Genomic DNA, 57671 nt, shown 5'->3' with positions numbered 1-57671 from the left:
GAAATAACCCAAAAAAACAAGGTTTGTGGTTTAAATAAATCCTTCGCATTGATCAGTTAGCTTAGGCATCTCTCGAGGTGCTTTTTTGTGTTTCAAACCATAAACGAAATGTGAGATGAACAATCAATAATTGGCTCATCACACTAAAGCAAACTTATACATATTCTGTATAACATGTGCTAATCATGCACATCACAATTTGTTAAGGAAGGATGTACTCTTGAGCTCTTCTATGGATTATACTTCTCCTAATACGCAGTTCGCTTTTGATGTAAATAAAAGTCCACTTGTTCAAAAAGATAATCGAAATTTTATTAATATCCTAAGTATTAATCAGTTAAATACATTAGACAATGTGTCTTTACTTGATATTTTCCTTAGCACTGGTAATGTTATTGAACCTCATTACCATCAAAATGCTGCAGAACTAGTGTATTGTATTTCTGGAGCTGCTACTGTTTCATTACTGAACCCTTTTACAAAGCAAATACTAAATTTCCCCATAACACCAGGTCAGGTAGCAAACGTTCCTCAAGGATGGTGGCATTATGAAATTGCTACTATAGACAATACACATCTACTCGCTATTTTTAATGCATCAACACCTGAGGTAATTCTAGGTTCAGATATTTTAAAGCTAACACCCTCTAATGTCATGGCGTATACTTATTGTATGGATGAAAACCAATGGAAAAAAGCGATTGCTCCCGTTAAGAGTTCCACCTTTATCGGCCCTCCTAAGGACTGCAATAAAGCAAATGAAACCATTTCTTATCAATTCCCGCATTATACGAATCATTACAATAGCCAAATATACCCACCTCAAGCATACTTTCATCCAAACTTTCCTAATCCATAGGCGCTGGTATATTTTACTGTAGTTTTACGGTAGAACCCGCGAAGACTCCTGCGGAAAGCAAGCAGATTTTACAAATTACAACCATTTAGTTTAACTGCGCTAATCCATAAAATCATCATGTTTAATAGCAAATCTCTCTAATATAAAAGGACACGAAACAAGCGTAAATAAGTGCTTGTTTCGTGTCTTTATTTTAATGAAAGATCGTTTATTATGAAATCCATGAAGAAAACCGTTCATAACAACCAAGTCCATTACACATAGTCAATTAATAGTTATCGTTAGTTCCTTTTTGATGTAGCACTTCGAATATAACCATAAGACATATTCAATTCATCCGCGATTTGTTTATAGGTTTTGTTTTCCATGTACTTCATCCGAGCAATTTGATAATTCAAGCCTTCCAGCTTGTTTATTTTATCTTCGGTCTCTTCCTTAATTTCAAGATAAAACGAAAGCATCTTTTGAAATCGATGTTTTTTATCATGTAAATCATGAATGATACCTTTAGAAGCATCTACACCTAAATCATCTGTACCTGTTCGTGAAAAAGGAAGCTTACCATTACCAAACCAATAATCTAAATCGTTATCTACCTGTAATAGTTGAGTTTCGATCATATCAATTTTTCTACATAGATCCACATAATTTGTTATTATTTTCATTCGATTTCCCCCAATCCAGATTTTTTATTTATATTCTGGTTGGACTTTATATGTGCTTGTTCCAATCCGCGTCTTGGCCCCTTAAAGACAACATTTTATCCAGACACTAAAAAGCACCTTCCAATTAATGAGGCCACTGAAAAACTTACGCTATTAAAACAGTAAATTCTTTTTAACAAAAATCCGACACTTCTTGTTCAAGCTTGAACAGGAAGTGTCGGTTCTTTGTCTATTTATCCTCTTTTTCGTTCAGCAATTTCAAAATCCGTTTTAGATTGACGGCGAATCTCGTTGTGGCACCTTGTATTTCCATGCAAAATAAACCCGCAGAGGGTGCTGTATTGTATCCGTGAGGATTTTTCAATTATTTTTTGCTTCGATTTATTCGAAACTGAATACGTGTTACTTTTTGTACCTTTTTTATAACAGCCGTCTCACAGTGGACAAACTTAATTGTCTTTTCCAAAGTAGGCTGTTTCGCCAATAACCGTTTCCACTTCCATGCCTGTTGCTTTACTTTTTTTAATTAATTCTTGTAGATATCGCCCGTCTCTTTACTTGCCTGTTGTCACCACTGCTGCTAATAATACGTTCACCGCTCAATCGCAATATGTGTTTTATAGCCAAAGAAAGAAGAATCCGCTGTCTTAAGTAATTGCATTTGTAATTTCCAATGACTTCTATTAATAGATTGAACATTCTTCCACTATTTCATTTGATACCAGCTTTGTTTAAAGAGTATTTATTTTATGGAGTTTAGAGTGGAAGGCGGCGACTCCAGCGGGAAAAGCGCGTCCAGGTGAGACCCCGCAGGAGCTTGCGACGAGGAGGCTCACGGATCGCCCGCGGAAAGCGTCCGCCTGCAACGGAATCACCTAGATGTTATATGTAATCAAAAAGCGAGTTCTTGAACAACTTGCCGTTCAAGAACTCGCTATGAAATGAATAATAATAGACTTTTTCAGTGGCCTCCAATTAATCGAAAGATGATTACCTAAACTGCAGGTGGAACAATATTTTCATATATTTAGGACATCTACTGTTTAGACAATTCCTTATAAGCAAGGACCTTCAACGCAAGCATTTCTTCTTCCGTTAAAGTACTTTCAAGCTTATTAAAAATTTCTTGTTTTTCTTCGGCAGTCATCCCATTTTGGGCTTTTGTTTGTATTTCTTGTAATTCACTTATATTAAATTTTTTTAATAAAACCTTAGTTGCTTCTTCTTTCGTTTGGAAAGGAAGCTTACTACTATCTACATTTTTACCTTCTTCTATAAACGCCTGTAATTGCGGATCATTATTGATTTCTTCTTTAATACTATCCAACTGACCACTATCCTGAAGTTCAACCGCTACTTTCTCCATTACTTGGTCCGCAACTAGTTTAGGTCCAAAATAATATGCAGCAAATCCTATTATCACGACAATAACAACCAAACTCAGAAGTACTTTAAAAAATTTCAATTTTTCCCACTCCCTTACACATTCTATTAAGAATACTACACATTTGAATAGTAGTATGCATGAAAACTTTCAAAAACCAATTCTCAAAGCTCATTTTACGTATTTAAAAGCTGAACTACTTGTAAAAATATACTTTTAATTCATCCTGTTCGTCAACTGTTGCTAAGAGAATATCGTGTATATGAACATTCAAGATGGACGTTTTATTTTCTAACCAGCTAATATCTTTTCCCGACTGCTGTAATTGACTATAATCTACTTTACCATCTTTAATAATTGTCATCGGAAGATAAAAAGGTTTTTTAATCATTTGCATATCCCCTGGGGTTAAAGCTTTTAATTGGGGAGATAAAAAAAACGATATCGATCCATCAGGCTCCCATAATGCTAGTGCAACCTTCTGAATTTCTTCGATGTTTGCCTTTCTAGCTTCTGATAACAAATGATCAACCGTTATTCTTGCTTTTGATAAGCCATTATAATGAATTTCTCCGTTTTTGATTAATGTGTAAGGAGATGGCTCAAGCCAATTTTTAAATAGATTCCATTTTAAACTTAAAAATACGCAAGCTAAATATAAAATAACTAATACGCTTGTTGTGATAAGAGATCCCTTTAATCCTAATCCTTCGTCTGATAAAGGATGTGCAAGGATATTCCCGAGGACTAAAGCCATCGTAAAATCGATTAACCGTAACTGTGCAATTGATCTACGTCCCATTATTTTAGTTGCTAATAATAAAAAGGAAAATGAAACAATCGCCCGCATTATCCATTCAATAGTTGTAAGAGTTTCCTGCGCATAAATAAAATCCATCTATATTCCCACCCCAGTTCAGCCTCCATCATAAACAATAGTATCTCCGTGAAATCGAAAACCATGAATGAAAACTGAATGAAAGAATATGTACTCATTTCCAGTCTTTTAAAGTCTAATTATTAGGATTTATTTCAATATTAAAATTCATTTGACTACAGAACATGCATTCTGTTATTCTGTTTTCTAGGAGGTGGAGAATTTGAACTCGACAGATATATTAATAATTAATTTTGAGGAAATTCGCAGAAGAAGTATACTAGTCTGGGATTCTATTCCCGAGGAATTATACAATTGGAAACCAGATGAGAACGCACTTTCTTGTTTAGAAATGGTTCGACATGTATTAGAATCCGAATACTATTATCATTTAGCAGTTATAAATAGAGGTAGTATCACCAACTTTATTTCTCCTTTTGAATCTAGAAAATTAATATCCGTTCAAGAGGAACTCAAGTTTGCCCAAGAATATAGAAATAATTTTATTAAGATGATCCAATCATTGAGTGAAGATGATTTGAAAAATATTCAAATCGATCGCTCAGATGTAGGATATATAAGAATTCTTGGGGACATGTTATTAAGAATAGCTTATCATGAATCTGTCCATACAGGACAAATGCTAGACTACCTACGAACAGCTGGAGTACATCGACCTAATATTTGGGATTGATTAATTTTCAGAGTATTAATTACCATTAATACTCTTTTTATATCTTTTAGATCATCCATGATACCTTCTATTTAGAAGAGCTATTCTAGAGTATATTATTGCAATTCTTCCATCATATAACTTTTCTGTTTTTCAATTTATATTCCGAAACTTTGTAATCGATATATGCACCAATAATTCCAGTAGGTAACCCTCCCGCTGATAGGGAAAGTATAATAATAAATAAACTTAGCTTCTCCACTTTATGGCTTAAAAAATATAGGATTAAAAGAGTTCCTATCATGGTAAAAATTACGGTGAAATAATATGTTATATGAATTTCTTCGTTTATTTTTGATTCTTCTTTCGCTAATTCTTTACTCATTGTATTCCCTCAATTCCAAAACACTGCTATTGTCTTTGTATTATTCACATATAATCTACGCTTTACACATTATTTTTCCATTAAAAATATATAAAAAAACACCGTCGATTTAAGTGCTTTTTAAACGCACAAAATTCGAAGGTGTTATAAGTGATTATTAAGACGCAGCCCACTCTACTTGGTTTAAAAATGTAAATACATCTTCACAAACTTTATCTTTTTCTTTCCCTAATGTAATAATATGGCCAGATTCCTTATACCAAATGATTTCTTTTTCATCCGTTTCCACATGCTCTAGAATAAAAGATGCACTTTCTTGATAAATTGCATCATCTAAAGCTCCTTGTAGCACAAGCGTTGGAGAGGTAATAGAACTCAATTCTTCACATGTATTTTCGGTGATTACTTGCACACCTTCTAAGGAATCTTTTGGTGTATTTTTTAATACTTCCAATTCTTCTATAATTTCTTCTCTTGATTTTCCTTCAAAAGATTTATAAATTTTCGCATAGTTATATAATCGGTCAAATAAACCATCTGTGCTATTTCGTTTAATTGGAGCGCACATGGATACGACTGCTTTTACTGGGAATTCTTCTGCAACTCTTAAAGAGAATACACCACCAAGAGAAATACCTGCAACTGCAATTTCCTCATACCCCTGGTTTTTTAAATGATGGTATCCGTCTACAACGTCTTTCCACCAGTCAGCTGGACTCGTTTCGAGTAATTCTTCGGGAGTTACTCCATGCCCTCTATACATTGGTGCATGACAAGTATAGCCTCTCTTTTGCAAATACTCTCCTAATCTTTTTACATCTTTCGTGCTTCCAGTAAAACCGTGAAGTAACAATACTGCTCGTTTACCGCCTTCAAACGTAAAAGATTTAGGTGCAACTACTTTCATGTGAATATCCCCTTTATTTCTCTAAAGTATTAGTTTAATGACCTAATACTATCATTGACAATTCATAATGTATAATTTATTATTCTTATCACTATGATGCATAAAATGCATAGATTAAATAGAGGGGGTTACTAAGTGGAATGGCAGCGACTAGAATACTTTCAAACACTAGCAGAAGTTCAGCATATGACAAGGGCCGCTGAGCTATTGTCTATTTCACAGCCAGCATTGAGTCGCTCAATTGCAGGGTTAGAGGAAGAGATTGGGGTACCACTATTCGATCGACGAGGTCGGTCCATTGTTTTAAATCGATATGGCCAGATGTTTCTGCATCGTGTTAATCGAATTATTAGGGAACTAAACGATGGTTTAGAAGATATTCACCAATTAATTAACCCGGAGCAAGGAGAAGTGACTCTAGGCTTTTTACACACACTTGGGACAAGCTCTGTACCAAATATAATCCGAGCATTTCACCAACAATATCCGGATATCACTTTTCAATTTAAACAAAATCATACACATACTCAATTAAAGCAATTGAAATCAGGTGAATTAGACCTTTGTCTTCTCGCTTCCACTGAAGATGAAAAACTCATTGAATGGACAGAATTATGGCGGGATGAATTATATGTGATTGTTCCAACCAATCATCCGCTTGCTATGCGTAAAAGCATCTCATTAACAGAGGTAGCAGAAGAAACCTTTATTTCTATGAAAAAAGGGTATGCACTCCGTAAAACAACTGACGAGATTTTCGAGGAAGCTGGCTTCACGCCAAAAATTTCTTTTGAAGGGGATGAAGTTGCCACAGTTGCGGGATTTGTTGTTGCAGGGCTTGGTTTTTCTATACTTCCAGATGGCGGTGAAATCAATTCAAATAAAATAGCTAAATTACGGATTGAAAATGTCACGTGTGAACGTATAATCGGTATGGCAGTCGTGAAAGATCGCTATCTATCTCCAGCCGCCAAACGATTCCAGCAGTTTGTCCTTGATTACTTTTCGCAAGAAAAGGCTTAAACTTTAGGCTCTGTTAAACGATCGTGTTGTTATCTGCCGAAAATCCACTCGCCGCAGTCGAACTGCCCAGACTCCTCAGGGCAACAGGATGTTGGTCACGAATCAGTTGCCACATAGATGTAGGATTTGTTCCAAAAGCTCGTTTCAGGTTCTTGGCAGCCCGTTTTTCCGCAGTAGTCTCGCGGATTTTCGTCACAACATATATGCTTCTAGAAAACAAAAACATAATTTAACCGTTCCAAACTTTAATTATATAATTAATTGAGTTAATTTCATAAATAGTACTTTGTCATTAAAATACGAACATTTATCACTTCGTTGATGGAAGCGGCAGGCGGCGACTCCAGCGGGATGAGTGAGACAGATAAGCCATCACAAACGACACGTAGTGGCGGTGATGGCTTATCGCTCACCCCGCGGAAAGCGTCCGCCTATAGCGGAAATCAATTATACTTTATTTCGCTTAAAATATATTTCTTTAGTTTCCTTTAGTATTTTAACGTTTTATTATTGTAAATCAGAATTTTGAATTTGAACTAGACAATTCCCCGTTATGTCGCGCCATCTTTTAGCATGAACGCAACAAAAGGTCACACGAACACTACAAACCATCAAAAAGAAGCTTACTTGCCTAGGCAAATAAGCTTCTTTTCATTCTATAATTCAGACCTATTTACGGGCTTCGCTCATTTGCTTCCAAACAGAGCCCTTTGCTTCTTCCCCGTCTTCAATGCGCGCAATGGCCATACGAATCTGAAGCTTCACTTCGTACTCTTTGTCGTCCATTGCTTCTTTCAAAATTGGCAGTGCTTCTGTTGTACCAATTTCATAGAAATACATCGCTGCTCTCCAACGAACTAATTTGTTCTTATCGAAAAGAGCAACTTTCATTGCTTCTTCAAATTGTTCGAAGCCAAGATCACTCATTGCGTCCCCTGCTGTCCTTCTAACAGCTCCACTCTTGTCTTTTAATGCCATCTCTAGGTACGGTATAACGGCTTCGTCTTCTATTAATCCTAGATAAACAGTAGCCAATCTGCGAATGGACACTTGTTCGTCTTGAACGGCTTTTGCTAGTACTGGTAAATCCTCTATCTCTGGATTGATGAGGTTATTTAGTAATTGAAATCTAGCTTCCCATTCACTTACTTCAAATTGCTCTAACGTAAAAGGAACACGAACGGCAGATTTCTCTTCCGCAGGTTTATCTTTGTCTGCTATTAGCTGCTGTAGCTTACTTTCTGGGAACGTCGCTTCTAATTCTTTTACTAGTTGCTCACCGATTTCTTTTTGTTCACCATAACGCACACCATAATCAACCCACTTACGCAACATAAGATAGTTTTCTCGGTCCCCTTCCATCGCTTCATCCAGTGCTTTTGTGAAACGGGCAGATAAACCAAATCTAGATTCTGATTCACTATCAAACACTTTTACTTGAAGTGGGATTCCTTTAAACTGTTGGACATGCACATATATTTCACCGTAATGATCCACTGGCTTTTCATTTGCATTTTCTTCATTATCTGCTCCGAACACATTTTCAACAGCAGCTAAAATGGATTCCCAGCTGAATTTAGCAATTCGTTCAATCGCTAAGAAATCAGCAACATGGTAAATCCCCTTCACTCCATCAATAGAAAAAATGGCTTGAATTTCATTCGGTGCACCCTCTATATTGTCCTTTTTGTAATTATGGCTCTTCCCAAAAGGAAGCTCTTGGTCAATAATTACTTTCATTGTATTAGGACTTGGCGTTGGTTCTATTGTAATTATTTTCATCGTTCATCCCTCCAGGATTAAGAAGAAGCGATTTCTTCTAAATACGACCATCTTTCGATTAATTGCTCGTATGTTTTATTTGCTTGTTCTATTTTATCAGTCAACTCTTGCAGTAAAGTAAAATCGGAACCAGTTGTCAGCACTTTTTCTTCTAATTCCACGATTAGCTGCTCCGTTTTTTCTATTTCCGCACCAATCGATTCCCATTCACGTTGCTCTTTATACGAAAGTTTTTTCTTTTCTTTCATTACTTTTTCTTGAGGTTCTTCTATTTTTACTTCCATAACTTCCGTTGGGTTCATCTTTTCTTCTTCCAAATAATCCGAATAAATCCCAAGCCACTCTTTAACTGAGCCGTCTCCACTTAATTTCCATAGCTTTTTCGCGATACGATCTAAGAAAAAGCGATCATGAGAAATGGTAATAATAACACCTGGGAAAGTCTCCATAAAATCTTCTAATACGGATAGCGTTTGAATATCTAAATCATTTGTAGGCTCATCGAGTAATAGAACATTCGGCTGCTCCATCAGCATTTTTAACAATACTAATCGTTTTTTCTCTCCGCCGGAAAGCTTTCCGATTTGCGTACCGTGTGTATTTAATGGGAATAAGAAGCGTTCTAACATCTGTGCAGCAGAAAACTTCTCTCCAGAGCCAGTTTCGATTAAATTGGAAGATTCTCGAACATATTCAATCATTCTCATTTGATCATTCATCTCTGGCAGTTGCTGTGTGAAATGCATGAGCTTGACAGTAGAGCCAACAATTATATCTCCTGAGTCCATTGGGATTTCTCCAGCTAACATTTTTAACACCGTACTTTTCCCAGCACCATTTGGTCCTACAATACCTATTCTATCTCCAGCTTGAAGTAGAAAAGAAAAATCATCTACTATTTTTTTCGATCCAAATTTCTTGGAAATCGATTTCCCCTCTAAAACTTGTTTACCTAAACGAGTAGTAACCAGTTCCATTTCTAGGTTTTGATTCGAGTTATCTCGTTCAATTTGGGAATCAATCTCTGCAAAACGATCTTTCCGCGCCTTCTGCTTCGTCGATCTTGCTTTTGCTCCTCTTCGAATCCACTTTAATTCGTTTCGATATAAATTTTGTAGCTTTTGTTGAGAAGAAGCATTCATTTCCTCTCGGATAGCTTTGGACTCTAAGTAATCCGCGTAATTTCCGGTATGTGTATAAAGCGTTTTGTCTGCAAGTTCATAAATATGTGTTGCCACATTATCTAGGAAGTAACGATCATGCGTGACAAATATTATGGCTCCTTCAATTCGTTGCAACATTTCTTGTAACCAATCCGTAGACTCTTTGTCTAAATGGTTCGTAGGCTCATCTAACAGAATTAAATCTGCAGGTTCGATTAATACTTTTGCTAGTGCTACTCTTTTTTGCTGACCACCTGATAAATGTAAAACAGAATCTTCAAATTGCGTTAACCCTAATTTCGATAAAGCAGTTTTGGCAAGAGCATTTACGTCCCAAGCTTGGTAGTCATCCATTTTGGATTGGAGGTCCATCAATTTATCTTGTAGTATGCTTGAACTTGGGTCTTCTATCATTGCAGCTAAAGCTTCTTCGTATTCACGATTTATCTTTAGAATCGGAGAATCTCCACTAAATACTGCTTGAAGAACTGTCTCCTCTTTTTCAAAAGTAGGTTGCTGTTCTAAATAAGCGATCCGGTATTTATTTGGATGGTCAAGATCAATCGAGTCCGCTTCCAGCTTTCCTGCAAGTATGGACAAGAACGTGGACTTTCCAGTTCCATTTATACCAATTAGCCCTGCATGATTTTGATTGTTTATCGTAAACGCAATATTTTCGAAAAGCGTTTTCTCGCCAACTGTTTTTGTTAAATTTGAAATGATTAAATGACTCATATATGTTCCCCAGTTTCTATTCTCAAGTTTTGCAAGAAGAGCTCCATAAATGCATGTCTCTCTTTTGCCAGTTCTTTTCCTTTTTCCGTTTGCATGCCATCTGCTAATTTCAATAATTTCTCGTAAAAATGCGTGACAGAGGCAGTGACCTTCGTACGATATTCTTCTACTGACATATTATCTCGCGGCGTTTCCGTTGCGTCATATAATTTCCGGCCTTTAGCTCCACCATAAGCAAATGTACGGGCAATTCCTACTGCTCCAATGGCATCTAAACGATCCGCGTCCCGAACTATTTTAGCTTCGATTGTATCCGCAAATGCTTCATTGCCGCCATTAAAAGAGATAGACTTAATCACTTTCTTTATCTGATCTATTTTTTCCGCAGATAAGTTTAGTTCCTGGATAATTCGATCTTCCTCTAATTTCCCTTCCCCAGACGTATATTTTGGGTCACTCACATCATGCAAAAGGACCGCTAACTCGATAATTTCTTTATTAGCAGTTGGCTCTGAAATTGCTATATCAAATGCATTTTTGCGCACTCTCTCAATATGTTGAAAGTCGTGACTTGCATCAAAATGCTTATACACTTCTTTAACTAATTGTTCACATTGTTCCATTGTATTCATAATAAACTCTCCTTAAACGGACTCTTCTTCTTTATTATAACGAATAAAACAAAAAAAGACTGCTAAAGTGCAGTCTTTTCATTATTTTAAAACAATCCTATTGCATGTCCATCCTCTGTAACGTCCATATTTAGCGCTGCCGGATTTTTAGGTAAGCCTGGCATCGTCATAATATCTCCAGTTAGACAGACAATAAAACCCGCACCTAGTTTAGGTATTACTTCTCGAACCGTTATGGTGAAGTCAGTTGGTCTGCCTAATAATTTGGGCTGATCCGATAGCGAATATTGTGTTTTAGCCATACAAATAGGTAATGAATCCCATCCATATGATTGTATTTGTGCAATTTGCTTTTGCGCAGCATCCGTAAATACCACGTCTTTACCACCATATACTTGTTGGACAATTGTACGAACTTTATGTTCAATGGAATCTGTCGTTTGATAAAGTGGAGCAAATTGTGATGGCTTTTCTAATTCATGTAGAACTAAATTCGCTAATTCTACTCCTCCAGTTCCACCTTTCTCCCATACCTCTGTTAATGCAATCGCAACATTTTTCTCCTTACACCAGTTAAGCAATGCTTCTAACTCTAGATCCGTATCAGTAATGAATTTATTTAACGCTACAACCGGTTCAATTCCAAAAGCTCGTATCGTTTCCACATGCTTCTCTAAATTATTTGTACCTCTAAGAAGCGCTTCTATGTCTTCTTCTTTTAACCGATCTTTTTGTTTTCCACCTTGCAATTTCAATGCACGAATAGTAGCAACGACGACAACTGCATCAGGAGAAATTCCTGCTTGCCTTGATTTAATATGCATGAATTTTTCTGCACCTAAGTCTGCTCCAAATCCAGCTTCCGTGACAACAACATCCGCTAATTTCATTGCTGTTTTGGTTGCAATAATAGAGTTGCAGCCGTGTGCGATATTCGCAAAGGGACCACCGTGGATAAGCGCAGGCGTTCCTTCTATTGTTTGGACAAGGTTTGGCTTTATCGCTTCTTTAAGCAATAAAGTCAGTGCCCCTTCTACACCAAGAGCACGTACAGTTACAGGTTCTTTTTCGTATGTATAGCCAATCACAATTTGAGCAAGTCTTTCTTTTAGGTCAGCTAGATCTTTTGCCAAACAAAGAATTGCCATAATTTCAGATGCCACTGTAATATCAAAGCCATCTTCACGAGGAATACCTTGCCCTGGACCACCAAGACCGATTGTAATATGACGCAGCGCTCGATCATTCATATCCAACACACGTTTCCAAGTGATTCTTCTAGGATCTATATTCAAATCATTTCCTTGGTGTAAATGATTATCGATGATCGCAGCAAGAGCATTATTCGCAGTTGTAATGGCGTGTAAGTCTCCGTTGAAGTGGAGATTTATTTCTTCCATTGGTAATACTTGCGCAAAACCACCACCAGTTGCTCCCCCTTTCACACCCATGACAGGTCCGAGTGAAGGTTCACGAAGAGCTACTACAACAGATTGACCAATTTTTTGCATCGCGTCTGCTAGACCAACTGTTACAGTAGACTTTCCTTCGCCAGCTGCTGTGGGACTAATAGCAGTAACAAGCACAATTTTTCCAGGTTTTGATTTTAGTGCAATTTTGGTTGGATCAATCTTTGCTTTATATTTCCCGTATAGTTCTAATGCATCTGCCGGAATTCCTATTTTATCGGAGATAAATTGAATGGGTTGCATTTTTGCATTTTTGGCAATACTTAAGTCGGAAAGAGGTTCTACTTCAATGTTCATCTAGTCCACAACCTTTTTTATTTTATTATACGATTAGATGTACGTATAAAACAGCTAAAATTCGACATTTTATTGACGTTAGCTGCCATTTAATGTATAGTTTATGATATCCATTATCAGAATTTTTAGTGGATAAGGGAGGAACGTTTATGCAACATGGGAAAGTAAAATGGTTTAATAACGAAAAAGGCTATGGATTTATCGAGTACAATGATAATGAAGATGTATTTGTCCATTTTACGGGTATTCAGGGTGATGGTTTTCGAGCATTAGAAGAAGGACAAGATGTCACGTTCGAAATCGTTGAAGGAAACCGTGGACCTCAAGCTGCAAACGTCATTAAAAATAGTTAGAAACGGTTCTTCCCGCGGCAACTGGTCGTGGGACTTTTTTATTTTGTACCTTGTAGTTTAGTTCCTGCTTGTTTGATCTCTTCTCCTATTGTGCACTGACGAATGCAGAAGTTATGGGCAACTGTTTTCCCTTTTTCTTTTCGAAGATGCGTCCGAATGAAACATCCGTCACAATACGTTTCAAGTAAATAGTCAATTTCATTTATTAGGTGAGTATTTTTCATTCATTTATTCTCCTTGCTATATAATAATTGATTGTACTATTATGTTTCTTTTGTTTGCAAGTATGCTTTAAATCAGTCAAACTAATAGGATAAATAATCCATAAAAAAGGGGATTAGCATGTTAGAAGTATATATTGATGGGTCGACTACTGGAAACCCTGGACCAAGTGGGATTGGGATATTTATAAAAGGGGAAGGTCATCACCTGAAAATTAGTGAATACATAGGAAGTTATACCAATCATACGACCGAGTTCATCGCTCTACAAAGAGGGCTAGAGGAAGTACAAAAGCTTTCACCTACCATCGTTTCCGTGAGAACAGATTCACAAATTGTTTGCGCTGCTGTTGAGAAACGTTACGCAAAGAATGCAGAATTTGCAGCAATATTAGAAAACATATTAACGATTAGTGATTCGTTTGATTTGTTCTTCATTAAATGGATACCAGATGACCAAAACAAAGCAGCGCATGCACTTGCTAGAGAAGCTGTATTAAAAAAACTGCCAAAAGGTTAAATTACATGGCAGTTTTTTTGAATTCAATCGTTTGTGCTTTTGGATCGTAGAGCACCCACTCTCTATTATCGATTACTGAACCAACATTTACTCCAATATGGGTCGCTAGAGGAATATGCACTTGTTCATCAAAACGAAAAGGTTTGCGTTCACCATTTAAAAATAATGCAGATTGATGACTATGACCAAAGAAGATCGTCTCATGTTTTGTTATTGGTAAAACAGGCGTCCATGGCTCCCCGCTCCATTCCCATTCATGACCATGCGTAACAACCGCCCCTGCAATTGATATCTGTCTTGGTAACGTCTTCATATAATGAATGGCCGGATGTTTCTCTAAGCAGATGGAAATAATTCTTTCTTCTTGATTGCCATACACAGATTGGAAGTTAATAAGTGGCAATAAATCACTGGGATCGCTTATGACGTCTTCTATATGCGAAAATACTTCTTTCATTGCTCGTTTTTTTCCGATAGTGCATTCAAATAGATCTCCGGTACAAATAATTTCTACACTTGGATTTACCTCATATATATGCTGCAGCACAGAAGTTAAATCTTTTACAGAGGAGTGGATATCCCCAAGTAAAGCGTACATCATTCCGTCCCCTCTGTTGCATATGCAGCTTCTATCGTGTCTTTTGTACGATTCATAAATGTAACGATTACTTCATCACTTCCAAACAATTGAAATACACTTAATAAAGGATTTTTAGGTTTATTAATCGATGTGTAAGTAAATTTTGTTAAATGCTCTCCTTGGCTTTCTAATTCGTATTCTGTTGTCATACGAAAACGGTCATTTAAAATAAAATTTTCCTGCAGCACTTTGTAAGTCTTCTCGTCTGTATATTTTTTAATTGTAAGTTCATATTGTTCCGTATAAGAACCATTTTGATACGTTTGCCAAATGGTCGTTCCAATAACCTGTTCTGTGCGATTTAGTATTTCTTCCTCTACTACTTTAGGAAATATCTTTTTCTTTTTTTCCAAATCTCCATAAAAAAAAGGCCACGCATATTCAATAGGCGCATTTATTATTATTTCTTTTTTCCATTTTTTCATAGTATGTGCTCCTTACATAGCAAAATGTAATACTTTCTATTTATCATAACACAAAAAAACAGACCCTCAAATGAGAGTCTGTTAAAGTTTAGGTTTAAAATTAAGCTTTAACTACGTTAGTAGCTTGAAGACCACGTTGGCCTTGCTCGATTTCAAAAGTAACTTCTTGACCTTCGTCAAGAGATTTGAAACCTTCGCTTTGGATTGCTGAGAAATGTACGAATACATCGTCTCCGCCTTCGCGTTCGATAAATCCGAATCCTTTTTCTGAGTTAAACCATTTTACTTTACCTTGTTCCATGTGTGTTTCCTCCTCGCATGCACTAATGCATACATTGTGTTACTATCCTTGCTCAACACTGTTAAGTAAAAGTGTTGCCACCTACTAACTAACCGAACAAAAATAATCCTCTCTAAATATAACACGGCTTTTTCCAAATTGCAACACTTTTACCCAATAATTTTTATTTATTTTCTAATAATGCACCAATTGCTCCACTATAGCCGTGTTTTTCAAGAAAAATCGGATTTTTCTGTTTTAGGATTGTGTAAGATTCCATAATTTCTTGTAGCAATCCATTTTCTTCTAAAGTAGAACCGATATAAATAATGTCTTCCACATGATGTGCATCCGCTACTTGAATACAAAGTGAAGCTACTACTTCCCCAATAATTCCTTGCACACCTGCTAATAAATCCGCACCACTTCTGTCTTCACCCGACTTCAAAGCAACTCCACCAAAATTGCTTGCAGTAAGCGATCCATTAATCGGTAATTTATTATTTTTATAAATATCACTTACTAATACATCTATGGAAGTTCTATTACCTTCTTTAGATAGTGTGATTATCTCCTCATAGTTGGATTTCCCTGTCAAAGCCATTCCTAAGCCTAGAAGAGTTCCTCCACCTATACCGGTTCCACCGAGTCGGCTATGCGTATTACCTTCCATTAGATGAATGGATGTTCCAGTTCCAATATTTGCAATGATTGCTGATTCACTTTGGAGGGTTTCTTGGCGCATTTGATACATCACACCATTCATCGTCGCATCAAATTCTACTATGTAAGGAATTTCATCTTTCGAGAGCAAATAACTTTTTAATTGCTCTGCCCGACCACCAGTGAGGCAGATAGAAGCTAACGAGTGATTCGAATCAATCCAATCCTTTACTGCTTGAAAATCGGATGAAGGAAAACTTTGTAACGACATTTTTTTCTTTTCATCCCAATAAGCTATTTTCGTTAACGTTCCACCTGCATCAATACCAATTCTAGTAGTCATTCTAATTCCCCTTTTATGTTACGACACTTACTTAATCCAAGATCCAACGATTGGATAGTTAAATGTGTCTCCTTTAACCGCTTTAATGATTCCGATAATTGGAACAACAAATGCCATTATACCAAAAATAATGACCATCGGAATACCAATTAATACAAAAATTAATAATATGGATACGAAAATAAGTGCCATCATCACTAATTGAAATAACACTGCTTGTATGGAAAGCTTTTTAATTTCTTCATCATCTACGACTAAATATAAGATAAAGGGCACTAAAAACGGTGCAAACCAAGTACTTGCATGAAGCAAAACTTTTAATCCTGTATTTTCCATCTAAATCATACTCCTTTCTACTCTTTTATTTTTATACGATTGAAGGAGATAAATAGTTTCATTCATCTATTCCAAAAATAATTTCTCCGCTCACTATGGTCTTTATGACTTTCGCTGTTACAAAGGTATCTGGCGTTAATACTTGATCCACAATTGTAAAATCCGCATCAAACCCACTCCGTATTTTACCACGAACATCTTCTTTTCCAATTGCTTTTGCACTTCCAGTAGTAAATAAAGAGATTGCTTCAAAAACAGTAATAGCTTGCTCAGGTAAGTAAGAATTATTTACTGCAGCGTTCATACCTAGCAGAGGGTCCGCTAACTCTATTGGAGAATCAGAGCCCCCGGAGCATTCAAATCCAGCATGTAGTAATGATTTCCAGGCATATGCCCAAGTTAAGCGATCTTTGCCGAGTCGTTCGATAACCCACGGGAAATCTGATGGGACAAAGATTGGTTGGATATCAAGAACTAGCGGTAGTTTTTGCATTCTTTTCACTAAATCCGATCTTAGAACATTTACATGAATAAGTCGATCTTTTTTTCCGGATGGCGCGGGATATCGCTCGATTAAATCTAAGATAATTTCTGTCGCTTTATCTCCAATGACATGGACAGCAATATTTTCGTTGTATTTGCGCGCAAGCTTTATTAAATCCTTCAATTTCTCCGACTCGTGTACTGCCACCCCTTTCATATTTGGTGTGTCAGAATAGCCTTCTGACAATAAAGCAGTATGCCCTCCTAATGAGCCATCGACAAAGATTTTCATAGCCCCAAATTCAATAAATGGAGAAGATTTCTCTCCTTGCATTTCTTCGAACGCTTCATGATGCCTTAATATGTGGACCCGAAAATTGTCGTTGATTGCTTCACGATAAGCCTGTAGTGGAACCCGATAGGCACCATAATAAGCCATGTCTTCTGTATGAACACCAGTTAAACCTTTTGTTTGTAAATCCTTTACACTGGATATTATTATTTCTTTTATATACTCCGAGCTAACAGGTGGAATATGAGCAGTAATTAATGGTTGGGCCTCATCGTAAAATAATCCATTTAGATTTCCTCGTTCATCTCTTCCAATTAGGCCACCTGGAGGATTTGGGGTATCTTTCGTAACTCCAGCTAATTCCATGGCTTTTGTATTTGCTACAAGTACATGTCTGCAAATTCTTTTCAACACAATAGGAGTTTCTTCTATAGAGACTAAGTCATGACAAGTAATCGGTCGGCCTTCTACCAATTTGTTATCATTCCATCCTTCTGTAACATACCATTTATTAGGACTCACTCGCGATGAAACTTCCTGGACAATCTTTTTAATAGAAGTAAAAGATGACAAATCTAAATAGGCTAATTTTTCTCCATGCCCTATAAGATGGATATGACTATCTACAAAGCCAGGGTACATAGCTGCACCTTTTAACGACTGTACCTTATCAGCAAGAGGCAATAAATGCTCCTTTGTACCAATTTGAATTATCTTACCATCTTCCACTAATACTGCTTCTACCATATCTCCATCTGCATGCATCGTGAAAATAGATCCATCTGTCCAAAGTGTTTTCATTGCTTCGGCTCCTGTTCTTTAGCTATTAAGTCATCCACTAACAATTCAGCTGCTTTTCGATAGGCGTTACTCATATTTGCTAAGGATGCGATCAATAAAATATGTTTTAGATCTTCTTCTACTCCAAGCTGATCTATTTCATCCTCATGTCCTCTCATCTCTTCTAGAAAGTTCTCTGCATTTTTTTGCTGCAGTACTACCCAAGCAGAATAGAAATCTTCTAACTGAAAATCTTTCGTTGCCATCTTTGCATTTACAGGATCTAATGTTGATTTAACATCACTAATGGAAAGTGCTCCTTTTAGCTGGTAAATCAAGCTAATTAACATAATATGCTCCTTGGAATATTTTTTATTTTTAATAGGAAAAAATAATTTCCCTTTAGCATAGTTGTTTATCATCGTTTTAGTGAGAACTTTTTCATCTGTATTTCGCAGAGATTGACCAAATTTCGAATCAAATAATTGGATAACCTGATCCATATATAAATCAATGTCTGGTATTTCTTCTTTGCGAATGGTAGCTTCTAGGCCAAGCCTATCGATTAGTTTTTCTGATTTACTCATATAAATTCCTCCGTTACTTCAATAAATATATCGTATCGCAAAATAGATAGAACGTAAACATTGACTATCTGTTAACATAGATATATCATTACAAGTAGTTATCAATACTACTTATCGATATGGAGGTATTCAATTGAACAATTTTATGAGAGAACCATTTAACGGACTATCCCATTTATTTGGCGCAGTACTAGGAGTCATTGCATTAATAGCGATGGTGATGAAGGGAGTAACATTAGGTGCTTCCCCCTTAACAATTACTGCTCTAATTTTATTTGGAGTTAGTATGATATTACTTTATTCTTCCTCCGCAATTTATCATATGATTATTGCGAAAGATCATGTTATTCACATGTTAAGACGTCTGGATCATTCGATGATTTATTTGTTAATTGCAGGTACCTATGCACCATTTTGCTTAATCGCATTAAAAGGAACGACAGGCTATGTCCTTTTCACCATGATTTCCCTAATGGCGTTTTTCGGAATTTTATTTAAAATGATCTGGTTTAATTGTCCAAGATGGATATCAACAGTATTATACATTGGAATGGGATGGATTATTGTATTTTTGGCAGCCCCACTTGCAGAAATACTCGGAACACAGGGCTTATTCTTTCTAATATTAGGAGGAATTTTTTATACGATCGGTGGGGTTATCTACGGGCTAAAGCCAAATATTTCATTCATCCAAAAGCTAGGATTTCATGAGATTTTCCATATTTTCATTTTGCTCGGAACTCTTAGTCACTTTATTTGCGTATTTGCATACGTTATATAATTTAATGTATAGCAAAACCGCTCATTCTTCTGAGCGGCTTTGCTATTTCAATAATTGATGAAATTCTTCTTTTGGAGACTCTAATCTCATCTGTTCAAGCTGAAGTTTCATTTTTTCCGTTTCAATGACGAAGTTTTCATATTTCAACTTTTCTAATTCAAGTTCATTTTCCAGACCTTTTGCTTTGATTTTCGCTTTTTCTTCCAAATGAGCTAGTACTAACTTAATAATAGGAACTGAAAAAATAAGAATAACAGCAATCATACCAATCGACATAGCAATGCCCTCACTTTTTAATTACTAGAATATTTTAATTATACAGTAAATGTCATTTGAATGAAACTATTCACTTATTTCTTGTATAGTTGGTTCAACCACTATATCTACATTACCTCGTAAAGCTTTACTTATCATGCATGTCTGCTCAGCTTTTAAAGCCAGTCTGTTAGTAATTGCCACATCTTTTTTATTTAACAGTGTAATTATAGGTCGATGAGTAATTTTTTTGTATGTAAATACACCATTTGTCACATCCACAATGGCTGTTGACTCCATATCTAACTTCACTTTTGCAATATTACTTCTTTCCATCATGGCTGCAAGCGTAATAATATAACAAGTTGCCGCTGCACCTAGTAACATTTCATCTGGGTTTGTACCTATTCCAGGACCTTCCATCTCTTTTGGTATAGAAATCTTTGTATGCAAGTTTGCTGTTTGAATTTCCCCTACATCATTTCGATTACCTGGCCAATTTGCTTTTAAGTAAAAATAATGTTCTGCCATTGTTTCATCTCCTTATTAAATTTTACTTTGTTGGATTCTCGTTTTATTTCCAGTATGATAGGTATAGGAAAGTAGGCGATTATGTTGTTAAAAAATTACGGAAAAATTGCAGGTATTACAATTATTCTATCACTCTTTTTATTAATACTAGGTGTTAAATATGTGCTTGGCCAGGATTTAGTCGCTCAAAATTTTATTGCATTTGCAGTTATTTCAGTTCTGGTAGGCACAATAACTGGAGCACTATTATTTTATAAACTTAAAATTGCTTATTATATTTTTACTGCTGGACTATTAATTGGTTTCATCGAACTTTTCCGATCATTTATTAGCGATATGGATGGATGGGGAGACTTAGTTGGAATTCTCTCCTTGTTTATTTTTACTGCATTTGGTTTAGTTATTGGCCTTATAATAGAAGCAATTCTATATTTTATAAGAAAAAACAAGTAAAAAGAAGTTTTTCCGCCATTTTAGCGGGAAAAACTTCTTTTCTCATTTCTTCCGAAGAAGATTCCAAATAACCAAACCAATTAACAAAACTTGCGGTATAATTGTTTCCCAAGTTGGATAAAACCCAATTGAACTGATGACGGGCAGATGATCCACCCTTGTCATAGGAAACACACCAGTTAACTGCAATGTATGCACACTTACTCCAATAATTTTAAATGCTAATATATATATTAACACTGTTGCTACGATAAAGAATCGATGAATAGGTATTTTTCCACTTACTTTTATTAATACAATAGCAAAAACAGCTAATACTGCTAATGCAATTAGAATTCCAATAATTAATTCAAGCGTTGACATTTTAGGTGCGATACCTGCGTAGAAAATAATCGTTTCTGCTCCCTCCCTAAATACAGAGAGAAAACTGACAAAGGCCATTGATAAAATACTACTAGTAGAAATAGCATGATTCATTTGGGTTTGGATATATTTATTCCATGCGTTTATGCTTGATTTATTATGTAGCCAAACACCAACACCTAACATGAGGACGGCTGCCCCTAAGCCTACATATCCTTCCATTATCTCTCTACTTGTACCGGCAGAAACTGATTGTAAAATTGTAGAAAGTATAATTGCTGCAATAGCACTTACAACTAATCCAGAAAATGCACCAACATAGATCCACTTTTTCTGATTCTCTTGGTTAGCTTTCTTTAAGAATGCGATTAAAGCAATAATAATGAGTAAAGCTTCCAAACCTTCACGGAGTAATATTAAAGCAGAATCCCAATACGTATAGTTCGAAGTCGTTTGAACTAGTTCGATATCATTAATAAGTGAACCAATCGATTCAGTAATTCTTTGTTGATCCACTGCATCTTTTGAGAGATCACTTACAAGGAGGGGAATTTTACTTTCAATTTCCGTATAAAGTGAAGCATTTTTTGTCCGAATATCGCCTTCCACATTTGGCCAAATTTCAATAAATTCTACTAAACTACCGGCTGCTTTATCATAGGACTTCTCCTCAATAAGGTCTATACTTTCTTTCAATAAACCTATTAAAGTAGCTACGGAGTAATTTCCAGTTGTGCCTTGTACCACTTTCCCAGCAACAAAATCATCTATTGCATTCGTTAGTGTATTGAATTGTCCTTGGAGTTGGTCTAAATCTAATTCGTCCTCCGCTAATGTAATGCGCATAAAAGCAACTTGCGTCTCTATTTTTCCGTAGCTTGCGATATCTAACTCTCTAACTGGACGTTCATTTTTTGTCCAAGAAGCCACAAATTTTGTGTACTCTTGTAAAATTGCAGGCTGATTATTTGTACCTATTACTTCATTTAGTTTATTAATAGCTGGTTGCATTTTCGTACCGAAATTTGTTCGTTCTGCAAGTTCATCTACTGGATTTTGTTCTTTTTCAAGTGCGGCTAAACCTTTCGCAAGTTGTTGTAAATTCACTAAACGTTCGTCTCCATTATTAGCTTCGTAAGCACGATTATAAGCATCGTTAATTTGGTTAGTAGCTTCACTATTTGGAACATTCATTTCTGTCCACTGTTTTTCAAACGATTCTAGTGCTTCCTTGGCCTTTACATCGTCTTCTTTTTTAGTTTCCATAATGGCATCACTAATCGTAATATACAATTCACTAATGGTAGTAGTAGCTTGAGCAGGCAAAACACTCACTACCAATATAGTAATAACTACAGTTAATGCACTAGATAATTTATGCTTTAAAAAGTGATTCACCGATAAAACTCCCCTTTTGAATACCAGGGAAACAAGCGAAAATTGCACTGCCTCGATGGGTAATGTATTCATTTAATTTATCTATTCTACCCAAGCTGTTCTGAATATTAATGAATTGTTTTGGGTGCTTTTGAAATGAAATAAATAATAGTCCGGTATCAAAAACTCCTGTTTTCGGGTCTATTCCACTAGAATAAGAATATGACCTCCTTAACATGCGATCCTTTACTTGTTTCGCCAAATGCACATGAGAAGTTATTGGCACAATGGGTTCACCATTCGAATCTTTTCGAGTTAACTCCATATCTTCAAACTCTTCTTTTTTCCCTAATGGTGCACCACTATCACGATGGCGCCCAAATGTAGCCTCTTGTTCACCTAATGCTGTACGATCCCAAGTTTCTAGATGCATTTGAATTCTTCTTGCTACTAAATAGGTTCCTCCAGTCATCCATGGAACAGATTCTTTGGACTGAACCCAAACAACTTCATCCATTTCTTTCTCATCTTTTACATTAGGATTTCCAGAACCATCTTTAAAAGCAAATAAGTTTCTTGGTGTCTGTTTTTTATTTTTTTCTACTGGAATTGAATTGAACCCAGACTGTGTCCATTTTAACGTTACTTTTCCTGAAGCTGCTCGAATAAGATTTCGTACTGCATGAAAAGCAACTTGCGGATCGTCCGCACACGCTTGTATACACAAATCACCATTTGAAAAATTTTCATCGAGCTGGTCTTTAGGAAAATGAGGTAATACTTCTAACTCTGCCGGTTTTAAGTTTGCTAAATCTAATTTTGAATTTTTAAATAGAGTTGGACCAACACCAAATGTGAGCGTTAAGTTTGAAGCTGAAAGACCAACTGCTTCCCCCGTGTCTTTTGTTGCTAAATAAGAATTGTTCGTTGGCTCTGCAATTTCTTCTCCATTCATCATTCGAACAGCTAATGGTGTCCACATTTCGAATAATTCTTTCAGTTCTTCTTTGGAAGTTACAATGACATTTAGAGATGCAAAATAAATATGTTTTTGTACATTTGTAATAACGCCCGACTGATGATTCCCGTAAAAAAGTTTTTTATCAGTAGCAGTTAGATCGTCTTCCACTACAGAGTAACCTAAAGAATTCGCTACGGTACTTAAACCCGTTGCACCGATTAGAACACCAGCAGTCCCAGCTCCGGTTAACTTAAGCATTTGTCTTCGATTCATTTTCTGTTTGAACAGACCATCTTTTGGCATTTTGTCCATCTATCTCACTCCATAATGATCCCCATTTGACTTAATGGTTCTCCTAATTGATTAACAGCTTCTGCAAGAACTTTTGTATCTTCATTCGTTAACTCTTCATAAGAAACAAAAACACCATTGCCATCTTCATATTTTGCTAATAAAGCATTGATATTTTTAAATTTCTCCTCTAATTCACTCACTAAGTTTGCATCTTTTTCTTTAATTTTTCCTTCTAAAATTGTAAATATTTTTTCGGCACCTTCGATGTTTGCTTTAAAGTCGTATAAGTCTGTATGTGAATATATTTCTTCTTCGCCTGTAATTTTGGAAGTAGATACTTCATTTAATAAATCTACTGCACCAGTTATCATTAAATCAGGTGTAACATCTACTGTTTCTACACGTGCACGAAGCTCTTTTGCATCCTTTAATAATTGATCCGCAGTGCCCTCATAACCTGTAGTAGTGTTTTCTACCCAAAGCCCGTATTCGATCTTATGATAGCCCGACCACTCTTTTTCTGTTTTTCCTTCATCTTCTAAATCCGCAAGTCTAGCATCAATTCGTGGATCTAAATCTCCGAAACTTTCCGCAATTGGTTCTGAACGTTCAAAATACATACGTGCATTTGGATAAATTTCTTTCGCTTTATCGATGTCTCCGGCTTTTACAGCTTCAACAAACTTTTCTGTTTCAGTTACAAATAAATCCATCTGTTCAAGGGCAAATGATTTATAATTTTCCAATTCTTTATTTAAGTCTACCGATTGTACAGTTGAATCCTTATCATCTGTAGCCTGTTCATTTGTATTACCACAACCTGTTATTAAAATACTAGTTATTAATAATGAAGAAATTAACACTGATTTTTTCATATTCATCCTTCTTCCTTTTATACTTTCTTTTAACAATGATAATCATTTTCATTTAAATGTCAATCAACTTTTAAAAAAAATAAAAATGGCTTTAGCTAGGATGCTAAAACCATTGTAAAATCTATACTATTCACTTCGAAATAACTGTTTTATTTCTTCCTTGTGATTTTGCCAGATATAAAGCCTCATCTACTCGTTGCATTAAATCACTTAAACTTTCTTTCGTAATTTTGTGCTCAGCCACACCAGAAGATATGGTTATTTTCTTTTTAGTAGGTGGAATGCTAGTTTCTATTTCTATTCTTAGTTTCTCTGCAAGCATATATGTATCCTGTAGAAGCGTGCCTGGAAGAATAATAATAAATTCTTCTCCTCCAAGTCTTATACATACATCCTTTTTAGTAGAAGTAGACTGCATTTTGTTTGCTAAAAACTTTAATACTTCATCCCCTGCATTATGCCCAAATTCATCATTAACTCTTTTAAAATGATCGATATCAATCATAATTACGGAAAACAATTGATGATGTTCCAATAAATCTGCAAAAAGTAATTCAGAATATCTTCTATTTTTCAAACCTGTTAGTGGATCCGTTAACGATTGATGTTTAAAATCTGCAACTGTTTCTTCCTGCTTTTTATGATAATTCTCAATTGTTTCTGTAAGTTGTTTTGCTTCAAAATACCAAGTCGATAGTTTTAGCTTTTCTAGATTCGTATCTTCATTTTGAGAATCCAATGTAAATAACGCTAACTTTTTCAAAGGAGAGGCTAATCGCTCAGATAGTAAAAATGCTAATACGAAGAATAAGCATACAAACGGTAAGGAATAAAAAAACACTTTAAACATAATCCCATTTAAAGGATTGAGACTGCTTTCATACGGGGTCTGGGATACAACGCCCCACTCACTAGCAGGTATATATGTAAACCCTGCAAGAAATTGCTCACCTTGTGTATTAAATACCTCAATTGAACCACTTTCTTTTTTCATTAAACTTTGAACAACCATATTTTTTTGAACGCTTTCTCCAATTCTATCTTTTTCTGGATGATAAATTAAAGTACCTTCTTTATCGACAACAAATACATAAGAACCATCTTCACTGAAATGCTCTGCTAAAATATTTTGAATGAAGTTGTCTTCCTGCAAATAAATTGTCCCATTTAACATTCCAAGATAATTATTAGCATCATCAAAAAGAGGTGTGGAGATTAGAATTACTAAGCGACCTGTAACAGCTTTATATGGTGTAGTAATAATACTTTCTTTTTTCAAAAGGGCCTCTTGAACTCCAGCAGAATCGATTTTATTACCGGCAATCCCTATATTAGGAGAAGTCGCTATAGCTACCCCATTATTTCCAATAACAGAAAGGGAATTGAAGTTTTTTCCACTTATTAATAATTGATCTAATATGTTGGTAAGCTCTTTTGGGTCATCCATATGTTTAATCACATCTGGTTTTCTTGCTTCTAAATTCGCTTGCATGGATTCAAACACTTCTTCAGACATCTGCGCAAGCTTTAAAGAATATACTTCATTTTGCTTTAATGAATTTTCTATTAAACTTTTTTTCGTAACAATAAAGCTTGAAAATAAAGAACTACTGAGAATTGCAATCATTGAAAAAGTAATAAGAGTCAGTATCCAAAATCTGAGTGTTTTCTTCATTGTACCTCCAAAAAAACGCATATTAGCCTATAATAACACAAAATATGTCAATAGAACTATAGAAAAATGGAATTTATTCTTTATAAAACCTATCATTACAATTTAGAAAAGCGCATTCGCGCCTTATAAGTGCAAAACTGTTTTAAGACGTTTCCGGATTGCAATGGAATGGACTTTTGCTACATCATTACCGCGCGATTTATTAGATGAGAATCGTTACTAGGGGCTTGATCATCCTCCCCTTTTTCGGTAATCCTGTGGCTTTCGTCCTTCCGTCGCCCTCCTGTAACTTTAGGCAACTGGTTACTGCTGTTTTGGATAATGAGAGAATAGATTCTTTCTTATTCATGTTAAAGGCTCCCGAAGATGTATTACCGGGAGCTTTATTACCTCTCTATAAAATGGATGCTGTCTATTTTTCGATCATTTGCTCTGTTTGCAAGTGTGAGAAATCATTAAAAAAAGCTTTCATTAAGTTATTACAACTTAATGAAAGCTTTTGAACTTAATGTCCACCTAAGTATGCTTGCCTTACTTCCTCACTACTTTGTAATTCCTTAGCGGAACCAGAAAGTACAACTCTACCTGTTTCAATTACATAACCCCGGTTTGCCACAGAAAGTGCCATATTTGCATTTTGTTCCACTAATAATACTGTTGTGCCTTCTCGGTTAATATCTTCAATTACTTTAAAAATGGTTTTAACCATTAATGGAGCAAGACCCATGGATGGCTCATCTAATAATACTAGTTTGGGCTTCGCCATAATGGCACGACCCATTGCTAGCATTTGCTGTTCACCACCAGAAAGTGTTCCTGAATGTTGTTTTTTTCGCTCTAAAAGTCTTGGGAAAATATCATATACTTTTTGCATATCGGTATGAATCCCAGCTTTATCTTTACGTAAAAATGCACCTAATTCTAAGTTTTCTTCCACAGTAAGATTTGCGAAAACACGACGTCCTTCTGGAACATGTGAAATTCCTGCTTTTACAATTGACTGAGCTTGTTTTCCAGAAATAGATTTATCGAGAAATTCGATTTTCCCATTTTTGGGCTTTAGTAATCCGGATAAAGTTTTAAGTAATGTGCTTTTGCCAGCACCATTCGCACCAATTAATGTTACAATTTCACCTTGATTTACTTCTATCGAAACATCTCGTAACGCTTGAATATTTCCATAATATACATCTATATTTTCTACTTTAAGCATTGTCATCGTGAACTTCCTCCCCTAAATAAGCCTCAATAACCTTAGGATGGTTACGGATCTCTTCTGGTGATCCTTCCGCAAGAAGTTGACCATGATCAAGCACATAAATTCTTTCACATACACCCATTACTAAGTTCATATCATGTTCAATAAGTAAAATAGTCAGATCAAACTTTTCACGAATAAATGCGATTAAATCCATTAATTCCTTTGTTTCTTGTGGGTTCATACCCGCTGCCGGCTCATCTAATAAAAGAAGCTTTGGCCCAGCAGCTAGTGCACGAGCAATTTCTAGTCTACGTTGCTGACCGTAGGGTAAATTTTTTGCTAGTTCATCTTTATACCTGTCTAATTTAAAGATTTTCAGAAACTCAATGGACTTTTCCTCCATTTCCTGTTCACCTTTAAAATGAGAAGGAAGACGAATTACAGAACTCAAAATGGAGTGTGTTGCAAGTGAATGATACGCAACTTTTACATTATCTAAAACCGAAAGTTCATTAAACAAACGAATATTTTGAAAGGTCCTACTAATTCCTAATCTTGTTACTTTGAACGGAGGTAAACCATTAATTCGTTTTCCATTAAACAGAATATCTCCCTCTGTCGGTAGATAAACACCAGTCAATAAGTTGAAACTAGTAGTTTTCCCTGCACCATTTGGTCCGATTAACCCAACTAACTCTCCTTGATTTAACACAATATTTAGATCCTGGACAGCTTTTAAACCACCAAAACGAATGCCTGCATTTTTAACTTCTAACAACGCTTTACTTTCCATGTTGACCGCCCCCTTTTGGCGTTCTCCAAAGCTTGAAATAATCCGTAATTTCCATCGTCCCCATTAATCCTTTTGGACGATAGAGCATAACAAGTATTAAGACAAGACTATAAATAATCATTCGTGTTTCAGGATATTCTTGAAGATACGTCGAAACAACAGTTAGTAATATTGCAGAAAGGACAGCACCCGATAAACTTCCAAGTCCTCCAAGTACAACGAAAATTAAAATATCAAATGATTTTAAAAAACCAAATTGACTTGGTTGAATGATATAGAAGTTATGTGAATATAATGCTCCGGCAACTCCCGCAAAGAAGGAACCAATGGCAAATGCAACTACTTTATAATAGGTTGTGTTAATTCCCATTGCATCGGAAGCAATTTCATTTTCACGGACAGAAATCGCTGCAATTCCATGTCTTGAATTAGTAAAGTTTACTATTACCAAAATAGTAATAACCAAACAGACAAATGCATACGTCCATGTAGTTAAATGTGACACCTGCATCCCTGCGGCTCCACCAACATAGTCAATATTTAAGAATACAATTCGAATAATCTCTGCAAAACCTAGAGTCGCAATTGCCAAATAATCTCCTTTTAATCTTAAACTTGGAATACCGACAATTAGACCAGCTAATGCAGCCACAATACCTCCAACGATTATAGCTACAACAAAAGGAAGATCTAGTCTCATTGTAACGATTGCCGAAATATATGCACCTACAGCTAAAAATCCTGCATGCCCTATGGAGAATTGTCCCGTAATACCAATAACTAGATGTAGGCTGACTGCTAAAATTATGTTAATGGAAATAACTATTAGCGTATTTGAGTAAAATTGATTCAACGTTCCATTTAATATAAGGAATTGAACAATTACATAAACTAAAACAGCTACGGCTATAAATGACCAAAATTGTTTTGATTTTTTCATAATTAAACCACCTACACTTTCTCTCGTGTATTTTTTCCAAAGATTCCTGATGGTCTAAAAATCAGAATTAATATTAAAATGACGAATGCCGCAGCGTCTCTCCATAATGAGAAACCCAACGCACTAACAATCGTTTCTACAACTCCGAGTACCAATCCACCTATCATTGCTCCAGGTATTATTCCAATACCTCCAAGTACTGCAGCTACAAATGCCTTCACTCCAGGAATAACACCCATTAAAGGATCAATCTTTGTATAATACACTCCAAAAATAACACCTGCCGCACCCGCTAAAGCAGAACCAATAGCAAATGTTGCAGAAATGGTATTATCTACATTAATGCCCATTAGTTTCGCTGCTTCCGTATCATGTGAAACAGCTCTCATTGCTTTACCGGTTTTTGTTTTATGTACAATAAATTGGAGAAGGATCATTAATACTACAGAAACAGAAAGAATTAGAATCGATTGAATACTAATTTGAGCACCCAAAAATTCAAATGAACGATTTGAAAATACATCTGGATACGCCTCTGGTTGAGCCCCTCTAATATAAATAACGCCATATTCAATTAATAAAGATACCCCAATTGCCGTTATAAGTGCTGCAATTCTAGTTGCATTGCGCAAACGTTTATACGCAATTCGTTCAATAATAACGCCAAATAGAGCACATGCTGCCATCGAAATGATGAGCGCAGGGAAAAATCCTAATCCAAAAACTGTAATCGAATAAAAGCCAATAAAAGAACCAACCATGAACACGTCTCCGTGAGCAAAGTTAATTAATTTAATAATTCCATACACCATCGTGTAACCAAGCGCAATTAATGCATATATACTTCCGAGTGAAATACCATTAATCAACTGTTGAATCCATTCCATTAAATTTCACTCCTTTTGTTCAATATTCCAACTAGTATAAAAATAGAAAAGGAGGGACATAATCCCTCCAATATATTACAAGTTAATCTTAAGGATTAACTTTCGTGTTAAATACTTGTGCTCCATCTACGAATTCAATAATCGTAGCAGATTTAATTGGATGATGATTTTCATCAACAGAATACAACCCTGTAACTAGGTCTAATTTATCAGTAGCTTCTAGTGCTTCTTTAATTTTTGTTCCATCAGTTGAACCAGCACGCTCGATTGCATCTTTTAATAGATAAACTGTATCGTATCCAAGCGCATTAAATGAGTTAGGTGCTTTTCCATATTTTTCAGTAAACTTGTCTGCAAATTCTTTAGCTTTTCCTTCTGGATCCTCTGATGAATAAGCAGCAATAAGATACGTATTGTTTAATGCATCTGCACCCGCTAAGTCAACGATTGTAGGAGAATCCCAACCGTCCGCACCCATTAATGGAACTGTAATCCCTAATTCACGGGCTTGTTTAACGATTAATCCAACTTCTTCGTAATAGCCTGGAATAAAGATGAAGTCTGGATTAGACGCTTTTATACGTGTAAGCGTCGAACGGAAATCAGTATCTTTTGCCACATAAGATTCTTGAGCAACAATTGTGCCTCCTGCAGCTTCAAAATCTTTAATGAAAGATGCAGCAAGACCTTTCGCATAATCACTTGCATTATCCGCATAGACTGCAACATTTTTTACTTTTAATTCGTTAGCAGCAAAGTTAGCAGCTACTGTACCTTGGAAAGGATCTATGAATGCCGTGCGGAATGTGAATGGATTTACTTCACCTTTTTCTGATACTGTAACAGTCGTACTTGTACCCGAAGGTGAAATCATCGGTGTTTTTGTGTCAGTAGCAATTTGCACTTGAGCCACTGAGTTACCGCTTGTTGCTGCTCCAATAATCGCAACTACTTTGTCTTGATTAGTTAATTTAATCGCTGCACTAGTTGCTTCCGCTGCATCCGATTTATTATCTACTTTAATAAGTTCGATTTGTTTTCCATCAATTCCGCCAGCTTCATTGATTTCTTCAACAGCTAAGTCGATTGCATCTGCTTCGGATGAACCATATGATGCTACTGCCCCAGATAGTTCTAAGTTAACACCAATTTTAATTGTGTCTCCTCCTTCAGAACTACCCCCCTCTTCTCCAGTGCCACATCCTGCAAGTACTCCCACTAATAAGGAAGAAGCAAGAAATAGTGATGCAAATCTTGATTTTTTCATCTTTTAAACCCCCTGTTTTAGTTTGATAATTCTGAAATTATAAGTCATACTACTTCTTTTTTATTTCTCAGCAGTAGTACTTCAGAATCTATCAAGTTGTGTTAACAATCTCATTGTAAAACAAAGTTCATATTCAGTCTATATAAATTTTTAGATTAATTAAGATATTTAGAATATTAATTTAATATAAGTTTATTTAATATAGTAAAATTCTCATACGACAGTAGAATCTGTTAGCATTTACTACTCCTGAAAATTGCATGATATCATTTTGAAATTCTACTAATATAAAAAATAATTAATTGGAAAATTAGAAAAATGATTACTTTTTTATTTTTGTTAGTTATACTAATCAATAGTTCGACATCCGTAATAATAAGGAGAGATGAATATGGTTCAAAGTATGCCAAATCGTTCAGAAATTAATGTAGAAGAAACGTGGAATCTAAAGGATTTATTTGCAACAGACGAAGATTTTACGAGCGCTTTAACAGTAATAGAAAAAGAGGTTCAAGCATTTGTAAGCCGTTTTAAAGGGTCAATCGATACTCCCACTACTGTTGTGGAAGCATTAAAAACATTCACATCCATCTATGAGAAAATTGTTCCAGCCGGTACTTACGCTAGCCTTTCCCTTAGCACTGATCAAACAAATACCGATGCACAAATGAAAGCAAATAAATTTGGTTCACTTTCCGCAAAAATTGGTAGCGAATTATCATTTTTAAATAGTTCCTTAGTAGAACTTCCGGATGAAACGATCCAAGAAGCAATTGCTCTCTCCCCTTCATTTCAGCATTACTTAGAAAAACTGCTGCAAAAGAAAAAATACCAACTACATCCAGAAGTAGAAAAGACACTAGCAGCTTATTCGGCTTCTTTTAGTGCACCTTATAAACTATATGATACAACCAAAATGTTAGACATTTCATTCGATAATTTTGAAGTAAACGGAGAAACCTATCCACTAAGTTATGTTTCGTTTGAAAATGACTGGGAAGCGGAATCCGATCCTGCTATTAGAAGAGCTGCATTCGATTCTTTCTCCGCAAAACTAAAAGAATATCAACATACGACAGCAAAAACGTATGATATGCATCTTCAAATGGAGAAAACAACAGCTGATATTCGTGGATACGAAACCATCTTTGATTATTTATTATTTAACCAAGAAGTAGACCGCTCATTATATAATCGACAAATTGATTTGATCACGAAAGAACTTGCACCACATATGCGCAAATATGCGAAGCTGCTTCAACAAGTACATGGCCTAGACAAAATGACGTTTGCTGATTTGAAAATCTCATTGGATCCAACGTATGAGCCGAAAATTTCAGTCGAAGAGTCTAAAAAATATATTGATGATGCTTTATCTGTAATGGGTGAGGAGTACATCGAGATGGTAGATCGTGCTTACAAAGAGCGTTGGATTGACTTTGCACAAAACAAAGGTAAATCGACTGGCGCATTTTGTTCCAGTCCTTATGGAAACCATCCATACATCTTGATTTCCTGGTCAAGTCGGATGAATGAGGTATTTGTGCTTGCTCATGAGCTTGGACATGCAGGTCATTTCTATTATGCAAATAAAGAACAAAACCTATTTAATGCACGCCCTTCTCTTTACTTTATCGAAGCTCCTTCTACAATGAATGAAATGCTTGTTGCAAATCATCTATTGGAAAATTCGAATGATCCTAAATTTAAACGTTGGGTTATCTCTTCCATTGTTGCGCGTACGTATTATCATAATTTCGTCACGCATTTATTAGAAGCTGCCTATCAACGTAAAGTATATGACCGTGTGGATCAAGGGTTAAATGTCAATGCACAAATTCTAAATGAATTCAAACGAAGCGTGTTAGAAGAGTTTTGGGGAGATGCAGTGGAAATAACAGACGGAGCTGAGCTAACATGGATGCGTCAACCGCATTATTATATGGGATTATATCCATATACGTATAGCGCCGGGTTAACCATCTCCACACAAGTTTCGAAGCGTATTCTAGCAGAAGGACAAACAGCTGTAGATGAATGGACAAATGTGTTAAAAGCTGGTGGAACTAAATCGCCTGTAGAACTCGCTAAAATGGCAGGAGTAGATATAACAACCGACGAACCATTGCGCGATACAATCGCTTATATTGGATCATTAATTGATGAGTTAATTACACTTACAGATGAAATTAATCAAAACTAAAAAGAAGAGTAGGCACATGAGATACATGTGTCTACTCTTTTTTTAGTGAATTAGCTTTTCTTTGTTACAACTGTTCGTTTTACAAAGAGAGATAATATCAAGGCAACAACTGTTACAACTGTTGCAATAAAGAATGTATAGTTAATTCCTTCTAACATTGCTTGCATACCAATTTGTGCTTGAAATTGTGCAAAAGCATCTGAAGCAGTAGGAACATTTCCTGCAGCTGCGGCATCTGCTGCAAGTACTTTAGCTGTTGATTCCATTTTTGAATTCATAATCGTAATAAATATAGCAGACCCAATTGCACCAGACACTTGTTGTAACGTACTATTCGTCGCAGTACCATGAGGATTTAAATTCATAGGTAACTGATTTAACCCATTTGTCATAATTGGCATCATTACCATTGACATACCGAACATACGAATCGTATAAACTGCCATAATATAGTAGTAATCTGAATCCATTCCTAAATTACTCATCAAATACGTTCCAATTGAAGTAATTATAAGACCTACAACTGCTAAAGTTCGCGCACCAAATTTATCAAATAGCTTCCCTGTAATTGGTGACATAAGTGCCATCGCTAAAGCACCTGGCAACATTAACAAACCTGAATGTAATGGTGAAATCCCTCGAATTGTCTGTACATATAGAGGTGTTAAAATCATCCCAGAGAACATTGCTGCCGATACAAAGATTGAAATAACAGACGATAGCGCAAACATTGGATATTTATAAATACGTACATCTAACATTGGTTCTTCTAATTTTAATTGTCTCAAAACAAACCAGATTAACGAAAGAACACCAATAATTATTGTTCCATAAACAATCGGTGCATCCCACCCTTTATCTGATGCTGAACTAAATCCATACAGAAGAGCACCAAAACCTATACTTGATAGTACAAGTGAAAACACATCTAATTTTACTTTACTGTTTGAAGTAATATTGCGGAATTTAAAGATCGCTAATAATAAAACGATGATTGCTAATGGGAGAACAAATTCAAATAAAGCTCTCCAATCATAATGCTCTATGATGAATCCAGATAATGTTGGTCCAATTGCTGGTGCCGAAATCATTACAAGTCCAAACATACCCATAGCTGCCCCGCGGCGCTCAATAGGAAATGCTGTTAACATCACATTCATTAGTAAAGGCATTAACATTGCTGATCCAGCTGCTTGAATCATTCGAGCCAAGATCAATACCCAAAACTCTGGTGCAATTACTGCTAAAAGTGTACCCAGAGTGAATAAAACCATCGCTGTAATAAATAATTTTCTATTCGTAAATCTTTGTACGAAAAACGCACTAGCTGGTATCAAGATACCATTTACTAACATGTACCCTGTAGTTAACCATTGAACCATGGATGGTTTTACATCAAATTCAACCATAATTGTTGGTAACGCCACATTTAATAACGTGTTATTTAAAAAGGCGATGAATGCCCCTACAAATAAGATAGCAATCATTGCATATGGCGGTTTTTTTTGTATTTCGTTCATTCTTAAGTTCCTCCCACTTAAACTATCAGTATATTTTTTGTACATCGAGTACACCACTTTGAACATTTTATACTCATAGTCCAAAAAATGCAATCGTGAAAAGCGCTTACATGAATAAATATTTGATATTAGTGCTATTAGAAGTTAAAATAAGAATTATACTAAAGGTCTAAAGGTGAGAAAATGGTGAATAATAGAAAACGAAACGTACTATTAACTGCACAACGTCTCTTTACCGAAAAAGGATATGCAGCAACATCGGTCCAAGATATTATTGATGAAAGTAAAATTTCTAAAGGAACTTTTTATAACTATTTTTCATCTAAAAATGAATGTATTATAGCTATTATTGAAAATGCAGAAGAAGAAACAGCCTTAAAAAGAAGAGAAATGCTTGTTCAACAAGAAATTAAGAATAAGGATATCTTAATTAAACAGTTATCCGTTAAAATGGAATTTTATCGTGAACGTAATTTGATACCTATTTTTGTAGCTATATTTCATTCTCAGGATTCTGATCTAAGAGAGGTTATAAAAAGAAATCATTATGAAGAAGTTAAATGGCTAGCTACCCGATTAGTAGATGTGTTTGGAGAAGAAACCCAAAAAATTTCTGTCGATTGTGCCGTCCTAATGCTAGGCATGATTCAACAAGTACAGCATCCATGGACTGTAAAATCAAGACAAATTTCTGTTTACGAATTAGTTACATATGTGTTGAAACGTGTGGAATCCATCATCTATGATATGGTGAAATCACAAGATTTACTTATTGATTCTTTTACTTTTAACCACTATTATGACGATGTTCAGGTGACAAAAGGCGAGGTAATTTTACAACTTAATGCTTTTTATAAAACGCATAAAATAGATCTAAAAGTGAAGGAGCAACAATTAATTGAATTTCTATTAGAGGAACTAAATTCTACAAATCCACGAAAATTTTTATTGGAAACAGTTATCTCTTCCTTTTCCAATTCATTTGACAAGAATACGCTCGATCAACAAGCAAAAGAAATTTCTTCAAATTTATGGAAAATGATTGATTCCATCGGGTAAAGGACGGAATAAAATGTCGAATCCAGTAATTCAACGATATGAGGAAGACGAACAAGTGATGATTCAACTTTATGTACAATGGTGTGTAAATCATGAAATGGATGCGAAAGTATTATACGAGCATGCTTATCCTGCTCAAATAGGAAACGTCGCTCTTTTGAAGGCATTGGGTGAAGTCGAAAAAGATTCTTTACATGTAGACACTGAAACCGTTCTTCAAGTTCTCCAACTTTTTGGAAATGATGACTTAGCTTTTGTCGTTTCAGAGGCTGCACTTCATATGAAATAAGTGAAGACAAGACTATCTATTACGTCGGTCAAAGCCGGCATAAATAGATAGTCTTTTGATTATTCTTTCTTATGCTTTAATGCTTTCTCTAACAATACTTGCTGACTATCAATTCTCTTCTCTTTTGTTTCTAAAAAATGATATTTGCCATTTGCATTCTGCACTCTTGCTTTTGCAGTATCCTGAAGCTCAATATCAAATATATTCATTACTCTTCTTTGGATTCGAAGGGATAATACAGGGAACAATATTTCTACACGTTTGACCATATTTCTAGTCATCATATCAGCCGAAGATAAATAGGTCTTCGATGCACCATTTCGATGAAACCAATATATTCTAGAATGCTCCAAAAATCTTCCTACAATACTCCGAACCGAAATATTTTCACTCACATTAGGAATTTGTGGACGTAAGCAGCATATTCCCCTAACAATCAAGTCAATCCTCACTCCAACAGCAGAGGCTTCATAAAGCTTTAAGATTAAATCCTTATCTGTTAAAGAGTTCATTTTCAACTTAATATGTCCGTTTTGAAAAGCTTTATGAAATTCCATTTCTTCATCAATTAAAGTAAGAAATTTATCCCTAATATCATATGGGGCAACGACTAATTTTTCATAATTAGGTTTATCTGTATAACCACTTAAATAATTAAAGAATTGTGTCGCATCCGAGCCGATTTTTTTATCTGTCGTAATGATACTCATATCTGTATACATACGAGCAGTCTGGTCATTGTAATTTCCTGTTCCTAGGTGAACAAATTGTTCTATACAATTATGACGTCTTCGAACAACTAACGTGATTTTAGAATGCGTTTTTAGATTATGCATTCCATAAATTACAAGGCATCCAGCTTTTTCTAGCTCTCTAGCCCAGTGCACATTATTCTCTTCATCAAATCGTGCTTTTAACTCTACTAATACAGTAACTTGCTTACCATGTTCAGCAGCTCTTTTCAATGCCAAAATGATGGGTGAGTTTCCACTAACGCGATACAATGTTTGCTTGATTGCTAATACAGTTGGATCGACTGCTGCCTTCTCTATAAAATCAATTATCGGTTGAAATGATTCGTATGGATGGTGGAAAAACAAATCTTGCTTTAACGCTTTTGCGTATATTTCTTCGTCATTTGCTAAATCTAACGGTGGTTGGGGAATAAAGGGTTCATAAAACAATCTTGTAAATCTTCCTTCAAGTGTTTTAATAAAAGAAAATAAAAATGTAACATCTAGTGGTCCTTCTACTTTAAATACATCATCTGAACAAATTTCTAATTCATCTAACAAATAATGTAATAAATTTTGCTTTATCTCGGTTGATTTTACCTCTAATCTACTAACTGCGCCCCATTTACGCTTCTTTAATTCTTTTTCAATTTCTATCAGTAAGTCACGTGCTCCTTCCTCATGAATGGTTAAATCCGCATTTCGTGTGATTCTAAAAGGATTTGCATGCTTGACTTGGTAACCATGAAAAAGCTTAGAGACGTTTTCAATAATGATATCCTCTAACAATACTGCGGCATAGGAACCATCTGTTGTAGAAACTTGAATAAACCTTTTTAAAACGGATGGAACTTGCACAATAGCAATTTTTGATAGTTCAGTTCCATCATTTGAATCATCTTCAATCTTGACTAATAGATTTATCGTTTTACTTAATAAAATAGGAAATGGACGATAAGCATCTACTGCAATTGGTGTTAAAACAGGAAAGATTTCTTCTTCAAACATCTTATGTAATTCTTTCTTTTGTACACTTGTTAATTGTGCATATTTAAGTAATGAAATTCCCTGCTTTGGTAGTTGGATATCAATTAATTCTTTGTAAATGTTCATTTGTCTTTTGACGAGCTCTTTAGTAATCGTTGAAATTTGCTCCAATTGTTCTTTAGGAGTAAATCCAGCTTTGTTTTCTGGCTTGTTAAACCCGACATTCACTTGATCTTGAAGACCGGCAACACGCACCATAAAAAACTCATCTAAGTTAGAACTAAATATGGCTAAAAATTTTAATCGTTCAAGCAAAGGGTTTGTTTCATCCTCTGCTTCTTCCAGAACACGCTCATTAAATGCTAACCAACTAATTTCTCTATTATTGTAGTTTGCATAATCATTTAGAATATTTTTTTCCAAAATAACCTCATTCATATCATGTTCTCCCCTGTTTCCATAAATACAAGCCTTACTTTCGTGCTAACAATTTTTTCAATATGCTTTTTAAGTTTCTCTGCTTGATATTTCTCAAGCATACTATTGCCAAGTACAGTAAATGTTAGGGTTATAACATCCGTTGCCCTCGAAATCTTGACATTTTTTATATTAGATCTCCCTAACACATCTATGCCTTTTGTAAACCTTAATAATGCCCCGATATCACGTAGTTGCTTTATCTCTTGATCGTCTAACAAATTTTGATAGGGATTCACATATTGTTTGAACGTATCTTTATTTTTGTAAGATGCTAGTAAAGCTAGTTTCAAGCGTTCTTTATTAGAAATGCCATCAATTGATAAGTTTGTAAGCAAATAAAATGTATGTTGACTAGCTGCTTCTTGATCAATTTGTTCGCCAATATGGAAAAGTTCATACGCAAAACGCACTAATTTTCGATGCTCCATTCGATCTACATACTTCCATCTACTAAATGTCAGATACAACTCAGTGAAAATATTATATAAATGAAGTGCATCCTCTTTTTTCACATTAAATTTCCCTAAAATATGACGGATAGCATTTTCTGTTACTTCGTTCACATTAAAATCTCCAGGATAATTTTCCATTAATTGAGAAAGTATTATTCCTTCTCGCAATCCCTTTTTACTGTATATAAAGGAAGGAGCCTCCACTACCTCCATAAATATACGGAAGGTTTCCAGTGCTGGTACAATGATGTCTGCACGGTCACTTGATAATCCATCTATTTTTTTTAGTCCATCCAACGAACATTGTGTAAACTGGTAACTGATTTCTTGCAAATCTTCTGATTTTAACTCATATTGATGAACCCCATTTAATGGGAATACTTTTCTTTGCTGATCTACTTGTGCAATATTGCGCGCACTACCACCAATCGCGATGATAGGTACTTTTAAATTTCTTATCCAATCCAATGTCAAAAATTGCTCTTTAACATATTCGATTAATTCCTTCTTATCATGGTCTAACATAGTAGTGTCATACATAAATTTTGCATTAAGCGATACTGCGCCAAACGGAAAGCTAAAGGAATATTTTAGTTTTTTATTTTCAAAGTAAGTTACTTCCGTGCTACCTCCACCCATATCGATCGTTACCGCTGTCGGGATATTCGTTGAGTGTACAACCGCTATATATCCAAAAAATGCTTCTTGGTTAGTAGATAAAATGTTGATCGTAAAGCCTATACGATCTTTTACTAATACTAAAATTTCGTCCCTATTTTTTGCTTGTCGAATAGCTGCTGTTGCCGCTACAAAAACATCCGTCACGTGTATATCTTCTAGTATTTCTTTAAACTTTGTTAGTGTTTCCACCAACACATGGATACCTCTTTCATTCAATTGACCGTTTTTGTCAATATACAAACTTAACCTCGCTACAGTTTTAAAATTATGAAGCTCTTTTAAACCTTGCATGGAATTGTAACTATATATTACTAATCGAATTGAGTTAGATCCTATGTCAATAACTGCTTTATTAGTTTTAGTTGTGTTCATTATTGTTTACTCCTCTATTAAATAAGTTTACTATCGTTAGTCTTATTTCTTTGTTAAATTTATGTAAATTTTAGTAATTGAAAATTTTGATTATATCCATATAAGTATATTACAAAGCGATTGTAAAATTGATGCAAAATTTCTATTTTCTTCACTTTACATGATTAGAATCATGTACAATATGAGGTAAGCTGAAAGGGGGATATTAGATAGATGAAAAAGTTTACAAAACAAGAAAACAGCTGGGCACTATATGATTGGGCCAGTTCTGCGTACACCTTGACCATTACAACTGCAGTCTTTCCGTTATTTTATAAAGCATCTGCAACTGATGCTGGTGTTAGTGGTGCTAATTCAACTGCTTATTTAGGATATACAATTGCCATTTTTACATTCATATTAGCGTTATTAGGACCTATTTTAGGAACTATTGCAGATTATCGAGGTATGAAGAAAAAATTCTTTACTTTCTTCTTTGTTTTAGGGGTAACATTTACTGCTATGCTTGCATTTGTTCCATATGATAATTGGCTCTTATTATTAATTTGTTATACCGTTGCAGCACTTGGAGCTACGGGCTCCAATGTTTTTTATGACGGATTCATAGTAGATGTCACAACGAATGAACGCATGCATCGTGTTTCTGCTCGTGGTTATGGACTAGGATATATCGGTAGTACAATTCCATTTTTAATTAGTATTATTATTATTTTGCTAGCAGGTAAAGAGATCATTCCGTTGTCTAGTATAAATGCGAGTCGGATAGCCTTTCTAATTACAGCTGCATGGTGGGTAGTATTCTCTATACCGATGTTCAAGCACGTTCATCAGGTACATTTTATTGAGCGTGAAAGTAATCCAGTCATTCAAAGCTTTAAGCGTTTAGGGAAAACATTTAAAGAAATTCGTCAATATCGTACTTTATTTATGTTTTTATTAGCATATTTCTTTTATATCGATGGCGTTGGTACGATTATCTCCATGTCGACAGCTTATGGTTCTGATTTAGGATTAAGTGCTACTAGCTTATTAATCGTTCTTTTTGTAACGCAAGTAGTAGCTGCTCCATTTGCTTTTTTATATGGAAAACTTGCAAGTAAGTTTTCCGAAAAGAAAATGCTTTACGTTGGAATATTCGTTTATATCATTGTTTGTACGTATGCTTATTTCTTAGAAACGATTGTTGATTTTTGGATTTTAGCAATGCTTGTAGCTACATCTCAAGGTGGGATACAAGCTTTAAGTAGATCATACTTCGGGAAATTAGTCCCAAAAGAAAATTCCAATGAGTTTTTTGGTTTCTATAATATATTTGGGAAATTTGCTTCCATCTTAGGGCCAATACTTGTTGCTTTAACTGCACAAATTACTGGTAAATCCTCTTATGGAGTTTTTAGTTTAGTAATCTTATTTATCATAGGATTTATTATTTTATCAAAGGTTCCTGAACCTACAGAAGCCGCTCCAGTGGATGAAGTGGCAGCGTCTTAAGATAAAAGTGAAAAGTATGCCTGAGAGAACTAAGTGTCTCAGACATGCTTTTTTTACTTGGCACTATTAAACTAGATTGTTGTTGATACGTAGAATCCACTTGCTTTCCGCGGGCGAACCAACAAGCCTCCTCGGCGCGGAGGGCACTTAAAAAGTCCACCGAAAAAAGGGAATTACTTTTTCCATGTTGATTTCCGTTACAGGCGGACGCTTTCCGCCGGCATGGCTTCAGCCCCTTCCCTCGCTACGCTCAGTCCAGGGTCTTCAGCTCATGCTATTCCGGCTGGAGTCGCCACCTTCCTCTCCAATCAACTAGCATCGGCCTATTCTTCTAAAAACCTTCTTCTATTTATTTCTTTTAAGGAGCAATCACAACTTTTCATTTATTATAGAGAGACTAACTAATGAAGGTGTGCTTAATGATTTCCAACCAAGAAACCCTAAATTTAAACCCATTCATACAGATTTATGATTTGGTCGTTCCAAAAGATAATATACTTTGTCAAAAAACGAATTGGTAGACTTCTCCTTCGTTTTAGGAAATTTATGATGTATCCGATGTGAATTTAATAGAACTGTCAAGAAAAACTAAACATTTTAAAAGAAAATGTAGACGATTTCCATGAACACTTATCCCTTTCCTATTCAACAGATAACGAAGCTCGCATTGGTCATAAAACGGCGGATTTTTCTTTCTTTGGATATTAAACAAATTGAATAATGGCCACAGCTATAGAAGCTTTTAAACAAAAAAGAGCAAGAATAAGTAAAAATAATAAGGCCCTTTTTGTTCAATAACGAACAAAAAGGGCCTTATTTTTCATTTAAAAAGATTCTGTGCCTGCAAGGTCTCTTTCCCGCAGGAGTCTACCGCAATTTATATGCTAAAAAACAACAGTAAAATATAAAAGCGCCTATTTCACCGAAAAGTACTAGAGTCTGGTTAGTTAATGAGTAGAGAAGTTTATACTTTCTTACTCTGTAAAAAAAACACAGGTAGATTCCCTGTGTCTCTTCTAATCTATTTATTTGTAAAAGATGCTGGCATTACTACTGCAATTACTTCCCCTTTTGCACAAAGCGTGCTACCTGCATAAACTTCCGTCGTAACTTTCCATTTCTTCGGATGAATTTCTTCTACATTTCCAATTGCTTTTAACTGCATTTTTTGTGGAGTTGGCTTAAGAAAATCGACATGAAGGGAGCCTGTGACAAAACGTGGTGGTACTTCCCCACTACCTGGCTCAAATCCGTTTTTTCGATGCAGAGCAAGAGCAGCAGAACCTGTTCCGTGACAATCAACTAATGCCCCAATTAATCCACCATACACAAATCCTGGTATCGCAATATGTTCTTCTTTCGGATGATACACAGTCTCCGTCTGGTTTCCATTCCAGTACGTTCGTAAATGATAGCCTGCTTCATTTAATCGTCCACACCCGTAACACCAAGCAAAATCATCTGGATATTCATCTTGGATTGCAATCTTGTTTTCTACCATCATTTCTCCCCCTTTACAAAACCATACAAAAAAGCCTCCTGCACGTCAATGCAAAAGGAAATTTATGGTTTACTTACATGTATAATTTTTCTCTTCGATCTTGGAAAACAGAAATCCTTTGTCTTACTTTTTCCACTTCTTCGATTTCTATTTCGACTATTTCTATTGTTTCCTCATTATCCCCTGTCCATAGTAACTCTCCCCATGGACCGATAACCATTGAGTTTCCGTTAAACGAATTATTTGGATCTTCCCCTACACGATTGATTCCTACAATGAAGCATTGATTTTCAATAGCTCTAGCTTGAAGTAGTATTTTCCAATGATCAATTCGTTTATCTGGCCATTGTGCTGGTACAAAAATGATTTTTGCTCCATTCAAGGAAAGAGCACGAAACCATTCTGGAAAACGTAAATCATAACAAATAACTCCACCCATTTGCACATCATTTAATGCAAAAATATTCTTTTCATTTCCTGCTTCCAAGTAAACATGCTCATCCATTAACTTAAATAAATGTGCCTTATCGTATTCTGCAACGATTTCTCCTTGTGTATTCGCGACATACATCGTATTGTAGAAGCCATTTCCTTTTTTAGTAGATACAGATCCACCAACTATATGAATATGTAGTTCTTTCGCAAGTTTTGACAAAAGGCTTTTCGTTTCGCTTCCTTCTTTATCAGCTATATCTTCTAGACGAGGTAAGTCATATGCTGTGTTCCACATTTCTGGTAACACAACCATCTCTGCTCCTTTTTCAGCTGCTTCCCGAATTTTTCTTTCAACCTTTTTAAAATTTTCTTTTGGTTCTCCAAACGCTATATCTAATTGAACACAAGCAATTTTCATTTCGACACCACCTATAGACATATTATTAAAAAGGTTATAAGATTTTACTAATATATGCAACTATTATGAAAAAGAGGTTTTATCCATGGAATTTTCTAATCGTTTAAAAAGTTTACCTACTCAATTTTTTGCAACACTCGTTCATAAAGTAGCAAATGCAGTCTCGGAAGGAAGAGACGTGATCAACTTAGGACAAGGAAATCCAGATCAACCTACTCCAGAGCATATTGTGAAAGCATTACAAGACGCTGCAACAAATCCTCAATCTCATAAATACTCGCCTTTTCGAGGAATTAATGAGTTAAAACAAGCTGCAGCTGATTTTTATGCTCGGGAATATCAGGTGGAAATAAACCCCAATACAGAAGTAGCGATCATGTTTGGAACTAAAATCGGATTAGTGGAATTACCATTAGCACTCATGAATGAAAATGAATTAATGCTTCTACCTGACCCAGGATATCCCGATTACTTATCTGGTGTTGGATTAGCTAATGTTCGATTTGATACAATGCCCCTTATAGAAGAAAATAATTATTTACCAGATTACAGTAGATTAACTGCGGAACAAAAAAACGCCGCAAAGTTAATGTATTTAAATTATCCAAACAACCCGACTGGGGCCACAGCTACGAAGGAGTTTTTCGAAGAAACTGTTGCGCTTGCAAAGGAATCTGATATTGCCATTGTGCATGATTTTGCGTACGGAGGAATTGGGTTTGATGGAAAAAAACCAGTTAGCTTTTTACAAACGGAAGGAGCAAAAGATGTTGGTGTAGAGATGTACACTCTTTCCAAAACCTACAATATGGCCGGGTGGCGAGTAGGGTTTGCAGTTGGAAATCCAACAATAATCGAAGCGATCAATCTTATCCAAGATCATTTATTCGTAAGTCTTTTCCCAGCAGTTCAATCTGCAGCTGCTGCAGCGCTTAATGCGAACCAGCAATGTGTAGACGAATTAGTTTCGTTGTATGAAGGAAGAAGAAATGCATTAGTAAAATCTTGCATGAAGATAGGTTGGGATGTGAAAGCACCAAAAGGGTCGTTTTTTGCATGGTTACCTGTACCTATTGGCTATACAAGCGAAGCCTTCGCAGATTTACTTCTAGATAAAGCAAACGTTGCGGTTGCTGCTGGAAATGGTTTTGGTACATATGGTGAAGGATATGTACGTGTTGGTTTATTAGTAAGTGAGGATCGTTTGATAGAAGCGATTGAAAGAATAGAAAAGCTCCATTTATTTTAATATTTAACTCTGTTAAATTAGGTTGTTGTTTTTTAGAAGAATATGTATTGTGACGAAAATCCGCGAGACTCCTGGAGGAAAACGGCCTGACAAGACCCCTGCAACGAGGTTAAAGGAACAAATCATACATGCGCCACATCCATGTGGCAACGGATTGGTTATCAACAAGCCTGTTCCCCGTGTAGGCTTGGCAGTTCATTCGCAGAAAGCGAGCGGATTTTCGTACATAACAACATAATTGTTTAACAAATCCTGACATTTAAGAGGCTTTCCATAGTTGGACAGCCCCCTTTCATGCGCTCTACATATTTGCCAGTAAACGTTTCGCTATCGCTTCAAACTCTTCCGGTCCAATACCCGGAGCAAATTCTTCTGGAAGTGAATCTAAATTTGGAATAGCATATCCCTTTGGACTTCCCTCTTTTACAATAAGCTGCTCGCCACTTGTTGGGTTCGTACCTTTCCAAATTTGGTTAATGTCTTTATAATCCCCGACATAATTCCACGTAAATAGGACATTACCATACCCAAGATCTTCATACTTTCGAGCCTGATCAAATGCTCGATTATCTAAGTTTGGAATTGGTAGCATCTTTGTTACATCTACGCCAGTTGCCATTTCAATTGCCTTGGCATATGCAAGAACATGCGTACCTCCACGAACGAGTAAATATCCAATCAATTCTCTTGCGGTTGGATGATCGGTCATCTCATACACACGCATTTTATGCGTTCTTGCACCGCATTCTAAGAAGAAATTATGAAGTAAATCCAACACTAAATTCCCACTCGAGAACACGTAGTCTCCTCGCCATGGATTTCCCATAGAATCCCCTGCCAATGAAGTTTGGGCATTCGCAATAAACGCATATGTGTTTCGTTTATCTTTTGCAGCCTGTAGAGGTGTAATATCTGGATCACCTGTAAAGCTCGTGTTTTTTTGTAGTAAATTAATAGTATTTGAAACTAACTCAACATGTCCGAATTCCTCTGCTGTAATACTAGCTACAAGGTCATAAAATGGTTTCAGTTTCGTTTTTTCACGAAAGTTAAACGACTGATACATATAGTTATTTAACGTAGACATTTCACCAAATTTACCACCTAATAGTTCCTGAACAGCAGCAGCAGCATTCGCATCTCCGTACTCTAGATTGGGCAGTTCAATTAACAATTTATTTATCCGATTAAACAATCAACCATTTCCTCTCATTTTTATTTAGCTGGAGTAATCCAAACAATTTGCTGTGTTCGAATATAAAACGGCACACCACTAACTTCTAAAACGAGGTGATCTGGAGCAACTAGCGATAGTTTACCTTGTAATGTACTTTTAGTCGTTTGAATAGCAATATTTTTTCCTAATAAGCTATTAGCCGCTTGATACACATGCCCTTCGAAGTTACTAACAAATTCCACATTAGATTGTGGCTGTTCATTCAACATGTATCCATCCCTTCTTTGCAATCGCACTAGTTTATGAGAAGATGTTTCATATGGATACAAAAACGTGCTAAGATAACATATAAAGGCAACTAAAGAAGGTAGAGAATATGGTCAAACGGCTGGTAGTAACAGGCTATAAAGCACATGAACTTGGCATATTTAACGATAGCCATCCTGGGATTGCAATTATAAAAAAAGCGCTTGAAAATCAACTACGTTTATTAATAGATGATGGACTGGAATGGATCATTTTAAGCGGCCAGCAAGGCGTCGAAACCTGGACAGCCGAGCTTATTTTACAGATGAAAAAAGAATTCCCAGAAATAAAGTATGCCATTATTACACCTTTTCTGGAACAAGAAAAAAATTGGAATGAGCAAAAACAAGCAAATTATCAAAGCCTTTTAGTACAAGCTGACTTTCAAACTAGTGTTACGAAAAAGCCATATGAGGCACCATGGCAATTTATTGAAAAAAATAAATTTGTGTTACGAAATTCGGATGGTATACTCATTGTCTACGATGAAGAAAATGAAGGATCTCCGAAGTTTATAAAAAAATTAGCTGAACAATATGCAGAAAATAACGATTATGCATTATTTATTATCGACGCATACGATTTACAAACGATCGCAGAAGAAGAAAGGAACGATTACATTGATTAAAAAGAAATTATCCCAGAAAATTACAGAGGCAACTGATCAACAACTTACATTAACAACAGAAGAAAAGGATTATGCAATACAGCATCAATTACTTTCAGAAACAGCGAACATAGTTATAATAGAAAAAGAACAGCTATTTACAAATGCGATCATTGAACGCTTTGATAAAGAAACAGAAGAGCTTATTTCTAAAGACAGCTATTCATTTCTTCAAACACCATTAGTTCATTTCAAGGAAAAATTAAATGAGTTTCTGTACTTGGAGTCTCCTAGTTTTGATGTTATTGGTGTAGATGCAATTGCAGTAGAGTATGATGAAGTATTTGAAGTTTATACAGCAATGTTTGGTTTAGCAGTTCAAAAGAAATTTGGACCTGCAATGAAAGACTATTTAGATGAACATTTTCACGCGGATAATATGAATTATAGTGTAATGTTCGCTGGAAATGATGGACTATGGGAAGTCAATTTACCTTTAAATTACATCGATCAATTCAATGAAAACTTTACAATAGAAGAAGCATACGTCTTTTTATATAGTTTCATCTTTTCACTTGTATCAACAATCGAAAATTAATAGTATTATTCGAACAGTCATGAATTCCATTCATGATTGTTTTTTTATGCCTAATGGATTCACACGTAAATTTTAATTTATTTCATATTTAATTCATATTTATTTCAGGTGCCTGGCACTTGTAACATACTTATTACAAGTGCCAGAAATACCCATGTATTTAGCACGTTGAAGTGTTCAAACTAACTAGGATGTCTAACACATCATACTTAAAGGAGGAAAAATGAATTGAATCAAAACACATATGGTCAAAATCAAACGCATCAAAATATGCAAACTGGAAGTGTCTCTCAACAAATGAATCATGGAGCGCATGAATTATTTGATGTACACGAGGTTTTAAATTCTATGATCGCTGGAATAAATCTTAAAACAATTCTTCGTCCCCATGTAAAGGACCAGGAACTGCTAAATATTTTAGATCGACAATATGCATTTTCATTAGATGAATACAATATTACAGTGGAATCCTTTAAAACTGGGCAAGATCCATCCCACCCAACTACTTCTTATAAAATGCAAACTGGTAACGATTTTGTTTATGGGGTGAAGCCATCACAACCGAAAAAGCCTATACAAAGTGCCAATGAAATTTCAGATGAAATGATCTCTGGTTATTTACTTGGATCGGCCAAAACTTCTGCAACGGCCAAAACGTCTGCAGCATTAGAAACTACAAACCCGGTTGTAAGAAGAGTACTTGCAGACTCCATTCCAAACTGTATTGAAATGGCCTATGAGCTCTCCATTTACCAAAACAAACATCACTACTACCAAGTACCACAATTGGATCAGCAAACTTCACAAGAAATGTTAAACTCTTATGCAACGGCACAAGGACCAATGTATAAAGTACAATAACCTGTCTCGCCTCTTTTTAGGGGCGAGTTTTTATTGTTAATCCAAAGAAATCACGTATAATTTAAACTAAGCGTTCATTTAGGAAAGAAAAGGTGAAAAAATTATGCGTGTAGCAATTTTCGATTTCGATGGTACCTTATATGCGGAAGAAACATTCAAACTCTTGATGAACCATTTGAAAGAACATCCCATTTATAAATCTAGGTACAAGCGGTTTTACAGATCCATTGTTCCACCTTATATTGCGAATAAATTAAAACTTTATCCAAATTCAAAGATGAAAGAACGATCTATGCAATTATACTTAGAGGCTTTTGAAGGACGTTCTAAAACGGAAATGAACGTTTATTTTGAGGAACTAAAGGTAATTATGCAAAAAGACTTTAATTCTCAAGTTCTTGAGAGACTAAAACAACATCAACAAGATGACATACATATATTACTCGTTTCAGGTGCTTACACACAGTTTCTTCAACGTGTGACGGAAGGAGTGTCATTTCACCATATTATTGGAACGGATATTTCCTATAAAGAAAATAAAGTCGATACGAAAACACGAGTTAAACATGTGAATGGCACTAGAAAAACAGAAAGCCTTTTACAAGCATTAGAGGGTCAAGAAATTGATTGGGAAAATAGTTTTGCATATGGAGATAGCTACTCTGATTTACCGGTACTAGAGCTAGTCGGAAATCCTGTTGCCGTAAAGCCGGAGGAAAAACTTCGAAGTGTCGCAAAAGCACGTGGTTGGGAAATTATTTAAATCACAAATTTTGAAAATAGATATACTACAATAGAAAAGCGCAAATACCCTGGCCTCCGCTTAATCGTAATCGGTTCGCTTGAAGCCGAAAACATACGCTACGCCATAACCGAGTTGCTAGTATAGAGAGAAGTGATTCAGTCAATTCTCTCCATACTTTTTTCGGTAATCTTATTGCGGTTGTTTGTCTTTCGCTTCCCTACATTGTTCATGGTTTCGAATTAAATTACACCCCTCATATCAAGATACAGCTCACTGATCGCAAACTATAGCCCCTTTTAACTTAAGAAGGGTTATTAAATTCTTTCTTCTGTTTCCTCCGGTGAAAAAAACGCCATATATAAAAGATAGTCCATGCTATTACTAACACTAACAATCGAACATACTGATATTTTTGTTCACCAGAAAATATAATGATGCTCCCTATAATAAACGTTGGTACCGCCAAATAAAACCCCATTCTTACTTCCTTGTTTTTAAAACTTAATTCAAATCGTTCACTCACATACTCCACCCCTTCTTTCTTTAACTAACCTGCTCCTTTAGCAATCCAAATTTAATTCAGCTTTTTTTTTGCTTTTTTTTTGCTTTTTTTGATAATACAAGCTATTTTATCTGAATTCCACCACTCTTCGGCATTAGGTATAGAAGAACCAAACGTGAGAGAACACTATTCATTTTTTAAGTATTCTTAGGTTCAACTTACCTTTCACTTGTTCATATAATGTACTGAGAGGAGGAGTAACAGAATGGATCGATTTATTCTTTTAATGTTAGCTTGTATATTAGCTGGTTTTGCATTATTAAAGGTTCCCTTAGCAGGTACTTTCTTAGCAGGTATAGAGCCAATAACTAACATAATCGGTATTTTAGCTATTGTAATTTTCTCTCTAATCCTAATATTTAAAGGTTTAGTGGCACTTGTGGGGAAATAAAAAGAAGTTATGATAAATTGCACCCCAATTTTTAGACAAAAAATCTAACGATTGGGGTTTTTTGTATGGTGAAATATACAAACGAATTTAGATTAAAGGCTGTTCATACCTACCTTGAGGAGGTTTCAACTAAAATTCCTGTAGTTGAAGAAGTTTAACTAACCTTTATGCGGAATTTTATATATGGATTGGTAAATAAATCTCAACTTCTTCCTCACCATTTTCCATAGGATGATAAGTCTCAACAATATAAGAATCTAGATTCCTTTTATAACCTTGTTCGTCTGACCATTTCATCAAATAGTTGTGTAAATTACCGATATTATTTATTCCTCCCCTAGTCGTGGCATAATTTTGGTCCATTTCAATATAATCCATCCCAACTGGAACTTCTGATAAACGCTCATTTACAATTAATCCTACAAAATAGTGGCCTTTCAAATGGTTTGCGTCCCTTTTAGGTTCGAAAAGAGCTATTTCTGTACCTGAACATTTTTTAATTTCCTCTTTACGAATTAGAATTTTATTTCCTAATTTTGGTACCTCAGTACCAAAATCAGCATAAACCCCACTACCTTTTATACCAACAACTCTAAAAAGTTTCTTAACCTTTTTACAATCCATCATTACCCCCCTAAAGACTTTATAAATTTGAATTCTCTTCCAATTAAGCGAATTCCTTCTTTTGGATTCTTTTCTTATTAAATTAAACTTTTAACTAATCTTACGCGAAATAAAAAAACACTGCTAAAAGCAATGCTAATTTGTACTTTAATATTGTGTTATTTACCTTGTTGTTTAATGTTTTGTACCACTTAACTGAAAAGGTTACCTTAAAAGTGACCTCTTCGCATTACCTAATGGTAGATTGGGAGGAACTAATTATTTCTATATAGTTCTGTTCAACTTCAATTCAAAGTTTTGTTTCGTTATATATTCCATATAATTAATATTTCCGTTAAACTCCAAATATGCTTGATATCGTGTACGGATAGCTGGTGCCGTAACTAAATCAAGGACTTCATCCTTTGCAACCCATCGACTTTCTGATGTTTCCTCTGAAGTACTCAATTCTCCACTCACAGGCTTGCATACATAATCCATCATTAATTTGGTAGGAACATCCGTTACATCGTCATACCATTTATGAATTCCTGTATTCGAATAAACACCTATCAAGTTAGATACAATTATATCTATTCCACTTTCTTCTTTTACTTCTCTAATTAAAGCATTTATAAGGTTTTCACCTACTTCCACTTGCCCACCTGGATAAACCCATCCACCATGTTGTGTCTTCACTAATAGAATTTCCCCTTGTTCATTTTCTACAATTCCACCTACCGCAACTATATGTGTTGGCATTGCCATTCAAATTACCTCCATGGTTTCATCTTTCATCTTTGATTTTTTAATGAAACTACCTAGAAATAAATCATTTGAATATGATTCTTAAGCATTTTGCTTAATCATTTCTTCTACATAATTTAGGAAATTAGGATATGAGCAGCTTTCTTCCAAGAATTGAGCAACCACAGATAGAGGTAATATAACTAGATCTCTCTTTTTAGAGTAAAGAACCGCCTCTGTTTTAATCGCTCTTTGCAAACCATCTAGTTTGGAAGAATATAGATAAACAGAATCAAACTCATACCATAAAAAGTCCTGATTTAGATTAATTTTTATAACCTCACCAATATAGGCACCAATTCGAGACACGAAATTGTCAAAATGCTCATTTAACAAAGTTGTGCCCATTTCAGTAGTCATTAATCGTTTCGTGTACATATCTATATATCGAATGCTTTCGATAGAGAAATCTAACTTTTTCTTTGTAAGGTTCACTTGATCCCAGGCATCGTCTGAGACATCCTCATAAATTAGTTTTGCTCTCCCTTTTAAATCATCTTTTATTAATTTTTTTCTATTTAAGAATCCAAACATGTATGATATTACTCCTTCACCAATTGTCTATGTTAAACCTATACTAATCATATCTCCTTTCAAGCTTTAATAACCTCAATTTATTTGCTGAGAACTTCTGCTAGAGGACAAAAAGATTTAATCAAATATCGTTTCTTTTTTAGGATTCTCCAAGAATTCAAAAAGTGTTATTATTTGTGACTCTGTATTTCTATTAGTAGAAAGCGATGGCAAATTGTTTTTAGAAAAAAATTGTATCCCGCTCGTCTCAATCCCTGTAATTGGATTTCCTCCAATAATCTCACACTGTATAAATACTTTATAATAATGATAGGCTTCTGGAGGATGTGGGTGTTTATCCTTATCTAACAGAGCGAGCAATTTAATAGGAACTACATCATAACCAGATTCCTCTTGAATTTCTTTTACAATATTTTCAGAAGGTGATAAACCTATATCACAAAATCCACCAGGTAAAGCCCACCTATCATCAATAGTCTCCCTTACCATTAATACTTGATCATCTTTAAAAACTACTCCACGAACATCTACTTTGGGAGTTTGATAACCGGTTTCTTTTGTAAACAAATCATTAATCTTTTGCATCTCTAATCCCGTGTGGTCCTCCATAATTTCAGCACTAATAGTACGTAATTCTTCATAACGTTCGATATCATAAATGTCTTTTGAAAAAGCTAATCCCGATTGAGACAATGCTTGTATTCTTTTTGCCCATTCCAACCATTTATAACTCATTTGAAACACCAACTTTTTTAGATTTTTTTGAAAAGGTTTAATCAAATCACTTATATATTATTCAATCTAATTATATAAAAAGCCTATCATCTCATAAAAGACGATAGGCATATTCTACGTTTGCTTAATTTTCAATTTTTATAACTTTTATTCATTCTATTATTTATTCCAATAGAGGTCAATCTATATTTTACCATTTCTTACTAATTACGTTTCATAAACTAAAATCCGCCAATTTAACTCCCCAAGTTGCTATCTCTTTTTCCATAATCCAGCCTTACGATAAGTATTTTTTGCACCAATAGTATCCGGATTATAGCCTATCATGATGAATGGAATGTTTATGATTAACTTGCTGATTAAAATACGGCATTTATCACTTGTTGATTAAAGCGGCAGGCGGCGGTGATGTCTTGTCGCTCACCCCGCGGAAAGCGTCCGCCTATAGCGGAAATAAACTATACCTTATTCCGCAGAAAATATATATTTGAAAGTCTTTCACCCTTATGCCCGTTCATCAACAACGTCTCCCTTCTTCTTTCCTCTATTCTTAGCATAGAAATCTGTTACTGAATTCTTCTACCATTCCCCACCATTAGAAATCCAAAAAAATTTAAAAATTTAATCGCAATAGTCCAAGTCCATTTATATTAATGGCATAACATAACATTAAGGGTTGAATCTTTTAATCCTTAATCTCAAAATCGGAGGTGAATATATATGAGTGGATATGGTGGTGGCTATGGTGGTGACTATGGTGGTGGATCCTATAGCAATTGTGGAAACACTGGCTCAACCTTTGTATTAATTGTTGTATTGTTTATTTTACTTATCATCGTAGGAGCAACATTTATGAGTCACTAAGAGTTAATAAGAACAGCAGTAGTTTCATTCAGAAATACTTTTAATTAAAAGTTGGAAGTTCATTTTCTTTGAAGGATTAGAATCCTTCTTGTGGATATCCTTAAAATCATTGTTCTTTAAAGTCTATGTTGACAATTCTTGCTGAGTGTTTACTAATTTATATGTGTGGAAGAATATTCATATTTTTCATTTAATCGATTAGTAGCACGAATAATAAGAGCAATGGGCAGGAGCAAGAAATCCTGCCTATTGTTATGTATAATTGGAAAATTCGTCTATCACGGATTCAAAAATATGATCAAAAAAAATAGAAAGGAGAGATATAATGGAATCGTTTGTTAGGAGAAATATGGGAAGTCAGGTTATGGTAAGAGAAAGATCAGGTAGAAGACATGTTGGAATGATAGATGGGATTATCCCTGGAAGAGGCATGTTTGTTCGAAATCGCTTTAGAAGAATATTTTTGCCATTCTTCTTAATCGCAACTCTATTTTTAATTTAGGCTCTGTAAAACTAGTGTTGTTTTTTAGCAGAATATATTTTGTGACGAAAATCCACGAGACTCCTGCGGAAAAACGGACTGTCAAAAACCCGAAACGTGCTTGTAGGAACAAATCCTAAATTCGCCACATCCATGTGGCAACGGATTTGTGACCAACATCCTGTTGCCCCGAGGCTTGGCAGTTCGTCCGCGGAAAGCGAGTGGATTTTTGAGTGTAACAACATGCTCGTTTAACAGACCCTTCATATAAAATAAACCTAAATCGAGATATAAAATGCTCCAGGTAGTGAAGGGAATTTGTTTCTGAAGAGAAAAAAAAAATATCTTCGGAAGTATACATACTTTCGTGCAAAATAAAAGAAATCGCAAATAATTAGCGATTCCTTTTCACTGCTCGAAGGCTAGAGTCGAACATTGATTCTCTTATCTTGAAGGTAGGATTTGATTTCACCAATCGTATAGTCACCATAGTGAATCATAGATGCTACAAGAGCTGCGTCTGCTTGTCCTTTTGTAAATACTTCTTCGATATGCTCTAGTTTTCCTGCACCACCAGAAGCAATGATTGGCACATTAACTTTTTCAGAAAGTAGCTTGATCAGCTCTACATCATAACCATTTTTCATGCCATCTTTATGAATACTTGTACAGATAATTTCTCCTGCCCCAAGGTCTGTAGCTTGTTGCGCCCATTCCACTACATCCATTCCTGTTTTTTCATGACCGGAATGTGTGTATACTTCCCATCGAATGATTTCTTCTTCCTTATAAATAGGCATTGCATCTAATCCTAGAACGACACATTGTTTACCATAAATTTCAGCCGCTTCTCTCAAAAGTTCTGGCCTCTGTACCGCTGCTGAGTTTACGCCTACTTTATCAGCTCCAGCCCGAAGTAAATTTTTAAAATCATCCACGGTTCTTACTCCACCGATTACAGAAAAAGGGATATACACTTGTTCTGCAACTTTACGAATCCATTCGATTTTTAAATCTTGATTTTTCAAGGAAGCAGTTGTATCTAAATAAATTAACTCATCTGCTCCATCTTCCGTATACTTTTTACCAAGTTCAGCAGGATCTCCGATAATCGTTGGGTTTCGAAATTGTACATACTTAACTGCCTGGTCATTTAACACGTCTATCGCGGGTACAATTCTTTTTCTAAGCATGTGTTTGAACTCCTTGTTTACAGTAGTTATCTAATAACTGGATGCCGTATTTACCGCTTTTTTCTGGATGGAACTGTACACCCATCACTTGTACATTGCCAATAGCACAGGCAAAGTCGATTCCATAATTGGTGACTCCAAGTACATCCTTTTCTTCCGCAGGGTTTGCAAAATAAGAATGAACAAAATAGAAATCGGACTGATCTGGAATATCGTTGAATAAAAAATGCTGTTGAACGTCTTTCACTTGATTCCAGCCCATATGCGGAATTTTCTCGGACTCCATTTTAAATTCTGGAACCGTTCCTTTTAGAAAACCTAAGCACGGAACATTTCCTTCCTCACTTGTTTCCAAAAGAAGTTGCATCCCTAAACAAATCCCTAACAAAGGCATCCCTTTAGCGACCTCTTCCCTTAAATAATCGCTTATACCTGATTCATTTAACACATCCATTGCCACTTTTGCATTTCCTACACCAGGTAAGATTAATTTTGTAATCGAATCATCATGATCACTCGGTTTAGTAATTAGTTTTGTTTCATACCCTAATCGAGCAATTGCTTTCAACACACTATGTAAATTCCCTGCTCCATAATCTATAATGCCAATCATGCTCTTGCCTCCACCTTTAGTATGCTTTTATTATGACATCTATTGACGAAAAAAAAAACAAAAACTTTAGTACACTAGCATAGTAAAACCGGTCAAGGGGAAATGACCGGTGTTTTGCTTACATATTCATCTATCCGTTTTGCAACTTCTTGGCCTTCTTTAATTGCCCAAACGATCAAGCTTTGCCCTCTTCTTGCATCGCCTGCTGTGAAAATACCTTCTACGTTTGTTGCATAGTTTTTAGTAGAAGCGGATATTTTTTTGTTTACTACATTTATGCCAAATTGTTGGGCTAAGTTAGTTTCAGGCCCTTCAAATCCAATCGCTACAAATACAAATTGGGCTGGCCAAATTTTCTCCGTTCCTGGAATTTCTTTAAAAAAGTAAAATCCATCTTCTCCAAGTACTTTCTCCATATGAATAGTATGCAGTTCCTTTAGAGACCCATACTTATCCGAAACAATTTCTTTTGTTTGAATCAAATATTCTCGTGGATCTTTTCCAAATTTTGCATTCGCTTCTTCGTAGGCGTACTCTAATTTGAAAATATTTGGATCTGTTGGCCACTGATTGTCTTCTGCACGGCTAGCTGGAAGCTGTGGATGCTTCCCAAATTGAACTACACTTCGACAATTTTGGCGAATAGCTGTTGCCACACAGTCAGCCCCTGTGTCTCCACCACCAATTACGATCACATCTTTGCCTTTTGTATTAATAAATTGCCCATCCGCAAAATTGGAATCTAGTAAGCTTTTTGTCGTCGAACTTAAATAATCCATTGCTAAGTGCACACCCTTTGATTCGCTTCCTTTCAAATGAAGCTTCCGCTGCTTCTGTGCACCTATACATAAAATAACTGCATCGAAGTTTGATTTTAAGTCATCCACTGAAATAGCTATTCCAACTTCTGTATTCAAAATAAAATCAATACCTTCTTGCTGAAGTAAATGAATTCGACGTTCCACTACTTCTTTTTCTAGCTTCATATTGGGAATCCCATACATGAGAAGCCCTCCTGCTCGATCTGCTCGCTCATAAATAGTCACAGAATGACCCGCTTGGTTTAACTCATCTGCACTCGCAAGTCCAGCTGGCCCAGATCCAATTATGGCAATTTTTTTGCCTGTTCTTGCAGTTGGTATTCTTGGTGTAACCCAACCATTTTCAAATCCTTTATCAATTATTGTTCGCTCAATACTTTTAATCGATACGGCAGGGTCTGAAATAGCTAATGTACATGAACCTTCACAAGGTGCCGGGCAAACACGTCCTGTAAACTCCGGAAAATTATTCGTC

63 protein-coding genes and 1 pseudogene (2 of these 64 running past the window's edge) are annotated in these 57671 nt (G+C 35.5%); 20 read left to right on the top strand and 44 right to left on the bottom strand.

The features are described from left to right. On the top strand, window positions 1-38 hold the 3' portion of the coding sequence (locus MHH81_RS08060; RefSeq protein ID WP_340919882.1) for a hypothetical protein. 229 nt of this gene lie to the left of the window's left edge; 38 of the gene's 267 nt are visible here — the last part of the coding sequence; the start codon falls outside the window, past its left edge; its stop codon occupies window positions 36-38. 182 nt (window positions 39-220) lie between these two features. Further along, complete coding sequence (locus tag MHH81_RS08055; RefSeq protein ID WP_340919880.1) at window positions 221-859, top strand: cupin domain-containing protein; 639 nt, start codon at window positions 221-223, stop codon at window positions 857-859. Window positions 860-1140: 281 nt separating this feature from the next. Here the strand turns inward: MHH81_RS08055 and MHH81_RS08050 are convergent, their stop codons facing one another. The 4 genes and pseudogenes from MHH81_RS08050 to MHH81_RS08035 form a co-directional block, all read right to left on the bottom strand. Then, entirely contained in the window at window positions 1141-1524 is a 384-nt protein-coding gene (locus tag MHH81_RS08050) for a hypothetical protein (protein ID WP_340919877.1), read from the bottom strand. A gap of 229 nt (window positions 1525-1753) precedes the next feature. Continuing rightward, window positions 1754-2173, bottom strand: a pseudogene (locus MHH81_RS08045) (transposase); the annotation flags it as partial. Between the two features lie 387 nt (window positions 2174-2560). After that, complete coding sequence (locus MHH81_RS08040) at window positions 2561-2989, bottom strand: hypothetical protein (protein ID WP_340919875.1); 429 nt, start codon at window positions 2987-2989, stop codon at window positions 2561-2563. Window positions 2990-3104: 115 nt separating this feature from the next. Next, window positions 3105-3806: a DUF421 domain-containing protein gene (locus MHH81_RS08035; RefSeq protein ID WP_340919873.1), complete on the bottom strand. Its 702-nt coding sequence runs from the start codon at window positions 3804-3806 to the stop codon at window positions 3105-3107. A gap of 202 nt (window positions 3807-4008) precedes the next feature. Here MHH81_RS08035 and MHH81_RS08030 point away from each other — a divergent pair, with 202 nt between their 5' ends. Continuing rightward, a complete protein-coding gene (locus MHH81_RS08030) occupies window positions 4009-4479 on the top strand; it encodes a DinB family protein (protein WP_340919871.1) in 471 nt (156 codons plus the stop codon). Window positions 4480-4591: 112 nt separating this feature from the next. Here MHH81_RS08030 and MHH81_RS08025 read toward each other — a convergent pair whose 3' ends face one another. Together MHH81_RS08025 and MHH81_RS08020 are read right to left on the bottom strand one after the other, a co-directional pair. After that, the gene (locus MHH81_RS08025; RefSeq protein WP_340919868.1) at window positions 4592-4843 is read right to left on the bottom strand and encodes a hypothetical protein; all 252 of its coding nucleotides are present in this window, start codon (window positions 4841-4843) and stop codon (window positions 4592-4594) included. Between the two features lie 157 nt (window positions 4844-5000). After that, a complete protein-coding gene (locus tag MHH81_RS08020) occupies window positions 5001-5750 on the bottom strand; it encodes an alpha/beta hydrolase (RefSeq protein WP_340919866.1) in 750 nt (249 codons plus the stop codon). Window positions 5751-5885: 135 nt separating this feature from the next. Here MHH81_RS08020 and MHH81_RS08015 point away from each other — a divergent pair, with 135 nt between their 5' ends. Then, window positions 5886-6773 (top strand): LysR family transcriptional regulator, encoded by an 888-nt coding sequence (locus tag MHH81_RS08015; protein ID WP_340919864.1) that lies wholly within the window; start codon window positions 5886-5888, stop codon window positions 6771-6773. A 669-nt stretch (window positions 6774-7442) separates the two neighbouring features. Here the strand turns inward: MHH81_RS08015 and MHH81_RS08010 are convergent. The 4 genes from MHH81_RS08010 to MHH81_RS07995 all read right to left on the bottom strand — a co-directional run bounded on the left by MHH81_RS08010 (window position 7443) and on the right by MHH81_RS07995 (window position 12851). Continuing rightward, a complete protein-coding gene (locus MHH81_RS08010) occupies window positions 7443-8555 on the bottom strand; it encodes a conserved virulence factor C family protein (protein ID WP_340919861.1) in 1113 nt (370 codons plus the stop codon). A gap of 17 nt (window positions 8556-8572) precedes the next feature. Next, window positions 8573-10453, bottom strand: coding sequence for an ABC-F family ATP-binding cassette domain-containing protein (locus MHH81_RS08005; protein ID WP_340919859.1), 1881 nt, complete (start codon window positions 10451-10453; stop codon window positions 8573-8575). Continuing rightward, window positions 10450-11076 (bottom strand): HD domain-containing protein, encoded by a 627-nt coding sequence (locus tag MHH81_RS08000; protein ID WP_445678128.1) that lies wholly within the window; start codon window positions 11074-11076, stop codon window positions 10450-10452. Before MHH81_RS08000 ends, MHH81_RS08005 begins: the two co-directional genes overlap by 4 nt. Window positions 11077-11171: 95 nt before the next feature. Continuing rightward, window positions 11172-12851 carry a formate--tetrahydrofolate ligase gene (locus tag MHH81_RS07995; RefSeq protein ID WP_340919856.1) on the bottom strand — a complete coding sequence of 560 codons (1680 nt, stop codon included), beginning with the start codon at window positions 12849-12851 and terminating at the stop codon, window positions 11172-11174. Between the two features lie 149 nt (window positions 12852-13000). On the opposite strand from MHH81_RS07995, the gene MHH81_RS07990 reads away from it, so the two are divergent. Continuing rightward, window positions 13001-13204 carry a cold-shock protein gene (locus MHH81_RS07990; protein ID WP_340919854.1) on the top strand — a complete coding sequence of 68 codons (204 nt, stop codon included), beginning with the start codon at window positions 13001-13003 and terminating at the stop codon, window positions 13202-13204. Between the two features lie 38 nt (window positions 13205-13242). Here the strand turns inward: MHH81_RS07990 and MHH81_RS07985 are convergent, their stop codons facing one another. Next, on the bottom strand, window positions 13243-13428 hold the full coding sequence (locus MHH81_RS07985) for a zinc-finger domain-containing protein (RefSeq protein WP_340919849.1): 186 nt from the start codon (window positions 13426-13428) through the stop codon (window positions 13243-13245). Between the two features lie 118 nt (window positions 13429-13546). Between MHH81_RS07985 and MHH81_RS07980 the strand changes: the two genes are divergently transcribed. Continuing rightward, window positions 13547-13945, top strand: coding sequence for a reverse transcriptase-like protein (locus MHH81_RS07980; RefSeq protein WP_340919847.1), 399 nt, complete (start codon window positions 13547-13549; stop codon window positions 13943-13945). Window position 13946: 1 nt separating this feature from the next. Here MHH81_RS07980 and MHH81_RS07975 read toward each other — a convergent pair whose 3' ends face one another. The 7 genes from MHH81_RS07975 to MHH81_RS07945 all read right to left on the bottom strand — a co-directional run bounded on the left by MHH81_RS07975 (window position 13947) and on the right by MHH81_RS07945 (window position 18774). Continuing rightward, entirely contained in the window at window positions 13947-14546 is a 600-nt protein-coding gene (locus MHH81_RS07975; protein WP_340919845.1) for a metallophosphoesterase family protein, read from the bottom strand. Continuing rightward, the gene (locus tag MHH81_RS07970; protein ID WP_340919843.1) at window positions 14543-15010 is read right to left on the bottom strand and encodes an SRPBCC family protein; all 468 of its coding nucleotides are present in this window, start codon (window positions 15008-15010) and stop codon (window positions 14543-14545) included. The genes MHH81_RS07975 and MHH81_RS07970 overlap by 4 nt, the downstream gene beginning before the upstream one ends. A gap of 100 nt (window positions 15011-15110) precedes the next feature. Beyond that, window positions 15111-15311, bottom strand: a complete 201-nt coding sequence (locus tag MHH81_RS07965; protein WP_053589685.1) for a cold-shock protein — start codon at window positions 15309-15311, stop codon at window positions 15111-15113. Between the two features lie 163 nt (window positions 15312-15474). Then, window positions 15475-16296 (bottom strand): type II pantothenate kinase, encoded by an 822-nt coding sequence (gene coaW / locus MHH81_RS07960; RefSeq protein WP_340919841.1) that lies wholly within the window; start codon window positions 16294-16296, stop codon window positions 15475-15477. 27 nt (window positions 16297-16323) lie between these two features. After that, on the bottom strand, window positions 16324-16632 hold the full coding sequence (locus MHH81_RS07955; RefSeq protein ID WP_340919839.1) for a DUF4870 domain-containing protein: 309 nt from the start codon (window positions 16630-16632) through the stop codon (window positions 16324-16326). Between the two features lie 58 nt (window positions 16633-16690). Beyond that, window positions 16691-18208 (bottom strand): amidohydrolase, encoded by a 1518-nt coding sequence (locus MHH81_RS07950; protein WP_340919837.1) that lies wholly within the window; start codon window positions 18206-18208, stop codon window positions 16691-16693. Beyond that, a complete protein-coding gene (locus MHH81_RS07945) occupies window positions 18205-18774 on the bottom strand; it encodes a DUF1836 domain-containing protein (protein WP_340919835.1) in 570 nt (189 codons plus the stop codon). The genes MHH81_RS07950 and MHH81_RS07945 overlap by 4 nt, the downstream gene beginning before the upstream one ends. Window positions 18775-18907: 133 nt before the next feature. On the opposite strand from MHH81_RS07945, the gene trhA reads away from it, so the two are divergent. After that, a complete protein-coding gene (gene trhA / locus MHH81_RS07940; RefSeq protein WP_340919833.1) occupies window positions 18908-19555 on the top strand; it encodes a PAQR family membrane homeostasis protein TrhA in 648 nt (215 codons plus the stop codon). Between the two features lie 42 nt (window positions 19556-19597). Here the strand turns inward: trhA and MHH81_RS07935 are convergent, their stop codons facing one another. After that, window positions 19598-19831, bottom strand: coding sequence for a hypothetical protein (locus MHH81_RS07935; RefSeq protein WP_340919831.1), 234 nt, complete (start codon window positions 19829-19831; stop codon window positions 19598-19600). 66 nt (window positions 19832-19897) lie between these two features. Further along, a complete protein-coding gene (locus tag MHH81_RS07930) occupies window positions 19898-20341 on the bottom strand; it encodes an OsmC family protein (RefSeq protein ID WP_340919829.1) in 444 nt (147 codons plus the stop codon). An 81-nt stretch (window positions 20342-20422) separates the two neighbouring features. Between MHH81_RS07930 and MHH81_RS07925 the strand changes: the two genes are divergently transcribed. After that, on the top strand, window positions 20423-20794 hold the full coding sequence (locus tag MHH81_RS07925; protein ID WP_340919826.1) for a hypothetical protein: 372 nt from the start codon (window positions 20423-20425) through the stop codon (window positions 20792-20794). Between the two features lie 42 nt (window positions 20795-20836). Here the strand turns inward: MHH81_RS07925 and MHH81_RS07920 are convergent, their stop codons facing one another. From MHH81_RS07920 to MHH81_RS07880, 9 genes are all read right to left on the bottom strand, one after another. Further along, on the bottom strand, window positions 20837-22555 hold the full coding sequence (locus tag MHH81_RS07920; protein ID WP_340919824.1) for an FTR1 family iron permease: 1719 nt from the start codon (window positions 22553-22555) through the stop codon (window positions 20837-20839). Next, on the bottom strand, window positions 22533-23807 hold the full coding sequence (gene efeB / locus MHH81_RS07915; protein ID WP_340919820.1) for an iron uptake transporter deferrochelatase/peroxidase subunit: 1275 nt from the start codon (window positions 23805-23807) through the stop codon (window positions 22533-22535). Before efeB ends, MHH81_RS07920 begins: the two co-directional genes overlap by 23 nt. 5 nt (window positions 23808-23812) lie before the next feature. After that, window positions 23813-24664: an iron uptake system protein EfeO gene (gene efeO, locus MHH81_RS07910; protein WP_340919816.1), complete on the bottom strand. Its 852-nt coding sequence runs from the start codon at window positions 24662-24664 to the stop codon at window positions 23813-23815. A 130-nt stretch (window positions 24665-24794) separates the two neighbouring features. Beyond that, window positions 24795-26339 carry a sensor domain-containing diguanylate cyclase gene (locus MHH81_RS07905; RefSeq protein ID WP_340919814.1) on the bottom strand — a complete coding sequence of 515 codons (1545 nt, stop codon included), beginning with the start codon at window positions 26337-26339 and terminating at the stop codon, window positions 24795-24797. A 505-nt stretch (window positions 26340-26844) separates the two neighbouring features. Beyond that, the gene (locus MHH81_RS07900) at window positions 26845-27552 is read right to left on the bottom strand and encodes an ABC transporter ATP-binding protein (protein WP_340925182.1); all 708 of its coding nucleotides are present in this window, start codon (window positions 27550-27552) and stop codon (window positions 26845-26847) included. Beyond that, on the bottom strand, window positions 27545-28333 hold the full coding sequence (locus MHH81_RS07895) for an ABC transporter ATP-binding protein (protein WP_340919812.1): 789 nt from the start codon (window positions 28331-28333) through the stop codon (window positions 27545-27547). Before MHH81_RS07895 ends, MHH81_RS07900 begins: the two co-directional genes overlap by 8 nt. After that, window positions 28323-29273, bottom strand: a complete 951-nt coding sequence (locus MHH81_RS07890; RefSeq protein ID WP_340919809.1) for a branched-chain amino acid ABC transporter permease — start codon at window positions 29271-29273, stop codon at window positions 28323-28325. Before MHH81_RS07890 ends, MHH81_RS07895 begins: the two co-directional genes overlap by 11 nt. Before the next feature lie 11 nt (window positions 29274-29284). Next, window positions 29285-30160, bottom strand: a complete 876-nt coding sequence (locus tag MHH81_RS07885; RefSeq protein WP_340919806.1) for a branched-chain amino acid ABC transporter permease — start codon at window positions 30158-30160, stop codon at window positions 29285-29287. 88 nt (window positions 30161-30248) lie between these two features. After that, complete coding sequence (locus MHH81_RS07880) at window positions 30249-31427, bottom strand: ABC transporter substrate-binding protein (protein WP_340919803.1); 1179 nt, start codon at window positions 31425-31427, stop codon at window positions 30249-30251. 391 nt (window positions 31428-31818) lie between these two features. On the opposite strand from MHH81_RS07880, the gene pepF reads away from it, so the two are divergent. After that, a complete protein-coding gene (gene pepF / locus MHH81_RS07875) occupies window positions 31819-33630 on the top strand; it encodes an oligoendopeptidase F (RefSeq protein WP_340919801.1) in 1812 nt (603 codons plus the stop codon). Between the two features lie 50 nt (window positions 33631-33680). Here pepF and MHH81_RS07870 read toward each other — a convergent pair whose 3' ends face one another. After that, window positions 33681-35150, bottom strand: a complete 1470-nt coding sequence (locus tag MHH81_RS07870) for a DHA2 family efflux MFS transporter permease subunit (protein ID WP_340919799.1) — start codon at window positions 35148-35150, stop codon at window positions 33681-33683. A gap of 183 nt (window positions 35151-35333) precedes the next feature. On the opposite strand from MHH81_RS07870, the gene MHH81_RS07865 reads away from it, so the two are divergent. Together MHH81_RS07865 and MHH81_RS07860 are read left to right on the top strand one after the other, a co-directional pair. Beyond that, window positions 35334-36209, top strand: a complete 876-nt coding sequence (locus MHH81_RS07865) for a TetR/AcrR family transcriptional regulator (RefSeq protein ID WP_340919796.1) — start codon at window positions 35334-35336, stop codon at window positions 36207-36209. 13 nt (window positions 36210-36222) lie between these two features. Next, window positions 36223-36498 (top strand): hypothetical protein, encoded by a 276-nt coding sequence (locus MHH81_RS07860; protein ID WP_340919793.1) that lies wholly within the window; start codon window positions 36223-36225, stop codon window positions 36496-36498. A gap of 59 nt (window positions 36499-36557) precedes the next feature. Here MHH81_RS07860 and MHH81_RS07855 read toward each other — a convergent pair whose 3' ends face one another. Further along, window positions 36558-38657: an RNA degradosome polyphosphate kinase gene (locus MHH81_RS07855; RefSeq protein ID WP_340919791.1), complete on the bottom strand. Its 2100-nt coding sequence runs from the start codon at window positions 38655-38657 to the stop codon at window positions 36558-36560. After that, a complete protein-coding gene (locus tag MHH81_RS07850; protein WP_340919789.1) occupies window positions 38654-40204 on the bottom strand; it encodes a Ppx/GppA family phosphatase in 1551 nt (516 codons plus the stop codon). The genes MHH81_RS07855 and MHH81_RS07850 overlap by 4 nt, the downstream gene beginning before the upstream one ends. 213 nt (window positions 40205-40417) lie before the next feature. Between MHH81_RS07850 and MHH81_RS07845 the strand changes: the two genes are divergently transcribed. Then, window positions 40418-41695 (top strand): MFS transporter, encoded by a 1278-nt coding sequence (locus MHH81_RS07845; RefSeq protein WP_340919785.1) that lies wholly within the window; start codon window positions 40418-40420, stop codon window positions 41693-41695. A gap of 1021 nt (window positions 41696-42716) precedes the next feature. Here the strand turns inward: MHH81_RS07845 and MHH81_RS07840 are convergent. Both MHH81_RS07840 and MHH81_RS07835 read right to left on the bottom strand, forming a co-directional pair. Continuing rightward, window positions 42717-43199: a PaaI family thioesterase gene (locus MHH81_RS07840; protein WP_340919782.1), complete on the bottom strand. Its 483-nt coding sequence runs from the start codon at window positions 43197-43199 to the stop codon at window positions 42717-42719. 70 nt (window positions 43200-43269) lie between these two features. Then, window positions 43270-44049 (bottom strand): carbon-nitrogen family hydrolase, encoded by a 780-nt coding sequence (locus MHH81_RS07835; protein WP_340919780.1) that lies wholly within the window; start codon window positions 44047-44049, stop codon window positions 43270-43272. Between the two features lie 85 nt (window positions 44050-44134). Here MHH81_RS07835 and MHH81_RS07830 point away from each other — a divergent pair, with 85 nt between their 5' ends. Further along, window positions 44135-45298 (top strand): pyridoxal phosphate-dependent aminotransferase, encoded by a 1164-nt coding sequence (locus tag MHH81_RS07830; RefSeq protein WP_340919778.1) that lies wholly within the window; start codon window positions 44135-44137, stop codon window positions 45296-45298. Window positions 45299-45599: 301 nt separating this feature from the next. Here the strand turns inward: MHH81_RS07830 and MHH81_RS07825 are convergent, their stop codons facing one another. Together MHH81_RS07825 and MHH81_RS07820 are read right to left on the bottom strand one after the other, a co-directional pair. Then, window positions 45600-46493 carry a manganese catalase family protein gene (locus tag MHH81_RS07825; RefSeq protein ID WP_340919776.1) on the bottom strand — a complete coding sequence of 298 codons (894 nt, stop codon included), beginning with the start codon at window positions 46491-46493 and terminating at the stop codon, window positions 45600-45602. 20 nt (window positions 46494-46513) lie between these two features. After that, window positions 46514-46744, bottom strand: a complete 231-nt coding sequence (locus tag MHH81_RS07820) for a YuzF family protein (RefSeq protein ID WP_340919774.1) — start codon at window positions 46742-46744, stop codon at window positions 46514-46516. Between the two features lie 107 nt (window positions 46745-46851). Here MHH81_RS07820 and MHH81_RS07815 point away from each other — a divergent pair, with 107 nt between their 5' ends. The 4 genes from MHH81_RS07815 to MHH81_RS07800 all read left to right on the top strand — a co-directional run bounded on the left by MHH81_RS07815 (window position 46852) and on the right by MHH81_RS07800 (window position 49610). After that, window positions 46852-47409: a DUF1273 domain-containing protein gene (locus MHH81_RS07815; protein WP_340919772.1), complete on the top strand. Its 558-nt coding sequence runs from the start codon at window positions 46852-46854 to the stop codon at window positions 47407-47409. Further along, the gene (locus MHH81_RS07810; RefSeq protein ID WP_340919770.1) at window positions 47402-47986 is read left to right on the top strand and encodes a branched-chain amino acid aminotransferase; all 585 of its coding nucleotides are present in this window, start codon (window positions 47402-47404) and stop codon (window positions 47984-47986) included. The genes MHH81_RS07815 and MHH81_RS07810 overlap by 8 nt, the downstream gene beginning before the upstream one ends. A gap of 270 nt (window positions 47987-48256) precedes the next feature. After that, on the top strand, window positions 48257-48847 hold the full coding sequence (locus MHH81_RS07805; protein ID WP_340925181.1) for a spore coat protein: 591 nt from the start codon (window positions 48257-48259) through the stop codon (window positions 48845-48847). A gap of 103 nt (window positions 48848-48950) precedes the next feature. Then, window positions 48951-49610: an HAD family hydrolase gene (locus tag MHH81_RS07800; protein ID WP_340919768.1), complete on the top strand. Its 660-nt coding sequence runs from the start codon at window positions 48951-48953 to the stop codon at window positions 49608-49610. A gap of 283 nt (window positions 49611-49893) precedes the next feature. Here MHH81_RS07800 and MHH81_RS07795 read toward each other — a convergent pair whose 3' ends face one another. Further along, window positions 49894-50115, bottom strand: a complete 222-nt coding sequence (locus tag MHH81_RS07795; protein ID WP_340919766.1) for a hypothetical protein — start codon at window positions 50113-50115, stop codon at window positions 49894-49896. A 244-nt stretch (window positions 50116-50359) separates the two neighbouring features. Between MHH81_RS07795 and MHH81_RS07790 the strand changes: the two genes are divergently transcribed. Then, on the top strand, window positions 50360-50545 hold the full coding sequence (locus MHH81_RS07790) for a hypothetical protein (protein WP_340919764.1): 186 nt from the start codon (window positions 50360-50362) through the stop codon (window positions 50543-50545). A 177-nt stretch (window positions 50546-50722) separates the two neighbouring features. On the opposite strand, the gene MHH81_RS07785 is transcribed toward MHH81_RS07790, so the two are convergent. The 4 genes from MHH81_RS07785 to MHH81_RS07770 all read right to left on the bottom strand — a co-directional run bounded on the left by MHH81_RS07785 (window position 50723) and on the right by MHH81_RS07770 (window position 53224). Further along, a complete protein-coding gene (locus MHH81_RS07785) occupies window positions 50723-51172 on the bottom strand; it encodes a GyrI-like domain-containing protein (RefSeq protein WP_340919763.1) in 450 nt (149 codons plus the stop codon). 261 nt (window positions 51173-51433) lie between these two features. After that, the gene (locus tag MHH81_RS07780; protein WP_340919761.1) at window positions 51434-51916 is read right to left on the bottom strand and encodes an NUDIX hydrolase; all 483 of its coding nucleotides are present in this window, start codon (window positions 51914-51916) and stop codon (window positions 51434-51436) included. An 81-nt stretch (window positions 51917-51997) separates the two neighbouring features. Then, a complete protein-coding gene (locus MHH81_RS07775) occupies window positions 51998-52489 on the bottom strand; it encodes a hypothetical protein (RefSeq protein ID WP_340919759.1) in 492 nt (163 codons plus the stop codon). Between the two features lie 117 nt (window positions 52490-52606). Next, window positions 52607-53224, bottom strand: a complete 618-nt coding sequence (locus tag MHH81_RS07770) for an NUDIX hydrolase (RefSeq protein ID WP_340919757.1) — start codon at window positions 53222-53224, stop codon at window positions 52607-52609. Between the two features lie 720 nt (window positions 53225-53944). Here MHH81_RS07770 and MHH81_RS07765 point away from each other — a divergent pair. After that, on the top strand, window positions 53945-54088 hold the full coding sequence (locus tag MHH81_RS07765) for a YjcZ family sporulation protein (RefSeq protein ID WP_340919755.1): 144 nt from the start codon (window positions 53945-53947) through the stop codon (window positions 54086-54088). Window positions 54089-54413: 325 nt separating this feature from the next. Beyond that, a complete protein-coding gene (locus MHH81_RS07760) occupies window positions 54414-54590 on the top strand; it encodes a hypothetical protein (protein WP_340919753.1) in 177 nt (58 codons plus the stop codon). Between the two features lie 401 nt (window positions 54591-54991). On the opposite strand, the gene hisF is transcribed toward MHH81_RS07760, so the two are convergent. From hisF to MHH81_RS07745, 3 genes are all read right to left on the bottom strand, one after another. After that, window positions 54992-55762 (bottom strand): imidazole glycerol phosphate synthase subunit HisF, encoded by a 771-nt coding sequence (gene hisF, locus MHH81_RS07755; RefSeq protein WP_340919751.1) that lies wholly within the window; start codon window positions 55760-55762, stop codon window positions 54992-54994. Next, window positions 55755-56375, bottom strand: a complete 621-nt coding sequence (gene hisH / locus MHH81_RS07750; RefSeq protein WP_340919750.1) for an imidazole glycerol phosphate synthase subunit HisH — start codon at window positions 56373-56375, stop codon at window positions 55755-55757. Before hisH ends, hisF begins: the two co-directional genes overlap by 8 nt. Before the next feature lie 92 nt (window positions 56376-56467). After that, window positions 56468-57671: the 3' portion of a glutamate synthase subunit beta gene (locus tag MHH81_RS07745; protein WP_340919748.1), read on the bottom strand. The gene runs 281 nt beyond the window's last position; 1204 of the gene's 1485 nt are visible here — the last part of the coding sequence; the start codon falls outside the window, past its right edge; the stop codon is at window positions 56468-56470.

This window comes from Psychrobacillus sp. FSL H8-0484 (assembly GCF_038005325.1).
GTDB lineage: Bacteria > Bacillota > Bacilli > Bacillales_A > Planococcaceae > Psychrobacillus.
This window is presented reverse-complemented; position numbering and strand designations above follow the sequence as displayed.

Excerpts from the sequence above, each read along its gene's own strand:
- MHH81_RS08050 (WP_340919877.1), bottom strand. The coding sequence starts at position 1,524 with ATGAAAATAATAACAAATTATGTGGATCTATGTAGAAAAATTGATATG.
- MHH81_RS08035 (WP_340919873.1), bottom strand. The coding sequence starts at position 3,806 with ATGGATTTTATTTATGCGCAGGAAACTCTTACAACTATTGAATGGATA.
- MHH81_RS08025 (WP_340919868.1), bottom strand. The coding sequence starts at position 4,843 with ATGAGTAAAGAATTAGCGAAAGAAGAATCAAAAATAAACGAAGAAATT.
- MHH81_RS08020 (WP_340919866.1), bottom strand. The coding sequence starts at position 5,750 with ATGAAAGTAGTTGCACCTAAATCTTTTACGTTTGAAGGCGGTAAACGA.
- MHH81_RS08010 (WP_340919861.1), bottom strand. The coding sequence starts at position 8,555 with ATGAAAATAATTACAATAGAACCAACGCCAAGTCCTAATACAATGAAA.
- MHH81_RS08005 (WP_340919859.1), bottom strand. The coding sequence starts at position 10,453 with ATGAGTCATTTAATCATTTCAAATTTAACAAAAACAGTTGGCGAGAAA.
- MHH81_RS08000 (WP_445678128.1), bottom strand. The coding sequence starts at position 11,076 with ATGGAACAATGTGAACAATTAGTTAAAGAAGTGTATAAGCATTTTGAT.
- MHH81_RS07995 (WP_340919856.1), bottom strand. The coding sequence starts at position 12,851 with ATGAACATTGAAGTAGAACCTCTTTCCGACTTAAGTATTGCCAAAAAT.
- MHH81_RS07990 (WP_340919854.1), top strand. The coding sequence starts at position 13,001 with ATGCAACATGGGAAAGTAAAATGGTTTAATAACGAAAAAGGCTATGGA.
- MHH81_RS07985 (WP_340919849.1), bottom strand. The coding sequence starts at position 13,428 with ATGAAAAATACTCACCTAATAAATGAAATTGACTATTTACTTGAAACG.
- MHH81_RS07980 (WP_340919847.1), top strand. The coding sequence starts at position 13,547 with ATGTTAGAAGTATATATTGATGGGTCGACTACTGGAAACCCTGGACCA.
- MHH81_RS07975 (WP_340919845.1), bottom strand. The coding sequence starts at position 14,546 with ATGATGTACGCTTTACTTGGGGATATCCACTCCTCTGTAAAAGATTTA.
- MHH81_RS07970 (WP_340919843.1), bottom strand. The coding sequence starts at position 15,010 with ATGAAAAAATGGAAAAAAGAAATAATAATAAATGCGCCTATTGAATAT.
- MHH81_RS07965 (WP_053589685.1), bottom strand. The coding sequence starts at position 15,311 with ATGGAACAAGGTAAAGTAAAATGGTTTAACTCAGAAAAAGGATTCGGA.
- coaW (WP_340919841.1), bottom strand. The coding sequence starts at position 16,296 with ATGACTACTAGAATTGGTATTGATGCAGGTGGAACGTTAACGAAAATA.
- MHH81_RS07955 (WP_340919839.1), bottom strand. The coding sequence starts at position 16,632 with ATGGAAAATACAGGATTAAAAGTTTTGCTTCATGCAAGTACTTGGTTT.
- MHH81_RS07950 (WP_340919837.1), bottom strand. The coding sequence starts at position 18,208 with ATGAAAACACTTTGGACAGATGGATCTATTTTCACGATGCATGCAGAT.
- MHH81_RS07945 (WP_340919835.1), bottom strand. The coding sequence starts at position 18,774 with ATGAGTAAATCAGAAAAACTAATCGATAGGCTTGGCCTAGAAGCTACC.
- MHH81_RS07935 (WP_340919831.1), bottom strand. The coding sequence starts at position 19,831 with ATGTCGATTGGTATGATTGCTGTTATTCTTATTTTTTCAGTTCCTATT.
- MHH81_RS07930 (WP_340919829.1), bottom strand. The coding sequence starts at position 20,341 with ATGGCAGAACATTATTTTTACTTAAAAGCAAATTGGCCAGGTAATCGA.
- MHH81_RS07925 (WP_340919826.1), top strand. The coding sequence starts at position 20,423 with ATGTTGTTAAAAAATTACGGAAAAATTGCAGGTATTACAATTATTCTA.
- efeB (WP_340919820.1), bottom strand. The coding sequence starts at position 23,807 with ATGGACAAAATGCCAAAAGATGGTCTGTTCAAACAGAAAATGAATCGA.
- efeO (WP_340919816.1), bottom strand. The coding sequence starts at position 24,664 with ATGAAAAAATCAGTGTTAATTTCTTCATTATTAATAACTAGTATTTTA.
- MHH81_RS07905 (WP_340919814.1), bottom strand. The coding sequence starts at position 26,339 with ATGAAGAAAACACTCAGATTTTGGATACTGACTCTTATTACTTTTTCA.
- MHH81_RS07900 (WP_340925182.1), bottom strand. The coding sequence starts at position 27,552 with ATGCTTAAAGTAGAAAATATAGATGTATATTATGGAAATATTCAAGCG.
- MHH81_RS07895 (WP_340919812.1), bottom strand. The coding sequence starts at position 28,333 with ATGGAAAGTAAAGCGTTGTTAGAAGTTAAAAATGCAGGCATTCGTTTT.
- MHH81_RS07890 (WP_340919809.1), bottom strand. The coding sequence starts at position 29,273 with ATGAAAAAATCAAAACAATTTTGGTCATTTATAGCCGTAGCTGTTTTA.
- MHH81_RS07885 (WP_340919806.1), bottom strand. The coding sequence starts at position 30,160 with ATGGAATGGATTCAACAGTTGATTAATGGTATTTCACTCGGAAGTATA.
- MHH81_RS07880 (WP_340919803.1), bottom strand. The coding sequence starts at position 31,427 with ATGAAAAAATCAAGATTTGCATCACTATTTCTTGCTTCTTCCTTATTA.
- pepF (WP_340919801.1), top strand. The coding sequence starts at position 31,819 with ATGGTTCAAAGTATGCCAAATCGTTCAGAAATTAATGTAGAAGAAACG.
- MHH81_RS07870 (WP_340919799.1), bottom strand. The coding sequence starts at position 35,150 with ATGAACGAAATACAAAAAAAACCGCCATATGCAATGATTGCTATCTTA.
- MHH81_RS07865 (WP_340919796.1), top strand. The coding sequence starts at position 35,334 with ATGGTGAATAATAGAAAACGAAACGTACTATTAACTGCACAACGTCTC.
- MHH81_RS07860 (WP_340919793.1), top strand. The coding sequence starts at position 36,223 with ATGTCGAATCCAGTAATTCAACGATATGAGGAAGACGAACAAGTGATG.
- MHH81_RS07855 (WP_340919791.1), bottom strand. The coding sequence starts at position 38,657 with ATGAATGAGGTTATTTTGGAAAAAAATATTCTAAATGATTATGCAAAC.
- MHH81_RS07850 (WP_340919789.1), bottom strand. The coding sequence starts at position 40,204 with ATGAACACAACTAAAACTAATAAAGCAGTTATTGACATAGGATCTAAC.
- MHH81_RS07845 (WP_340919785.1), top strand. The coding sequence starts at position 40,418 with ATGAAAAAGTTTACAAAACAAGAAAACAGCTGGGCACTATATGATTGG.
- MHH81_RS07840 (WP_340919782.1), bottom strand. The coding sequence starts at position 43,199 with ATGATGGTAGAAAACAAGATTGCAATCCAAGATGAATATCCAGATGAT.
- MHH81_RS07835 (WP_340919780.1), bottom strand. The coding sequence starts at position 44,049 with ATGAAAATTGCTTGTGTTCAATTAGATATAGCGTTTGGAGAACCAAAA.
- MHH81_RS07830 (WP_340919778.1), top strand. The coding sequence starts at position 44,135 with ATGGAATTTTCTAATCGTTTAAAAAGTTTACCTACTCAATTTTTTGCA.
- MHH81_RS07820 (WP_340919774.1), bottom strand. The coding sequence starts at position 46,744 with ATGTTGAATGAACAGCCACAATCTAATGTGGAATTTGTTAGTAACTTC.
- MHH81_RS07815 (WP_340919772.1), top strand. The coding sequence starts at position 46,852 with ATGGTCAAACGGCTGGTAGTAACAGGCTATAAAGCACATGAACTTGGC.
- MHH81_RS07805 (WP_340925181.1), top strand. The coding sequence starts at position 48,257 with ATGCAAACTGGAAGTGTCTCTCAACAAATGAATCATGGAGCGCATGAA.
- MHH81_RS07800 (WP_340919768.1), top strand. The coding sequence starts at position 48,951 with ATGCGTGTAGCAATTTTCGATTTCGATGGTACCTTATATGCGGAAGAA.
- MHH81_RS07790 (WP_340919764.1), top strand. The coding sequence starts at position 50,360 with ATGGATCGATTTATTCTTTTAATGTTAGCTTGTATATTAGCTGGTTTT.
- MHH81_RS07785 (WP_340919763.1), bottom strand. The coding sequence starts at position 51,172 with ATGATGGATTGTAAAAAGGTTAAGAAACTTTTTAGAGTTGTTGGTATA.
- MHH81_RS07780 (WP_340919761.1), bottom strand. The coding sequence starts at position 51,916 with ATGGCAATGCCAACACATATAGTTGCGGTAGGTGGAATTGTAGAAAAT.
- MHH81_RS07775 (WP_340919759.1), bottom strand. The coding sequence starts at position 52,489 with ATGTTTGGATTCTTAAATAGAAAAAAATTAATAAAAGATGATTTAAAA.
- MHH81_RS07770 (WP_340919757.1), bottom strand. The coding sequence starts at position 53,224 with ATGAGTTATAAATGGTTGGAATGGGCAAAAAGAATACAAGCATTGTCT.
- MHH81_RS07765 (WP_340919755.1), top strand. The coding sequence starts at position 53,945 with ATGAGTGGATATGGTGGTGGCTATGGTGGTGACTATGGTGGTGGATCC.
- MHH81_RS07760 (WP_340919753.1), top strand. The coding sequence starts at position 54,414 with ATGGAATCGTTTGTTAGGAGAAATATGGGAAGTCAGGTTATGGTAAGA.
- hisF (WP_340919751.1), bottom strand. The coding sequence starts at position 55,762 with ATGCTTAGAAAAAGAATTGTACCCGCGATAGACGTGTTAAATGACCAG.
- hisH (WP_340919750.1), bottom strand. The coding sequence starts at position 56,375 with ATGATTGGCATTATAGATTATGGAGCAGGGAATTTACATAGTGTGTTG.